The organism is Sphingobium tyrosinilyticum (assembly GCF_042654265.1).
In the GTDB taxonomy this organism is placed as follows: Bacteria; Pseudomonadota; Alphaproteobacteria; order Sphingomonadales; family Sphingomonadaceae; genus Sphingobium; species Sphingobium tyrosinilyticum.
In genome coordinates this window covers 1-57671 of sequence record NZ_JBHSFZ010000016.1, presented here as the reverse complement: position 1 = coordinate 57671, position 57671 = coordinate 1, and the positions used below count along the sequence as shown (strand labels likewise).

The following is a 57671-nucleotide window of genomic DNA, read 5'->3' as shown; positions in this document are numbered from 1 at the left end:
GTCGTGACATGGCTGGCGCGGTCGATCCGCTGCGCGGCGGGATCGAGCGAAAGGACCGTGTAGGTCGATCCGGCTGCGTTGGTGAACATGTTGGTGTTGTACGCCTGCGCATTGTCCGACACATGCTCGCGATAGTAGAGCGCGCCGGCGACAAACTTCACGCGGCCGATGTCGCCAATGGCCTGCAACTCCTGGCTCCGCTGGTTCTGCCAGAAATGGGCGAGGCTGTAGCGGGCAAACTGGAAGTTGGTGAAGCCGCCAGCGGCATTGGCGGCCAGTGACGCCGCGGGTGAGGACATAGAGGTCGCGGCCGAGGCATTGTCGAACTGGCTCTGGCGCAGCTTGCGGTAGGAACTAATCGACTTCAGGGTGAGCTCGGGCGACGCCTCCCATTCAAGCGTCAGGCGGTGGCCGTGCACATTGCCGACGCTGGGCTGCAGCGGCACGCCGACATTGGCGGTGCGCACGCGATCGGGCTGGACCGTGGCGATCGCCGCGCGCGTGTTGGTGCCGGGCGCGACGAGATTGAGGTAGAGCGAGGTCGATTCATCCTTAGAAATGTCGAAGGAATAGTCGGCGCTGAAATCGGGGGACGGCGTCCACAGCGCTTCGACATGCAGGCCGCGCTTGTCATATTGATTGAAGCCGTCGGCGCCGGAGAGCGGGTTTTTTTCACCAGCGGGTCGCGATGGGCGACCACGCCGTCGATCTTAACCGCGATGTCGTTGAACGACGGGAGGTCCAGATGCATCTCGCCCTTGTAGGCGCCGAAATTGCCGATACCGCCGGTTGCGTTCACATGCAGTTCGCCGCTCGGCTTTTTCGTGACGATATTGACAGCGCCGCCTTCGGTGTTGCGTCCGAAGAGGGTGCCCTGCGGACCCTTGAGCACCTCGACATTCTCGATATCGAACAGGGCGGTGCCAAGGCCCTGGGCGCGCCCCAGATAGACGCCGTCGATATAGACGCCGACGCCCTGATCGCGCGCTGGCTGGTTGGCGTCCGACAGCACGCCAATGCCGCGGATGTTCACGACCAGCGCCGAACTGCGAGAATAGAAGGGCGCGATCTTCAGGGATGGAATGGAGCCATCGCCGAGGTCGACAAGCGATGTGACATGGCGGCTGACGAGGTCCTCGGCGCGCATCACGGACATGGAGATCGGCGTGGACTGGAGGCTTTCCGGGCGCTTCTGGGCGGTGACGGTGACCACGGTTAGGCCGCTGTCCTCCGCCAATGCCGCGGCTGCGGCGGCATCGGCCGTGACGGCGTCCACCGCGGCTGCCGGCACTGAGCTCATCGCGACGAAAATGAGGCTGGAGGCCGTCAAGGCCATCCGGCTGCGCATGCTGATCATGATTTTCCCCTTGGATCGACCCGTCTCTCCGGACCGGCCTTGCAGCGCCACTAGGGAAGCGATGTTGCAGTTGCGCGAATGATCTGTGACTCTTCTGCGATGATCACATTAAACTTATAAGACCGAACAACGGCATTTCATCCAGCTGATTAGCAATAGGATATATTTAAGACGAAGGTCCAATCGAACTGCAATGTCCTCATGTTTTGATGAATAAGGTTAGAGAACAATTGGCGGCGCAGTTGCTGACATGATTAGAAGTGCAGACTTGGACGAATTTGCGGTCGGTTGGCAACGAGCGGACAGTCCACTCCCGAGAAGTGAGATTTGGTAATGGAGCGGCCGATAAGGGTCGAACTCCGCGGACTACGCCTCAGCGAGCGCTTCCATTACCGATTCGAGGTCGCCCTTGACGACGATGTAGTGTCCCTTCTCGAAATTAACGGCACTGGCTTGATCCGTTCCTCTGTAACGCCGAACGAAGCTGACACGGTCCGCATTGATGGTGAGGACATCGCCATCGGGCGTTTCGAATTTCACGTATCCGTTCATGGCGTTTTCCCCTCGGAGCGGGACGGGTCAGATGCGGCGCCTTTCTTGGCTTTATGCTTAGCAAGCAATTCGTCCAATTCCGCTATTCGGATGCGCTCCGGGGTATCCTTTGCAAGACCTTTCAGCCTGCATTCGGCCCATAGGCTTCGGCGTTCCGACTCCAATGCTTTCTGATACAAATCGGCCATGCTTTCTCCAGAATTCGGGTGGATGCTCAGTGTTGATACGTTGCCCTGAACGCCAAGGCTGATTTGATCAGCGCTGTTTCTTGGCCGTGGCAGCGTTGAAATCTGGGGCCTTGTTCGACACCCAATCGACAAATTTGCGCACGGTAGGATTGGCCAGCAGTCCCTCCACATCCATCCCATAGCGCTGCAGTTCGCTGTTGGTGAAATGGGCGGTCAGCGTCTGCTGGCAAATGGGATGCATGGGCACAACATCACGCCCGCCCCTGCTCTTGGGCACTGGGTGGTGCCAAACGATGGTCTTGCCGGTAGGCCGATCACATAGCCAGCAGCATACTACAGCCGCCGGAGCCTCGTTCTCGCGATGCAGGTCTTCGTAGGAGTCATGTTTCAAATGCTTGCGGGCCATGCGCTTACCTGAATTGCCTCAAAAAATTACGCTGCCCGATTATCGCAGTGATGAGGCCGAGATTTCCACACCGGCATCTCCAATTTGCGGATCGCACCAGGTCATCGGCCGTCCCGCAGGAGGCGTTATTTATTTCGAGCTTTGCGCGCAGCGTAGCGAGCGTCCCGCGCAGCCTTCATTTCCGCGGCGCTGGCAGGCGTGAGCCTAGCGGCCTTCAGTGCTGCAGCGGCATCAGCGGCGGCTTGTTTTTCGGCCTCTGCCGCCTGTCCGGCCGCTTTGCGTTCTGCCTTTTGAGCTTTGGCTAAAGCAACGGCCTCAGCCTTAGCCGCCCGCTCGATTGCAATTGCTTGATCCTGCGCTTCGCGCGCCTTGCGTCGTTCCGCCATAAGTGCCTCGTCGACGGGTGGCTTGGCTCTCAGTGCATCTAAGGCCTTCTGTTTGGCCGATCCTGCTGCGGCGATACGGTCTTGGAACGAGGGAGCTTTATAGGAAGGCAATGGTCATCCTTGAACATTCAATATCGATGGCGCTCCGCGTGCTACAAAGGCGAGATACGCTTAGCGTTGAACCAAAAGCCATTAGCAAAAAACCTCACTGATCTCAAGGTCGCCGGATTGCGCGGTACGAATGCGATACCTTCGACCTGGCCTGTGCTGCCTTGTCATGACCGCCCGTATTCCATTGCTTCGCGTCCGCGGATAGCGGCCTATTTGCCTGAGCTGCCGGTCCGCACCTAGAAGAGGAAGATTTGCAGCTGTGCGTCCGGGAAGCGCCGATTGTGTTGAAAAAGACGGGCTCGAAGCAGCGGGAGAGTGCTGATTCAATCATCGCGGGCCAGCGGAGACGTCCGATGATGGGTGAACGCACGGTGGCGCAGGAAGCGCTGTTCTACAGCTTCAGTCTCGAGCGTCATGTGCCGGCAGAGCATATGTTGCGTTCGATCGACCGGTTCGTGGATCTCTTGGCAATCCGTGAGCATCTGCGCCCCTCTTACAGCGAGACGGGTCGGCCCTCGATCGACCCGGAGTTGATGACCCGGATGCTGATCATCGGCTACTGCATGGGCATCCGTTCCGAGCGGCGCCTATGCGGGGAGGTCCATCTCAACCTGGCGTATCGGTGGTTCTGCCGGCTGGACCTGGAGGGGAGACGTGCCCGATCACTCCACCTTCTCGTTAGAACCGGCACGGCAGCCTGCTGCGGCCGGCGACGCGAAAGGCTGAAATGGGGTAGCGCGGGATGCCTTGTTTGGCCGACATCGATTGCGAGTGGCAAGGTGCAAAAGATTACCCTCCCGCACCGACGGGCGGACCACGTGCTAACCTTTGACGCGGTTTCCTCCTGCTTCTGACGCAGACATGAGATTGGCTCGCGCCAGATCCAAAACGTCTGTCGTAATCTCGCGATGGCCGACTACGATGCCCGCCGACGCTGTCACCACGCCTATCCATTCTCCGGTACCGCGCAGCCTCAACCGCCGTTGTGACATAGCCACCAACGCTTCTTCAGCTATGACACGCGCATGCATGAGCGGGGTTTCTCTCAAAACAACTACGAACTGATTGCCCGCCCAACGGATTAGCTCTTGCTCTTGGAAGAAATGTCGGAGTGTAGATGCGAGTGCGCTAAGTATATTGTCACCAACGGACCGATCGTGCTTTGCGTTAAGATCCGACAAATTGTCTAGACCAAACATAATGATTATGTAACTTCGACCATCACAGGTTAGGTTCCGCAATACATCGTGCGCTCCATCTCTGTTGAGAGCTTGTGTCAATGCGTCTCGACCTTGATCAGGCTCACCATCTGCCTTGCTATCGAGTCGCGCCTGGAGCTTTGTCACATTGCTTCGCAACTCGGCGAGTTCGCGTTCTGCGTAAGCTAGACGGCTCAAAAATTCACTGCTTGCCTCCGGCCATCCGGTGGCTTCGCTGACTGTGTTGGCGACATCACGCTCTAAGCCGCTGGTCACCTCATGGACCTCTGACGTAAGGTCTCCCAATTGCCTCGTTTGCTGCGCTACTTCTTTCTCTCGCTTGTCGAGCATAGCCCTGTTTTTTCCGAGGAAGTCCTGAACAATTTTATCAGCTTCACTCCAAGCCAAGCGGACGCCGCCATCTGTCCGTGTCTCAATGTCTTTGACCAAATCCGGGAGATCACCGGTAATATAGGCCAATGCCATCTCATAATATATAGCCGACGGTTCAAGTTGATGATGATCAAGAAAGGCAAGAGACTTCCGTGCCTGTTCGAACGTTATTGCCATTTGTCGCGACCACATTGCTAATTGTGAACTTTAATCATTCTCGAAGGATACAGCGTCGGCGAGCAACGTTTCGACGGGTTGACCGCATTTGATCGGAGGCTTTGGCGGACCCAGAATCTTACTCTAAAACCTCACGCCCTCCGAACGCCTCTAACTGCGGCCGCGGGTTTGCACAGAGAAGTTGCGGCACCCCATCTGCATGTGACGGACGGCCGAAATAATAGCCTTGCGCGTAGCCGCAGCCCATCGCGTGAAGGAAGCGAGCCTGCTCAGGGCATTCGATGCCTTCCGCCACCACATCAATTCCCAAATTTGCCGCGAGATCAGCGACCGCTCTGACGATCGCGGCAGTCTGCGGATCGGTGTGGACCTTGGCAACGAAAGAGCGGTCGATCTTGACCACTTTGACCGGGAAATCGAGCAAGTGCGACAGAGAGGAATATCCCGTGCCGAAGTCATCTAGGGCTATACGCACCCCGGCCTCGTTCAGCACTTTCAGGGCACGGCTAACGTACTCCGCGCCGCGATCGAGGAAGACGTGCTCGGTAACCTCAATCTCGATCAGCTCGGGCGACACGGCGTGTTCCTTCAAACGGCCGAGTAGCCGCTCGGCATAGTCGTCGCGCAGAAACTCGGCTGGCGCCGCGTTGATCGAGATGCGGCCAATGCTAAGCGAGCACGCGCTCCACGATGCGATATCATGCAACACCTTTTTCTGCATCAGCTCGCCAATGGCAGAGGCCAGCTCATAGTCCTTAAACGCCTCTGAGAGTGTATCGGGCAGCTGGAGGCCGCGTGTGGGGTGGTGCCACCGTAATAGCGCTTCGAAGCCGACGGTTCTGCCCGTCTTCATCTCAACCTTGGGTTGATAGACAGGTACCAGCGCCCGATTTGAAATCGCTCTCCGGGCTAAGCTCAGTTGTGCTGCCGCCATCTGCAGCTGCTCACGCATGTTACTGTGAAACATTTTGGTGCCGCCGCGCCCCGACGCCTTAAGCGCGTAGAGCGCGGTATCGGCATATTTGAGCAGGTCATTGGCGCAATTGGCATCACGGGGAAACATGGCACCGCCGATGCTGGCTCCGCTTCCGATTACACGGCCCTCAAAGACTATCGGGTCGCGCAACCGAGAAAGGATATTTTGGCCTATGGCTAGCATCTCAGCTTCTCCCTCGACGCCCGGCAGGATGACGGCGAATTCATCGCCCCCTAGCCGAGCGACGTAATCCTGGATCCGCACCGTCTCCCTCAGCCGCCTTCCAAACGTCTTCAGGAGGCGATCGCCGGCACCGTGCCCCAACGTGTCGTTCACAAGTTTGAAGTGATCGAGGTCGATCAGCAACAACCCGATTCGTGCGTCCCCATCCATGGCCTGGATGGTCGCCGCCCGGAGATGAGCTTCAAAGGCCCGGCGATTAGGCAGCTTGGTAAGATCGTCGTGCTCACTGGCCCAGCGCAGCTCGTCCGCCGCGACGCGCGCGGCAGTCACATCGCGCGAGATCGCCAGTAGACGCAAGACAGTGCCATCCTCGGTTTGCATCGGGCTGACCACGACGTCCCACCAGCGCGGCGAGCCCAGCGCGGTTGGACAAAAGCCGGTGAACCGCGCCGTCACTCCGGCGCGGGCACGACCCACAGCTGCGCGAACTTGGGCCTGCATGGCTTGGAGCCAAACCAGGCTCCATTCGCGTCCGACGATCTGGTCGGCCGAGATCAGTTCCATCGCGCAGAGACCGGGAGGGTTCATCAACTGAATCGTCCCGTCACACGAAAGGATTTTGATGCAGTCGGCGCTCGATTCAAGGATGCTGCGGCTGAGAGCCTCGCTGTCGTGCAGCGCCGCCATTAGCGACCGTGCCGTCGTGCGGCGCAGCCGGCGGTCGATCCGGCTCGGCCGTGTGATCGTGCCATTACATTGTGAATCGGCGGTCAAATATCCCATGCCATGCCCCTCCGCTAGCTCGCACAGGACTACACAGCCCACCCGACCAAAGGCCTTCACTACGGCAAGGTAGAATCCCGACTGTAGTCGCCCCGTAGGCGGCTCGAGTTGAAAATTCGGGATGATTAACTATGTCCGTCCTGGGATCACCGAGTGCTCGTAACGCCGGACTGGCGCTGTGGCATCGAATCCAGCCAGCAACTCTAACAGCCAGTCGCGCCTTTTTCGGGCGCGTCATTTGCCGAGATTCGCCATTCCATTCGTGATTCACATTGTCGACGGCGACGCGAAAGTCCGGGCCGCTCTGAGCTATCTGCTTGCCGGCCGAGGGTACAGGACCGAGATCTATGCTACCTCAGAGGAGCTGCTGGCGCAGCGGCGGCTCCGCGAAGGATGCATATTGTACAGCTGGGAAATGCCCGGCCGTGGTGCAATAGATCTTGTAACCCAGCTAGAAGCGCGGGGCTGCTGCACGCCGGTTATCATGATCGGTGAAAACATTTCTGTTTCTGCTGCGATCGAGTCGTTGCGGCGGGGGGCGTTTGATTTCCTTCAGAAGCCGTACGAGGAATCCGAACTTATCGCCGCCATAGAGCGCGCGTGCGACCGATCGCGCGACGCCGCGGACCAGCGCCGGCGCAAATCCTCCGCGCGCTCGCGGGTTGCGCACTTGTCTGCCCGCAAGCGTCAAGTCCTCCAGGGCCTGCTCGCGGGGATGAGCAACAAAGTGATCGCGCAGCGCCTTGCTCTTAGTCCCCGGACGGTCGAACTCTACCGGGCCACCGCGATGGAAGAGCTCGAGGTCGGCAGCCTCGCCGAGGCGTTGCGCATGGCAATCGATGCCGAGTTGACCCCGCTGAGCGAAACCCCGGCCTCGGATCCGCCACTGGATGAGCAAGACGACGGCTCCGAACGCAGCGAGGAGCAGGTGGCGCCTGGGACAACAAACGGTGCGATCCCCGCACTGCCCCACGCAATGGAGGTCCTTGAAGGAACGACCGACTGCGTGGTCCTGCTAGACCACGAATGGCGATTTACTTATGTCAATGCCAATGCCCAACAACTGATCGCCTGTGGGCAGGAACTTGTTGGCCTTGGATTATGGGAGCGGTTTCCGCTCGCCGCTGGCACCCGCGCCTGGGATGAGCTGCACAGGGCTGTGGCAGGCCGCCGGGAGACGCGCTTCGAGTTCTATGAGCCGGACCTCCGTTCCTGGCTGGACGTAAGCGCGCGGCCCTACTCTGCGGGCATGCAGGTCTGCTTCCGCAACATCAGTCACGAAAGATACTCGAGCGCGCAGTTGCGATTGAGCGAGGAGAACCTACTCCACGTATTGGAAGCGGCAGGCGACGGAGCGTGGGACTGGGATATGCAGACCGGCGAAATAGCAATGTCTCGCGCGTTTTTGGCGCGGCTGGGCTATGGCCCCGATGCATTCTCCCAGACTTTCGATAATTTTGTCCACCTCGTCCATCCCGATGACCTGCCGATGCTGACAAGGTGCCTGAAGGACCATCTTGACGGCTGTTCCGAAAGCTTTCGGTGCGAGTACCGCCTGCGCCGAGAGGATGGCGCCTGGCTTTGGAACCTGGACCGCGGCCGCATCGTGGCCCGTCATCCGGTCACCTCGCTGCCGCTCCGCATGGTCGGCAGCGCGAGCGACATCACCCACATCAAGGCAGCTCAGCAGACCGCCGAGGAGGCATTAAAGCGACTGGAACTGGCTCAGGGGAATGCAGGGGTGGGCCTGTGGGACCTCGATCTTGCCTCTGGAGTAGTGCGCTTTTGCGAGCGCAGCCGGGCCATGCACGGGCTGGGCCCGGACTGCCCGCTCGAACTTACCGGAGAGATCTGGTCAAGTTCTGTCCACGACGCCGACCGCGAGCAGGTGGTGGCGAAGCTCAAGGACTACATCGCTTCGGGTGAGACCTATCGCATCTGCTACCGCACGGTGGGCGCCGACGACACTGTTCGCTGGGTTTTGGGGATGGGCCGGGCGGTGTCCGGCCGCGATGGCGACCCTGAGCGGTTCGTGGGGCTCAATGTCGAGATCACTGCCCTGACCGCGCTAATGAACGATGCTGACCACGATGATGTCCTGGTAGATCCCTGCGGAGACATTCTGCCGCGGGGCGACGATGCCATAGAGGGGGATGACCGCACTGCTCCCTGAAAGGGTAACCGTCGCAGAGGTCGCGGCGCCGTCACCCCAGACCATGGTGAGCTGTGCATTAGTGAACAGGTTGTAGACGAGTGCCTGCTACTGCGACGCCGGCATTCGGCGAAGCTCCCCTGCCCCGGGCTTAGGCCAACTTCGGCCGTAACCGGCTCATCGCACCGCAGGTCAATCCGTCCAACCCCCTCCAGCGGGGCGGGCGTGAACGGATCGAACTGACCAAAGTTAAGCCCCGACGACTTCGCTCACGGACAGCCTGTAGGTTGCGGCCCAACCGTCCGCGCTAACGGCAGCCTTTCTGGGCGCCGCGTTCCTGTGGATTACCAGTCGCGTTCGAATTTTTAGCCAAGGATTATTTGATCAAGATCAAGAATGCGGCCTAGTTCTTTCGACTGGACTCCTGTTAATAAAGTTATAGTAGAAACGATATATGGTGCGATCAACTTCTGATTAAGCCTAATGGGGGCCCATGCGTCGAGATGCTCGTAAGCTTCTGGAGAAGCTGAACCGAACGGACTTTGCCTATCGCGAGTTCGAGGATTCCTTTTCCGAAACCGAATTATGGCCGATTTTCGCCGCTGTATTAGGCGATCATAGCGTCGTGGGCGATGCGGCAGCGACCCTGCCCTCCGCTCGCACGGGGAAGGCGCAGGCGGCCACCGCCCCGGCATGGACGCGGGAGCAGCCATCACCGCCAGATCAGATCTTCGCCAATTATGGTGTGACGCCACTCAAGGGCGGGACGAAAAAGGGTGTCGATTTGCACGATTTCTTTAACCGATTTTCGGATCTCGACTGATGGCGGTCATCCTTTTTCAGTCCCCCAAGGGCGGGACCGGTTCGACGTTTCTGGCGGCCCAGTTGGCACTTCACCTGGCGGGCAAGGGGCATGAGGTGAATGCCCTCGATTGTACCTATCAGAATGCGCTCAAAATGCATTTTGGTTTCATGCCGCCGCAACAGGTGCCCGAACTGGACGGCGCGGCAAGCGAGCCGCTCGTCGCCTTTGGCGTCAAGCTGCTTCAAGGTCATCAATATACGCGATCACCGGCATTTCTGCGGGACGCGGCGCGGGAGTTGGACCGGCTGTTCGATCCGGGTCACGTCTGGGTTGTGGACGTCGCATCGGAAGACCGGCAGTTGCTCGAGCTGCTTACGCCCCGCTGCGCGCTGCATGTGTGCGCGCTCCTGCCGACAGCAGCCTCGCTCGCCACGCTGAATCGGCTGAGCGAAACCGCGCCCGCCATGAAGCTGGACCGCACCGTTTTCGTGCTGAATCAGCTGGATGATCGCCAGAAGCTGTCGCGGCACAGCCATAGCTTCATCCGCGATCTCTTTGGCGACCAGCTGCTCGCCACCATTCGCCGCGACGAGGCCATCAATGAAGCGCTCGCGCGGTTCGAACCGATAAGCAAAAATGCGCCAACGAGCGCCGCCTTGCAGGATCTACGCTTCTTCGCCTCCGCAGTCGAAGAACGCATCGGCCTTGCGCATGCCTTGGGAGAGGCAAACGTCACGGTATCTGGAGACGTCTAATGCGCCTTCTCCCTTTTTTAGCCCCGCAAGCCCTGCTGAGGTTTGCGGTGGGGCTCTTCGTGGCCGCCGTCATTCTGGTAGTGGTCACGGTGCCGCTCGACCTTGGTTCCCAGTGGATGTTTGCCCTCACGACCATGGCGGGCGTCCTGCTGTTCAATCGATCGCGAAATCAGCGGGCGACAATCGCCATTGGTATGCTCTCGCTCCTGGTATCGACCCGCTATCTGTTCTGGCGCACCACCCACACGCTGGAATTTGACAGCCTATCTGCCGCGCTGCTCGGGTCGGGCCTATATCTGGCGGAGCTATATGCCTGGATCATCCTGGTGCTGGGACTGCTGCAAACCAGCTGGCCGCTCGACCGGCCGGTGGTGGAAATCGAGGGCGATCCCGAAAGCTGGCCGGTCATAGACGTCTATATACCGACCTATAATGAAAGCCTGGCGATCGTCCAGAACACGGTCTTTGCGGCCATGGACATGGATTATCCCAAAGACCGCTTTCATGTCTATATTCTGGACGACGGCCGCCGCCCGGAGTTTCGCGCATTCGCACGGCAGGCGGGCTGCGGTTATTTAACGCGGGCCGACAATCTTCATGCGAAGGCGGGCAATCTTAATGCCGCGATGAAGAAGACAGATGGGCAACTGATCGCCATCTTCGATTGCGATCACGTGCCGACCCGTGCCTTCCTACAAATGACGGTGGGCTGGTTCCAGAAGGATGCGCGGCTCGCCATGTTACAGACGCCGCACCATTTCTATTCACCCGATCCGGTCCAGCGCAACCTCGGCAACGTCAAAGAACTGCCAGGCGAAGGTGACCTGTTCTACGGCGCGGTGCAAAAGGGCAACGACCTTTGGAACGCGACCTTTTTCTGCGGCTCCTGCGCCATCATCCGCCGTTCCGCCCTGGAACAGACCAACGGTTTTGCCGGCGAGACCGTGACCGAGGACGCCCATACCGCGCTCAAACTCCAGCGCATGGGCTGGAACACGGCCTATATCGGCATCCGTCTGTCGGCGGGCCTCGCCACTGAACGGCTTGTCCTGCATGTCGGCCAGCGTATCCGCTGGGCACGCGGCATGACGCAGATCATGCGGATCGACAATCCGCTGTTCGGCCCCGGCCTCAACTGGCACCAGCGGCTTTGTTATCTGAATGCGATGCTGCATTTCCAGTTTCCGCTGCCGCGCATCGTCTTCCTGACCTCGCCGCTCGCCTATCTGATCGCAGGGCAAAACATCATCCACGCCTCCGCTGCACTGATCTTCGCCTACGCGCTACCGCACCTCTTCATCTCGACCATGTCGAGCGAGCGCATCCAGGGGGGCGACCGGCGGCCGTTCTGGGGTGAGATTTACGAGACGCTGCTTGCCTTCCATCTTGTGAGGCCGACCGTCGTCACACTATTCAGTCCGCGCAAGGGCAAGTTCAACGTGACCGATAAGGGCAGTCTGCTCGACCAGACCTATTTCGATGCGACGACCGTGCGGCCGCACCTGATTATCGCCGGCCTGCTTGTCTTCGGGGTGGTGTTTGGCTTTGTGAAACTGCTCTACCCGCATCTGTTCGATGTCCAGTTCGACACTGTGCTGCTCAATACCGCCTGGGCCGTTTTTAGCCTGCTCATCCTTATTTCCGCCATCTCGGTGGCACGTGAGCAGCGGCAGGTGCGCGAGAATATCCGCATCGCCGCGCGCATGCCGGTCACCCTTTATTTCGAGGATGGCTATGTCGTCGATGGCACCACCGTTGACATTTCCCTCGGTGGGCTGGCGGCTGAACTGCCGGAGGCGTTCGCCCTCGCTGGTCGCTCGGTGACCGATGTCTCGTTGCCGATGGGGGACGAGACTCTGACCATCCCGGTCGACACTGTGCGCATGGCCGGCGGCCACGCCAAGCTGCGCTTCCAGCCGCTCGACATGGTGCGCGCCCGCCATCTGGTCCGCGCCGTCATGGGCCGCGCCGACGCTTGGCAGCCGGCCGAATCGCTCGCGCCTGTGCCCGGCTTTAAATCGATCAAGGATATTTTCAGCGTGGACATCGATACCATCATCGACATATGGCGCCTGCCGCGCCGCCGAAAGAAGGCAATGCGCGCAATGGCCGCCGCCGCGGTGGCGGGTGCGCTCGCACCGACGTCCGCCAATGCGGCGCCTGCTCCCGTGTCCCTCAGCGCGCCAGCCAAAGCGGCACCGGTGTCCAGCGTGGGCGGCCGGCAGCAGCGGTTGCTGCTCAAGGACCTACAGGTCAGGAACCCGATCCGCCTGGCCGGCACCCGCGGCGAATATGGCATCCCGTTCGGCTTGCGTAGTAATCAGGTGGTGACCAACGCGTCGCTGACACTTGCCTTCAACTTCTCGCCGGCCTTGCTCGGAGATCTCAGTCAGATCGTCGTTCTGTTGAACGGAGAAGTGGTGAGCGCGCTACCGCTGCGTCCGTCCGACGGAACAGGCCAGAACATCACTATCCCGATCAACCCGGCCCTCTTCTTGCCAGGCGACAATTCGCTCAACCTGCGCTTCGTGGGCCATTATACCCGCGACTGCGAGGACCCCTTCCACAGCTCGCTCTGGGCCAATGTCAGCAACACGCGCTCGGCCCTGAATATCACGACGCAAACGCTACCGTTGCGGCCGGACCTGGCCCGGCTGCCTGCGCCCTTCTTTGACCGTAATGACAATCTGGCGCTGAAACTGCCCTTCGTCTTCGCCGCCAAGCCGACCAATGGCGAGCTGCAGGCGGCGGCGAGCACGGCCTCCTGGTTCGGGGGCATGGCAAGCTACCGCGGTTATGCCTTCAAACCGATTTACGGACAGATCCCCGCGGGCAATGCCGTACTGTTCACGACGCCGGGCCGCCGGATCGCGGGCATCACAACGCCATCGGGACCGGCCGTCACTATCGTCACCAATCCGGTGGACAGCGAAGGCCAGTTGCTGATCGTCAGCGGCAGTAATGAAAAGGAATTGAAGCAGGCTGCCGCCGCCCTTGCCATCGGGCGCGGACTGCTAGGCGGGGCGAGTGCCTCACTCGAGGGAGTGCGCCTGCCGTCCTATCCCGCCTATTCGGCGCCGCGCTGGCTGCGGACCGACCGCCCGGTGCGGCTGGGCGAAATCGCGCCACGCTATTCGCTTCAGGGCACCGGCCTTCCGCCGGGGCCGCTCAGCGCCGGCTTCCATGTCGCGCCCGATCTGTTCTTCTGGCCGCGGCAGGGAGCCAAGCTCGACCTGCGCTATCGCTATCCCTCCGCGCCTTGGCTCGACAAACAAAGGTCGCGCCTCGACCTGTCGATGAACGGGCAATATCTGACGACCCTGCCGCTGAGCGGCGAGCATTGGTGGGATAAGTGGATTGGCGCGGGCCGGCCCACCGCATATACGTCCAATGCCGACGTGATCCTGCCTCGCTACGACCTGTTCGGACAGAACTCGCTCGTGTTCGACTATAATCTTTTGGTGCAGTCGAAACAGCGGTGCGAAGGCATGCTACCGGACAATGTTCGCGTCGCGATCCTGCCGCAAAGCACGATCGACCTCACCCATGCCTATCATGCGCTGCACATGCCGGATCTTGCCACTTTTGCGGGCGGGGGATATCCCTTCACCGTGCGGCCCGACATGGCGGAAACCGTCGCGTTGCTACCTGCTGACCCAACGCCAGCGGTGGTCGAAACCTTCCTGAACGTCATGGGTCGCTTTGGTGATGCGACCGGTGCGCCCGCCATCCGATTGACCGTCACCCGGTCGATTAACGCCGCGGAGCTGGAGGGGAAGGATATTCTCGTCATCGGCCCGGTGCAGATGGCTCAGTCGGAGTCGCTCTTTTCCGGAGCACCGGTCTTCTATCAGGACGGCCGGCTCCGCGTTACGGAGCGCACCCCGGTCGAACGCCTGTTCGACTTCTTCTCCCCCTATGACCGCAGCGATGCGGGGACGGTCGACGGGTTCTTTTCCGGATCGGACAGCTTCAACGGCATTGTCGGTTTCCAGTCCCCCTTCGACGCCGGCCGCAGCGTCGTGGCGCTGCTGGCGAGCGACCCCGAAGCGCTGCCGGCCCTGGTTGGCGGCCTTAACGACACGAAGATCAACGCCCAGGTGCAGGGCGACCTTTCAGTTGTCGACGGGGAGGGTATGACCAGCTTCGCGGTCGGCAACGGCTACTGGGTCGGATCCCTGCCCATCTGGATGAAGATTGCCTATTGGATGAGCCAGCGGCCCATCCTAATGGCGCTGGGCGGCCTGCTGGTTGCCTTCCTTGTCTCCGCGCCTGTCTCCCTGCTGTTCAAGCGGCAGGAAGAAAAGCGCCTGGAAGCGGTGAAACAGTCATGAAGAAGTTGAACAATCTGGCGCTGCCGCTGCTGGCCCTGGTGCTCGCTCCCGTTGCGGCGCATGCCGAAGTGCCCGGCGTCGCCCCGCTGCTCAAGCAGGCGCGGTATTGGCAGTCCAAGGGACGGGGAGATCTGGCGCGGCAGGCCTATAATCGTGTGCTGACCATCGACCCCGCCAATGCGGAAGCAAGGCGCGGCCTGGCCGGGGCCAGGCCCGCCGCGGCGCCGAAGCCCCAGGTACCCACGCCGTCACCCACGCCCAAGGCCGCAGCCCGCCCGGCCGCGCAATCGGGCCTCCCCCCGGCTGGACGCACCACGGCTGTCCGTGCAGCACGCGCAGACCGGGGCGGCGACGCCCGCGCAGCGGGCTTCCGTGCTTTGGAGGCAGGGCAGCTCGGTAATGCGGCCGCGCGCTTTCGCACCGCGCTTGCGGCCAATCCCAATGACGCCGATGCGCTCGGCGGCATGGGTATCGTGCGCCTGCGCAAATCGGAATTCGAACAGGCGCGTGACCTGCTCTCCCGCGCGTCGCGCGCTGGATCCGCCGGCAAATGGGCGGAAGCGCTTGCGTCGGCGCGCTTCTATGCCGATCTCGACTCAGCGCGCGCGGCCCGCGACAAGGGCGACCTGCCACAGGCTGAGCGACTGGCGGCGTCGCTGGTCCAATCCGATATCCGTGACAAGGGTCCCGCAATATCTATGCTGGCCAGTGTCTATGAACGGCAGGGCCGCTATAACGAGGCGGCCGATCTATACCGGCAACTAGGCAAGGGAGGTGCAAGCGCCGCCACTGCTCAGGCGAGCGCGATCCGCAACGAGGCGCGCGCCGCGCTGGACGCGGGAGATACGGGCCGGGCGGAACAGTTGCTCCGGGCGGCAATGGGCAACTCTCCCGACGATCCCTGGATCGCTTATGATCTGGCTGGGCTGCTCCAGCAGCAGGGCCGGGCGGCGGAACAGGACGCGTTGGTGCGTCAGCTGGCCTATTCAAGCAAGGCGGAGTCGCTTTACGCGGCGGCGCTGATCCTCGACCGGGCGGGCCGGACCGGCGACGCCCAAGCTGTGGTCGCGCGCATCCCTGAAGGGCAGCGTACGGCCGAGATGCGTGATTTCGCCGCCGGCTTGGGCGTCGCGGCGACGATCGCGCAGGCAAGGGCCAGCGCCTCGAGGGGCGCGCAGGGACAGGGGCTGGCGATGCTGCGGCAGGCTTCGGAGACGCGGGGGCTTCCGGCCGACCGGCTAGGCGCGCTGGCGCAGGCGGCTCTGGATCTGGGCGACGCGCGAGGCGCATCGCAGCTTGCCATCCAGGCGCTGGATGCGCCCGCCAATGATCCGGGCGCCTTTGACAATGCCGTGCGCGTACTGGCCACCACGGGGCAGGACGGACTTGCCATGAGCGCAGTACAAAAGGCCGCAACGCTAGCCGGACCTGCCATGTCCGGGCAGCGAGCGTTGGGCAATCTCAAGGCGACGCTGGCCGCCTCTCAGGCCGACTGGATGCGGCAGGCGGGGCAGTATGCGCCGGCCTTCGATCTGTTGCAGGGCGTGTGGAACGAAGCTCCGGGCAATGTGGAAATCCTCTCCGCTCTCGGACGGCTCTATCAATCGGGCGGTCTGAACGCGCAGGCGGCCCAGACCTTCCGCATGGTGCTGGCGCAAAAGCCCAATGATCGTGATGCGATGGTCGGACTGATCGACACGGCGACGGCCGCAGGCGACTACGACAGCGCACGTGCCACCGTTCAGCAGGCGATACAGGCGCACCCGGCCGACTATCGCGTCTATATGGCCGCGGGCCGCATGGCGCGCGCCCGCGGCAATGACAGCGAGGCGTCGCGCTATCTCAAGACTGCGCGCGCACTCTACATGCGCGAAACCGGCATGGCACCTGGCGCCGTCATGGCGAACGGCAATCCGTTCGCGGCGGCGCCCCAGTCTGCCAACCCCTTCCGGGCAATGGCGGCGCCGCAGCCGGTCAATCCTTTCACCTTGAGCGGCAACAGCGCACCCATCGCTGCACCCATGAGCTTCGTGCCACAAGGGCCAAGCGCACCCTCTTATCCAACTGGCTATGGGGCTGCCGCCTACGCCAGCGGCGGCGGAATGCCGGCTCCGGCGTACACGCCACCGCCCCCGGAGGGCTTCGCCGCGTCCTCGGCCTTAGCCCCCCTACCCGCTCAGCCTTACGGCTATTCGGCCTATGGGAGCGTCGGGAGCGTGCCGGCAGATCCCGTCCTTTCGGAAATCGACCAGCAGTTGCAGGAGAGCGCCGGCGACAGCGGTCCGCGCGTCGACGTCGACACCGGCTACCGCTCCCGTTCAGGCGAAACCGGCCTCAGCAAGTTACGTGAAATGACCGGCAGCGCGCAGTTGTCGACCCATGTCGCGGCAGGCAGGATCGGCGTCAAGGCGACTGCCGTGGTCCTGGATTCCGGCCGGCCGGCCGGATCGGGCCTCGCCCGCTTCGGTACCAACGCCACGCCTGAAGCGCAGGGTATAGTGGATGAGCAGCCTTCCCAGCTCACCAACGCCGACACCCAGCATGAGAGCGGCGTCGGCATCACCGCCAGCTATGTCAGCAAGCTGCTCACGGTAGAGGCTGGCACCACTCCGCTGGGCTTTCCCAAGGAGCATCTGACCGGGAAGATCGAGGTCACGCCGCGCCTGTTTGCCAACGCCTCTGCCCGCCTCTGGGCCGATCGCAAGCCGGTCACCGACAGCCTGGTCGCCTATGCCGGCACCAAAGATCCGCGTAGCGGCGCCTTTTGGGGTGCGGTGATGAAAAGCGGGGGCGGTCTGTCACTCTCGTACGACCGGAACGGCAACGGTGTCTATGCCGACGGCTCCTATTATCATTATGACGGCACAGCCGTCCGTGACAATCAGAGCATGGAAATCAACGCGGGGGGCTATCTTCGCGCCTGGCAGGATACGCGTTCCAACATAACTGTCGGCTTCAACGTTAATTATCAGAATTACGACAATAACCAGAACTACTTTACCTATGGCCATGGCGGCTATTTCAGTCCGCAGAGCTTCCTGAGTGTCAATTTCCCGATCCGTTATTCCTCGATCAATGGACCGCTCAGCATTCAGGCTAGCGTGGCGCCGGGCTATCAAAGCTACGACCAGCAGGGCGACGCTCTCTATCCCACAGAAGCGGACGCTCAGGGCGTGCTCGATTATCTCAAGAGCGTGAACAGTGACGTGCGCGCCCGCTACGACAGCCTCAGCCGGACAGGCTTCGGGCTGCAGGCGGGCGGCTCACTTTTCTATCAGGTCAGCCCGAACACAAGGCTGGGCGGAGAACTGAATATCAATACTTTTGGTCCATATAAGGAGTTCAAATCGCTCATTGGGCTGAGACAGACCATCGGAGATAATTGATGCTGTTCGTCAAATCTTTCCCCGTCGCGGAGGGGCAGGATATGGCCCTGCTCGGCCATGACCGCGAGGCGATTGCCCGCTTCGCCAGCCTGCTGCTGACGGAGATTGCCGCCACCGCGACGGACGAACAGATGAGCGGCTTTTTCTTGTCAATCGGCAAGCGGCTGGCCGCCAGCTACCCGACGGGTAATGTGCGAGAACTGGAAAGGCTGACGCAGCACGCCAATCTCGTTTGGCAGGCCTTTAACTGGGGACATGTGCGCTTCGACATGGACGATGAGGGGATCGACATCTTCCATGAGGATCTGCCGAGGAGCCTGGAGGGGGACGCGCAGGGCCTATGGAGCCGCGCCGCCCCCCTGATCCTAAAGGGGGCTTATGACGCCTGGTTTCGCCAGGTCGGTGGCGGCGATCGGCTCTCGACCAGCATTCAGCGTCGTGAAGCCGGGCGTGTTGAACTGCGCCATGGGATTTGAACGGCGCACTGTCCTGACCGCCCTCGCCTTTGCGCTCACCACCGGGTGCGCGCGCGCCAAGTCGCCCGCAAGGTCGATACCTGACACGGCGCGTTGGCTGGATTATAAGCGCCGCTTCCTCCTCCCGGAGGGTCGGATCGTCGACACTGGCAATGGCGGCGTCAGCCATAGCGAAGGACAGGGCTATGGCATGCTGCTGGCACAGGCGGCGAACGATGCCACGGCGTTCGACGCAATGGCGCGCTGGACCCGCGGCGCTCTGATGCGGAAGGATGTCGCGCTCCACAGCTGGCGCTTTGTTCCGGGTCAGGCTAACCCGGTCGCTGATCTCAACAATGCTACCGACGGTGACCTGCTGATCGCATGGGCGCTGCTATTGGCGGGCCACCGTTGGGGGAAGGCTGATTACCTCCAGCAATCCGCCGACATCAGCAGCGCGATTACGCAAAAACTGATCGTTTCACGGCACGGCTTCACGCTGCTGCTTCCGGGGCTGGAGGGCTTTGCAAAAAGCGATCGGGTAGTCATCAACCCCTCTTACTATGTCTGGCCCGCCATCGACGCCCTCTCGCGGCAGGACCCGCGCCCGTGGAAGCGGGTCAGCGCTGATGGGGTGAGGATCATGAAAGTCGCTCGATTCGGCACGAACGCCCTGCCGACCGACTGGCTTGACATCAAGGGCGAGGGCATTGTGGAGCCGGCTGAAGGCCGCGATCCCGTCTTCGGGTTTGAAGGCATTCGTATTCCGCTTTATTGCCAGATGAGCGGCCGCCGCAGCCTGTGCGATGCAATCGCGCGCTATTGGCTCTCGCTCAATCGGAGCGGCAAACCGCTGCCGGCTTGGATCAATGTCGTGACCGGAGAGACTGCGCCTTATCCTCTCTCTAGCGGCGGCAGCACCATTGCCGCACGCTTGCTCGGCCGCCCTGAGCCCCCGGCGCGGAACGATGGCGATTATTATTCCACGACCTTGGCGATGATGAACAGGGTCCCTATCTAACCCCTGCCATGTGGCGCAGTCACGGCTCTTGATGGCGAAGAACGGCAGCATCTGCGAGCGCCGCAGCCCCTTACGAAGTACGACCTCGCCGGTCGCGCTGATACCGTGAATCTGAAAAACGTTCTTGGCCAAATCCAGGCCGATCGTGCTAATCTCCCTGGCGTTGGCTCCTTGCTCGGGTTTGCATGACAGCAAACCCATCTTGGCACTTAGATGCCGTGAGCGGGAGCCATCCACCTCACCGCTTTTCTCCATAGGGTCCTGGAGATCGAAAATTGGTCCGCGTGCAAATAAGAGGCGCGTTCGACCAGATTGCCGGGTGCCGCGTTTCGCACCATTTTGTTTGTGCCCCGGGGCCATTCTGGCGCATGAGTGAGGGCGCAGGGTTCGGCGCGGCGCCCTCCAAGATCGGAGCCTCAAGGGGTGCGGGTGGTTGTCTCGCTTGTTCCTGAGGATGTTGCTGAGGTGCCGCTAGCTCCCGATGTCGAGCTACCACCGGTGGTCGTAGCCCCACCTGTCGCGGCGGTCGAGCCTCCCTGCGCCCCACCACCGACCGAGCCTCCTGCCGCAACCTGCTGCTGAACCACTTGCGCTAGTTCCGAGCTTGCAACCTTTGCAGTACAGGCCGCCTGGCCGCCAGTCGAAACCGATAACACGTTGACAGACACGCCGCACACATTAGCGGCTACCTCAATTGGAATCTGCGCGTTGACCGGGATATTCGCACGATCGACCTAAAGCCTGACCGATAGGTCGTTGAGAACGTTCTGAAGATTCACGTTAACAAGGGCAGGAATGCCGCTGCTAGTACCCCCCGACGGGCTGGAAGCACCGCTAGCCACGCTGCCAGTACCCGCAGCTGTGCCCGTTTCGTTCGTTGTTCCCGATGCCGCTGGCGGGGCGGTACTACCTGCGCTGGCCGTTCCGCCATCGTCGCCATTGCAAGCAGTCATCGCAAACACCAAGGCGCAAGGGGCGATGGTCCGATAAAGTTTCTGACGCATCCGGTACTCCTTTTTATAACTTATGGTTGGGTGTTGGAAGGTTGAGACGTGACACCTGCCGGAGCTGTCGCTTCGCTCGTCGGTGTTGCGCCGCTGGGCGCTGTAAGGCCTGTTTGGGCGCCGTTCGTTGCCTGAGACCCGCCCTGGGCACCGCCCCCCACCGAGCCCCCGGCCGCCATCTGCTGCTGAACAACCTGCGCGAGTTCGGGTGACGCGGTATTCGCGGTGCAATTTGCCTGTCCGCCTGTTGAGGCTGACAGCACGTTGATCGACACCCCGCACACGTTCACGGCGAGCGAAATCGGGATCTGAGCGTTGATAGGAACATTTGCCTTGTCGAGGTTTAAGCGCACAGCAAGATCATTGAGGACGTTACGGAGATCCACGTTAACGAGCGATGGCACCTTCCCTGCTAGCCCTCCAGCCATCGATCCGGCCGAACTGACTCCAGAGCCTCCCCCGTTGCAAGCGACTAGCAACAAGCCACTTGCAACGACTGCTAAGCCTTTGATGTGCATAAATTCCTCCCTACGTGTCCGATGCAAAAGCAACCAGTGCGAAATGGTTCAGCAAAAGCTGCCACGCTCTCGCTTGCTGCTCATCATCGTAAAAGACAGCGGGATCCGACGCAGGAAACTCCCATCTAATTGCAACGGGAAGCCAGGGCCATCGTGGTCGGAGCCAGGATGCGCATCAGTGTTGCAGTTGAGAGGCCTGGGCGCTTTGGCTTGAAAGGTTCGCCTGTCCCCAGTCGTTCATTCGCCGCAGACTTCGAGGCCAACAACCAGAGCATTGCTATGGAACTGACAGCAGCCCCGAGTGATTTCTCAGCATGGTGCTCGGAACCTCAACTCACGTAGCTGGCGATCAAGAGAACGGGACGATTGTCGACGCGCGGGAAGCTGCAGAGGTGGCGGGACTCGTTTACACGAGTGACGAAGACGCGGGGATCAGGCGTCTCAAGCGCGGAAAAGGTTTTCAGTATCTTTCGCCTCACGGGACGCCGGTCAAGGATGCTGAAACGCTTTCGCGCATTCGCAAGCTAGCCATCCCACCGGCTTATAAGGATGTTTGGGTCTGCCCGGACGCCAACGGCCATCTTCAGGCAACGGGCCGGGATGCAAAAGGCCGCAAGCAATATCGGTATCATGAAAAATTCCGGGAGATACGCGACAGTACAAAATACGAGCATCTGCTCGATTTTGCTGCTGCTCTACCCAGTATACGCGCGAGGGTTGATGAACATCTCGCGCTCAAAGGCCTGCCTCGCGAGAAGGTGCTCGCAGCCGTCGTTCGCCTACTGGAAACAACGATGATCCGCGTCGGGAATGCTGATTACGCCAAGCAGAACAAGAGCTATGGGCTGACGACACTGCGTGACCGTCATGTGGACGTGAGCGGCTCGGAACTGCGGTTTCAATTCAAAGGCAAGAGTGGAAAGCAATGGCGGCTCACGCTTCGGGACCGCAGAATAGCGAAGATCGTGAAAGCCAGCCAGGATCTTCCCGGACAGCACCTCTTTCAGTATCTCGATGAGGGCGGGGAACGGCGCGAGGTGACGTCCGGAGATATCAATGGATATCTGAAGGAGATCTCCGGCCGCGAGGTCACGGCGAAGGATTTTCGAACCTGGAGCGGCACGGTGCTCGCGGCGCTTGCGCTAGCAGAACTGGAGAAGGTCGATAGCCAGGCCGCAGCAAAGCGCAACATTCGATCAGCCATCGAGAAGGTTGCCGCACGGCTCGGGAATACGCCGACCGTGTGCAGGAAATGCTACATTCATCCGGAGATATTCGACAGTTATTTGAGTGACACCCTCATCCTAGAAGCCCGGGTGGAAGTGGAAAAGGAGCTGCGTGAAGAATTGGTGCACCTAACGCCGGAAGAAACTCTCGTACTTTCCTTTCTTCAACGCCGGTTGACGTCAAAGCAAGCGCTTGAGGAAAGATCCACATGAAGCGATGCAACAAAGTCCAGGTAAAATGATCCGTCATGAGCAAGCCCAAACCTCCCAGACCTGAATCAGCGGTCACAATAGCGCCTCCTGGGCCGCCCGACCTGTCTGAGGCTTTGAAACGAAATATCGCGGCGCTTGAGGACCGGCGTCGCAGCGAAGAGGGAAAGGCGAGTGCGCAGGAGAAGATCGCCGAAGCGATAACCCAGTTTACCGGTTTACCGGCAGCTTGCGGTTCGTATACCTTCATTTAGTTTTGTTCGGCGCATGGGTCGCAAGCAATTTGAACCTCATCCCTGAAATTGCCCCATTTGATCCAACCTTCGTCATTTTGGCAACCTGGGCGTCGGTCGAGGCGATCTTCCTGTCCACATTCGTTCTGATCAGCCAGAATCGAGCGGCGGCCGCGGCGGATAAGAGGGCTGATCTCGATCTTCAGATCAGCTTGTTGGCCGAACATGAGATCACCAAATTGGTCCAGTTGAATCTGGAACTGGCGCAGCATCTCGGACTGCGAAAGGCTGATGACCCGGTCATCGCCGACATTACCAGAGATGTGGCGCCCGAAGCGGTGCTGGACGAGATCGAGCAGCAGGACCGGAAGCCAGCTTCTTAGTTGAGAGCTTTGACCCTTTCATGGGCACGTGCCTTCCACAGGATAAAAGCGATCGCAACACCTGGCGCTGATCATGTCAGCGAGAGCCAGAACGATCTGCCTTGGCGATCAGGCTTGGAGCGGCTTGCTGGCATGTCTCGAAAGCCGCGGCTCTCCCTACAGATCGGCAAAAAATCAACTCTGGTTAAAAGGGTGGCCTGTCGGACCAAAGCCGTTTCACATGCGTTCTCCTTCAACGATGATGAAGGAGCGCGTCTTATGAGACTGTTGCGGGACAATGGTCTAACGATCACCCTATTGGCGTTGTTTGCGGCCAGTATTCTGGGGCAATGGTTAACCGGCTGGCATGTGGCGCTTGAAGAAGCGTCCCGTCATCACCAGCCTGCGCTGTCGTTAGCTGCCTACACCGTGAGCCCGGATTTCCTATCCTCCGTCTTCGAAAATTGGGAAAGCGAATTCCTGCAGATGTCCGCATATGTTGTCCTCACAGCTATTTTATTTCAGCGGGGATCGGCAGAGTCGAAGGATCCCGATGATTCAGCGCGCGACGCGGATTTAGAAAGGCAGGCGCAAAGGCCAGGCGCCCCTCACATCCTCCGGTGGGGTTCTGTGTGGCAAGCAATCTACGCCCGTTCATTAGGATCAGCGTTGGCGCTGCTCTTCCTCATATCTTTCATCATCCATTGGACGCAAAGTGCTAAAGCAGCAGCCGAGAACGCAGTCCAACATGGCGAGACACCTCTCAGCACTCTGACCTATCTGGGCGACCCACAGCTCTGGTTTGAATCTTTTCAGAACTGGCAAAGTGAGTTTTTGTCCACTGCCGTTCTTGTGTTGTTGTCGATTTTTCTCAGACAACGGGAATCTCCAGAATCGAAGGCAGTGGCCGCGCCCCATTGGAAAACTGGCACTTGAGCGCCCTTAGCTTAAGCATCCGGACGCGAACCGCCGTGGTTCAGAAGAAGACCGGAAGGCCAGTCCAGCTTGAGCTGATGGACGATGCTTGAGCCAGCCTTCTTAAATAGCTTGAGTTGTGGGGTGGATCACTTGAGGATTTCGCCCTTCCGAGCCGCGCCGACCACGCGCCTCACATCAGCACACGGCAATATCATCGCCTTGTTAATGATTGGGTCACAGGAATTGGCCTGGCGAGGGAGGATTACGGCACCCATTCTCTGCGGCGAAGCAAGGCGTCCATCATATACAAAGCCACTGGAAATCTCCGCGCGGTCCAGACCTGCGACGAAGCCCTACCCCTCCTCGATTTACAGCCTCAAATCGATGTGATTGGCGCTGACGGAGGGCACCGCATCAAGCGACGAGCGCGGCGTGCGGAGAGATGGCCCGCCCGACCTTCGCCGATCCGCGCAATGTCGTCCGGTGCACGACCCGGATCACGTCAAGCGGATGCCCTTCGGCGCGGTGCATTATCCGGTAATTATCCCACAGGACGGTGTCGCCCTCCTCCCAGTCATGTTCATAAATAAACTGCGGCTGGCAGAGCTTGTCGATCAAGGTCTGGAGCAGTTCGTCACTATCCCCCTGATCCATGCCAACTATGCCTTGCAGGTTCAACGGGCAGATATTCATGATCGTGCGGCCGGTTTGCGGATGCCTCCAGACGAGCGGCCTCGCCTGCGGTGGATAATCCGGGAAGTTCATCTTCATCTCGCTAACGCGCGTGCCATTTTCCTTGCCGAAGCGGACGCGGCTGAGGTCAGTGCAAAATTCGAAACGCACTTCGAGCCCCTCGATACGGCGCTGGAGCGACTCATCGAGCGCGTCATAGGCCGCTGCGGTGTCGAGCCAGGCGGTGCGCCCGCCGATCGTCGCCTTCTCAACCATGTTGAGCAAGGCCCCGGCATTAGGCACTTCCTGGAAGGCAAGATCGGTATGCCAGGGTATCCGGCCATAGGTCGGCACGCCGTCAAACGCATAGACTGGTCCACGCGGCCCGCCCTTGTTGGTAAGGAGGATCAATTCGGGATGTTCCGGCACGCGCAGGTCGGGAATAGGGTGCGGATCCAGTTCGCCGAAGCATCGGCTGAGATTGAGCAAAAGTTCAGGGTCAATGCCGACGCGCCGGAACAGCAGCACGCCCTCCTCCTGCCACAGAGAAACGAGCTGCCGCGCTGTATCTTCATCGATTGTCTTTGAAGCATCGACGCCGATGACTTCCAACCCGATCGCGCCGAGCTTCCTTGTTTCGATCATCGCACATACCTCATTTGGCTCAGCCCAATCCTAAAATGATTGACTGCTTGATCCACCCCGTGACGGGCGACCTCGTTGTTGCGGCACCCATTGTCATGAGCCGCTTCACGAGTGTCATCATGCAAATGAATGATCGGGAGGGAGACGAGAAACTTAGGCTCATGGCTGCGATCATCCGTTTGGATGAAGGCAGGCAGGCCGTCTGTTGCTACCGTCAACGCGTAGAACAAGCAGCAATGTTCTCGCCGCAAAGGCGGCGATGGCGAGGAGCAATGGAATGAGCCGCTTCGACATCCTTATACGCAATGGCTTGGTAGTTGACGGCACCGGCGGCACGGCTCGGCGGGCCGATATCGGGGTTATCGGCGAGTGCATCGCTGCGGTGGGCAGCAATCTCGGCGATGGTGTCGAAGAGATCGATGCTACGGACATGATCGTGACGCCGGGTTTCGTCGATATTCACACACATTATGATGGGCAAGTGACGTGGGATTCGGGGCTGCGCCCATCGACCGAGCATGGTGTGACCACGGTGCTGATGGGCAATTGCGGCGTCGGCTTTGCTCCCTGCCGCGCGGAGCAGCGGGAGGGCCTCGTCCGGCTGATGGAGGGCGTGGAGGATATTCCTAACCCGGTTTTGACCGAAGGCCTGCCGTGGAACTGGGAAACCTTTCCGGAATATCTCGACAGCATCGGTAACAAGGCTTTCGACGCGGATGTCGCGGCGCTCATCCCGCACGCGGCGCTGCGCGTCTATGTCATGGGCGAGCGAGGCGAAGCGCGCGAGCCCGCGACGGCGGAAGACCGCTCTCGCATGGCGGCGTTGGTGAAGGAGGGAATTGCGGCGGGCGCGATGGGCATCGGTACGTCCCGCACGATGTTCCACCGCTCCATAGACGGTAACCTCATCCCTACGCTGACGGCCGAAGAAGTCGAACTCCAGGCGCTTGCGGACGCGATGACCGCTGCAGGCGGGGGCACATTCCAGTTCGTGAGCGATTTCTCTGACGAGGATGCCGAATTCGACATGCTGACCCGCATTGCCGGGCAGTCGGGTCGACCGATCACATTCCCCGTGAGCGGCACTGCCGAAGACCCGGACCGGAGCAACCTGTTATCGCGGATCAGCGCCGCCAACGCAGTCGGTTGCCGCATCGGCGTACAGGTTCTGGGCCGTGCGACGGGCGCTGTGATGGGGCATCAGCTTACGCTGCACCCCTTCTGCACTAGCCCGACCTACCGCTCTCTCGCGACGCTGTCGCTTGAAGAAAAGATCGCGGAGCTACGGCGGCCGGAAATCCGGGCCGCGATCCTTTCAGAGCCGTTGACGCCCGATCCAGGGAATGCCCTGACAAACTTCGTTCATGATTTCGGCCGCATCTTCCCTCTCGCCGACACACCCAATTACGAACCGCCGCTGGCCGAGAGCCTGGCGGGCCGGGCAGAGGCGCTGGGCACCACGCCCGCCAAGCTTGCCTACGATCTGCTGCTGGAACGGGATGGCAAGCGGCAGCTGTACCTGACCATCTCCAACTATGCCGAAGGCAATCTGGACGGCATGCGAAAGATAATGATGCACCCCGATGCCGTGATGGGGTTGGGCGACGGAGGTGCGCATTATGGGGCGATTTGCGATGCAAGCTACTCGACCCATCTGCTGACCCATTGGGTGCGGGATCGCGCTTATGGGCGCGTGCCACTCGAGCGCGCTGTCGTTGCCCTAACACGCGGTCCAGCTTCGCTCATCGGCCTCAACGATCGCGGCCTGCTCGCGCCCGGATACCGCGCGGACATCAACGTCATCGACCTGAAATCGCTTCGGCTGCATGCTCCCGAGGTCACGTTCGACCTTCCGGCCGGTGGACGGCGGCTGACGCAGCGGGCCGATGGCTATCATGTCACCATATTGGCCGGGGAGATCGTGTTGCGGGACGGGCAGCCTACCGGGGCGCTTCCGGGACGCCTGGTGCGCGGCCTTCGTCCAGATCCTGCGGAGCGCAAGGCGGATGCGGACCTGCAAAGGGGATGAGGCTCACATCTTTCCGATGACAGGACGGCCTATGCGGAGGTGGCAGCTGAGTTCAGTAGCGCCCGGATAAGATCGCTTTGACGATTGATTCCGGTCTTGAGGAAGATGCTTTGAAGCTGCGATCGCACTGTGTTGCGGCTGATGCCGAGTTCGGTTGCCGCTTCCTCAAGGCTTGCGCCTTTTGCCAGCTTGCTTGCAAGCAGCGCCTCGGCCGCACTTAAGCCAAAAAGGCGGGCGAGCGTCTCTGCCGGCCACGCCGCCTGAGCCGCAGGGTCGCGGAGCACCAGGATCGCCGTCCGCCGGTTGGGCTGACGCAGCGGGAAATAGCCGGGGCCCGGCCGAACGATGATCGTAAGCGGCAAGGCATGATCGCGGCGAGAGAAAGCCATCGGCACATAATTTTGCAGATCCGGCTCCGGCGCCTGGGCAAGTGCGCAGCGTTTTATCTCGGCCAGGAGCGTGCGCGTCTCCTCCGCGCTTTCAGCTTGCAATCGGCTGCCCACGACGCGCAAGCCGCCGCCGGTCGCAAGCAGGTGGTCGGCAACATCGTTGGCCATCATCAACTCCGCATCACTGCTGACAAGAGCAGCGCCGATGCGGCTGGAGTTGAGCGCAAGATCACTTAACATGCCGCGCCGTGCCAGATCCATGATGCGGTAGTAAATCTGCAAGCTGCGGCACAATGGTTCGGACAGGGACCCAAGCAGCTCTTCCTGCGGCGCAGAAAGGGGCGCACTTTTACTCTGCTCCCACAATATGATCGCTGCACTGCGTTTCTGGCTATCGGCGACGGGCAGGAGCGTCACATGCGCGCCGCCAGCCAATGCGAACTTGTGGACGCCGCTGTTCCGTTCGAACGCTGCGCTGGCGAAGAAAGCTTCGATCTCCGCTGCCATCGCGTCATCTGAATAGGCGCCCACGAAGACTCCATCGTGGGATGCACCCACCATCACCGCTGCATGGTCACAGCCGAAAACCGCGCGCGCAGCATGCGTGAAGCTGACCCATGCGGGGACCTCCGAGGCACTCGCGTATAGTGTGTTCAGCAGCGTTTCGCGGGACTGCAATGTGCCAACATCGGCAACTGGGAGGCGGCTGTTGGAGATAGCTTTGATCCTCGGATGGCGATCACGCCTAGGCAATCGTCAGACGGGCTGATCCCACGTCTAGCATCCTCATCATCCGGTGCAAGGGTCTGGCGCGCAACAGGCTAGCCTGATTGTTCGAGGGCAGCTGCGCCCAGTCCACCGTCGCTAACGGTCTATCCCTGGATTGGACAGTCGCAACCGTCGCGAGGAGCCAGGACCTATGTCGCGTCGGCTCCGCGCCAAAAAAATTGGGCGATCAAGAAGATACGCAAGTTTTTTTAAGAGCAGACGATATGAGATACGCGGCCTGTCCGGACGCAAGCCAACCGGAATTCGAATGGCGCCATTCGCCCCTCGTGCGCATAAGGACGCATTCGGCAACCGGTATTCGCCATGTCGGAGGTCTACCTGCACCGCCTATGCATATGTTCTTTCCTTCATTCCTCAACGCCCGGTGAATATCATATCTGCAGCCTTTTCCGCGATCATGATGATTGTCGCGTTGGGATCGCCGGTGGTGATACGTGGCATGATTGATCCGTCGACGACCCGCAGCCCCTCGATTCCATGGACTTGCAGTCGCGCATCCACGACGGCAAGCGCGTCCTGTCCCATGCGGCAGGTTCCGACCGCTTCATAATTGACGTTGCAGGTGCTGCGGAAAAAGGCGTCCAGGTCAGCGTCGCTCGTGCAGGACGCGCCCGGCACATATTCCTGCCCCCGCAAGTGGGCATAGGCGGGTTGCGCGAAAATCTCGCGCGCGATCCGGATGCCCCGGCGGAGCGCATCCCGATCCCGTTCCTCTGCAAGATAATTAGCATTGATAAGCGGCTTGTCCATGGGATCTGCAGAGCGCAGCTTCAATTCCCCCCGGCTCTCCGGCCGGGTGAGGATCACCAGCTTGGTGAAGCCATGTTCGCGCATCGGCCTGCCACCCGCGCCAAGCAGCATCGGGAGGTAATAATATTTCAGATCGAGTTCGTCATGCCCCGGCGCACCCGAGCGCAGATAAGCGACCGCATCGGTGCCGCTGCCGGAGAGCGGGCCGCCGCGCGTGATCATGTAGCGCAAGGCGGCGGCGGCCATCCTGATAGGACTGGCCGCTAATTTATAGTCGGAGATGGGCTCTGGACAGCCGATCTGAACTTGCGTTCCAATATGGTCATGAAGATTCTGGCCGACGCCTTTGAGGTCGATGACGGTGTTGATCCCGAGCGAATTCAGATGATCGCCATCACCAATGCCGGAAAGCATCAACAACTGGGCCGACTGGAACGTGCCCCCGCTCACGATCACCTCGCGCGCGGCGCGGACCTGGCGGGTCTCCCTGCCCTGCCGATATTCGACGCCGACAGCGCGGTGGCCGTGCAGCAGCAGCCGGGTCACATGCGCCCTCGTGCGGACGATGAGGTTGCGCCGTCCTCGCACCGGATGCAGATACGCGACGGCGGTGCTCATCCGGCGGCCGTTGCGGATGGTATGTTCAGAGGGCCCAAAACCTTCTGGCGCCGCGCCATTCTGATCATCGCTATAGGGATAACCAGCCTGCTGCGCGGCTTCGATCCACGCACGTTGGCCGGGGTTGCGGATCTCTGCGCGCGTCACCGGTAACGGGCCGCTGCCGCCGTGGAAATGGTCTTCGCCATGGGCACTGCACTCGGCGCGCCTGAAATAGCGCAGCACCTCTTCATAGGACCAGCCGCTGTTCCCGAGGTTCGCCCAACCGTTAAAAACCTCGGGACTGCCACGGCTGTAGCACATACCGTTGATGGAACTGCTGCCGCCAAGCACCTTGCCCCGTGCATCAGCCAGGATGCGATTGTCGAGATGCCGCTGCGGCGTGGTCTGATAGTGCCAGCTTGCCATCCCACCTTGCAACATAGGGAAGAAACCGGCGGGAATATGGATCAGTGGGTTGCGATCGCGCCCACCCGCTTCGAGGAGAAGGACCCGAACGGCCGCGTCCGCCGAAAGCCGGTTCGCAAGAACGCATCCCGCCGAGCCCGCGCCCACGATGATATAGTCGAATTCCGTGCCTAATTTCATGCAGTCGCTCCAAGAGGAGAGGAATGGAAATGCCGAGAAAGTCGGCGCTATACGGCATGGGGCAGCAGGGCGACGGCCTTGATCTCGACGATCGAGCGGGGATGGCCCAGCGCGCTAACGCCGATCGCCGTCCAGCAGGTGCTCCCGCCCTGCATGAACGCGGACTTCGCGGCTATGAAACCGTCCATGTGCGCAGGATAGCCGACATGGAAAGAGGTGAGATCCACGATATCGCTAGCGCCGCATCCGTGGCGGCGCAGAACCTCCCCCAGCGCGGCGAAGGCCAGCTCATACTGGCGGGATGGATCGGGTGCGACGCTGCCATCGGCCTCTATCCCGATCTGGCCTGAGCAAAATAAGATGCGGTCAGCGATGCGTGCCTCGCAATAACCATAGCTGGCGGCGGCATCGGTATCGGACATGTTTTCCCTCTCCTTTTTTCCGTGACTTACGGGCGCCGGGCGCGATCAGCGGTGGCAGAGCGATCATGATAGCCGGGATGCAAACACTACACAATGTCTTGTTTGCACGAGAGCTCTGTGCCAGCATGCAAAGAATCAGGAGTGATAAGCCGCATCGGCTACGCAAAGAGAGGGGAATGTCATGATGTTACGGCGTTTATCACGCAATCTGTTGCTTTCTGGCGCGGCGTTGAGCGCGATTTGCGGCGCGGCCCGGGCGGCGGAAGCGCAGGCGGAAAAGCCGGTGGTTCAGGCCGATGCTCAACTCGGCACCATTGTCGTGACTGCCCGCCGGACACGCGAAAATCTTCAGGAAACACCGGTGGCCGTGACCGCCCTGACCGGCGAAATGCTAGACAAGCTTAATATCCGCGATGTGGTGGCGACGGCACAATTCACCCCGAATCTCGGCATCAGTGCGCAGCCCGCGTCGATTACCGCCGCGTCGATATTTATTCGCGGCATCGGCAACGCATCGCCCAGTGCAGTGTCGGAACAGGGCGTCGGCATCTATCTTGATGGCGTCTATATTGCGCGATCGGCCGGGGCGATCTTTGACCTGGTCGATCTGGAGCGCATCGAAGTGCTGCGCGGCCCCCAGGGCACGCTGTTCGGGCGCAACAGTGTGGGCGGCGCGATCCAACTCGTCAGCCGCAAGCCCACCGACGATCCGGGCTTCGAGGGGAAAGCGAGTTATGGCACGTTCGACGACTGGTTCGCCCGCGCGCGGTTCGATACCGGCCTAATCGGCAACATGCCGATCAAAGCTACGGTCTCCTACATGCATCGGCAGAAAAACGGCTATTTCGACAATAGTCTGGCTCCCTCAAGCAAAGATCCCGGCGCACTCAACAGTGATGCCGTCACCGCTGCTGTCCAGGGTGATTTCGGCAAGCTAACCGTCAACTACGGTTTCGACTATAATGTCCGTGAAGGTGCTCCGACGTTCTTCCAGGTCATCAACGCAACGGATGATCTTCGTACCTATTATGGAAATTCGCAGGCTCTTGGCGGCTCAGCATTTCAGATCGGTCGAAAAGGACTGCGCCGGGGTGAACAACAACCGGCCATCGACCTAAACGGCAACCCGAGCTTCAGCGTCAAGGCGAGGGTTTACGGCCATGCCCTGACGCTCAATTATCAGCTTATCCCCGCGCTCGCGATCAAATCGATCACGGCCCATCGCGCCTATCGCCAGGATGGCGCCAACGGCCTGTCGGGCAACGGGCAGTTGCTGGGCTTCACCTTAAGCCCGCTGCTGTTCATCGACGGCACCATCCTGCCTACCGGGGTCCAGCCGGTGACGCCCTATGACGGCTACACTACGCAGCGTCAGCGTCAGTTTTCTCAGGAAGTGCAGTTGCTGGGTGAATCGGGGGCGTTCAAATATGTCGGTGGCGCCTTTTATTTTCATGAAAAGTCGTCCGAAGCCAATTATCAACAGTTGACCTTCGTGCTTCCCGGTGGCGATGCGGGTGTAAATCTTTCGCCACTACAGGCCTTTCATGGCAAGGCACGTTCCTATGCCGTTTTCGGCCAGCTCAGCTATTCGCCAAGCAGCAATTTGGAACTGACCGGCGGCGCCCGTTATACAAAGGACAGGAAATGGCTGATGCTTGCCGGTGATGTGCAACCCAACCTCGACGGACAGGTATCCTATAACAACTTCTCTTGGTTGATTTCCGCCAATTACAAGCTGCGTCAGGACTTGATGACCTATGCCCGCGTGTCGAGCGGTTACCGCGCTGGGGGCATCAATCCGTCCGCCTCGGAGATCAACATCTTCGCGCCGGAAAAGGCCATATCCTATGAAGCCGGCGTGAAGGCCGAATGGTTTGATCGCCGCCTGCGCACCAATCTTTCGGCCTTCTATGTGGATTATAAAAATCTGCAGATCCCGCAATTTCTGGCGGGCACCGGCGGGGCGACATCGACTATCGCCAATGCAGGCCGAGTCGCCTATCGCGGGGTGGAAGCCGAACTCACCGCCATCCCTGTCCCTGGCCTGACGATCGACGGTTCGGTTGGCTATACCTCACCCAAATATAAGAGCTATCTCTACCGTAATCCCGTTTCGGACGCGGTGATCAATGTCGCGTCTGAAGCACGCATGTCGCAGACCGCCAAATTGAACACGCATGCGGGCGCGCAATATGAACATGAATTGGCCATCGGTACCTTGTCGCTGCGCGCCGACTATTCCTATCGCAGCACCGTCTATTGGTTCACGCTGGACCGGATCAATCCCTTCAATCGCGATATCCGCTCACGCCCGGACCATAATCTGCGCGCCCGCATCTCGCTGAGCGATGTCGCAGTCGGCGGCGGCAAGCTGGACCTGGGCTTCTGGGGCGACAATCTGACCAACGACCGCAATATCGATTTCGGTATCGACTTCGGCAGTCTTGGCTATGGCAGCGCCTCCTTTAAGAAGAAGCGCACTTTCGGCGTAGACGCAAAGCTCAGCTATTGACGCTAACCGGGATGGGGCCGCGCTCATCGCGGTCCCCTCGCGCTTCGCAACCGGCAATCAGCAGGTCGACAAGTTGACGCACATAGGCATCGGACGGCTGGTCCTTGGCGATCACGATCAGGCCCGCGATCGAAGTGAACAGGGTCGTGATAACCATCAGCGTGTTCACTTCCGCACGGATCTTTCCCTCTTGTTGGGCGACATCGAGCGGGCCGACCATCTCTTCGGAGATCGCGCGCCACTGGCGCAGCGTTTCCTCATTCACGAAGCCGGAGCCGAGATGGGCGATCAAGCCATTGATGGCGATTTCGTCAGGGCGCACCGAAAAGTCGCGAAAGGCGATGGCAATGACATGCAGATGCTCGCGCCAGTCGGCACGCGGCTTCACCCGGAAGGTCGCATTATGCGCCGTCAGCGCTTCGACGATCAACGCTTCGCGCGTCGGCCAGCGGGCGTAAAGGGTCGAGCGCGCAATGCCCGCCTGCTCCGCGACGTCCTGCATCGTGAACTCGGTCTCGCCGTTCTTGATGAACTGCAAGACGGTGGCGGCAACCGTCTGCCTGACCCTTTCCGTGCGCCCACCAGGGCGAATGCTGCCGCGCGTCATGCGCCCTCATATCGAGCCGCGGCCAGCAGATTCAAGAGCAAATCGCCCGATGCCACAAGCAATCGGAATGAAGGAAATACATGGTGAAGTACGGCAAAGGCAATGCCTCCCTTGGCTCCGATCCGTGGGGGGTGATGGTGGTTCTGTCCGTCATCGCCTTCCTCCTGATTGGTGGCATGCTGACGTCGCTCACCGTCTATATGTCCGTCATGCAGCCCCTTTTCCTCTGGGGCGAAGCTGAAATGGGCGCCGGGCCGGTGGCGCTGCTGCTCGGCATGAGCGCGGGCAATCTTTGCGCTGGCCGGACGATGCGGGCAGTCGGCGTCAGGAGGCTGTTCGCCTTTGGGGTTGGCACGGCGGTTTGCGGCTGGGTCACGGCAGGCTTCACCTGGACTTTGGCGTCCTTCATGGCGGCGATGGCGCTGGCGGGCTTGGGCGTCGGCATGGCCACGATCGTCCCCGGCATCGCGGTCATCTCGCAGAGCTTCCACCGGCACAGGGGGCTGGCCATTGCGCTCTTCATAGGCGGTTGTGCGCTTGCCAGTGCAACCATGCCGATGATCAGCGGGCGGCTGATCGCGGCATTGGGCTGGCGCGAGACATTCTGGACCATCGGCGCGGCGGCGGGCTTGATATGTACAGGGCTAGTGTATGTCCTTCCGTGCACCCGATGCGGCCCCTCCGATGGAGACGGTGCGGAGGACCTCGGCCTGACAAGAGAACAGGCCCTGAGGAAGCCCGGCTACTGGTTGCTGGCCATCGTTCTCACGATCAGCCAATTGTCCTTGAATGCCATTCTTTTCAACCTGATCGCCTATCTTCGGCACAGCGGCTTCGATCATGCGGACGCGGTCACCGTCTATAGCGTCGCCAATTTCATGAGCCTGCCGGGACTCCTGATCGGCGGGATGGCCTCCGACCGGATCAGCGCCCGCATCCTCCTGCCCGTCATCCTCGCCTTGCAGGCAGCAGGCACGCTAGCCTTGCTGGGGGCCGGCGGCGATCCTCTGTGGCAGGGCCGGACTGCGATCGCGCTTTTCATCATGCTCTGGGGTAGCGTGGCCGGTTTGCCGGCACAGGCGGGATCCATGCTGCTGACCGAAATGATCGGCCAGCGCGCCTATCCCGCGATGTTGGGGATCATCTTCACCATTAACGGCTTTGTCGGCGCACTGGCGCCGGTAGCGGTCGGGTGGGCCTTTGAGGCGAGCGGGAGCTATGCCTTACCGGTCTTCTGCTTTGGCTTGCTGACCCTGCTCGCGGGCTTCGCCTCGCTTTTCTGCCGCAGTGACCCGTTCGTGGCGCCAAGGCAGCACGCGCCAACTGACAGAATTTTCGCTGGAGATTGAGTAGATGCAGAACAGAGCCGTCTTCGAACGGGGCGAGATTCCGATATCCGCCAGTGGCTGGACCAAGCCGCAAGGTCTCGCGCCCAACTGGCCCGCGCTGACGGAAACGGTTTCCACCGATGTCGCTGTCATCGGCGCTGGCCTTGCAGGGTCATCCCTCGCGCTGCATCTGGCGGAAGCGGGTATTTCAGTCACCGTGCTGGAGGCACGCCAGCCCGGCTGGGGAGCATCGGGCCGCAACGCAGGGCACGTCCTTCCGATCCTGCGCGACATGCGCGTGTTCCGTCGTTTTTCGGACGAGGGCCGGCGATTTCTGGACCTATTCCGCGAACATCACACCATCCCCTTCGATCTGGCTACCCGCTACGCGATCGACTGCGATGCCGTCCGCTCCGGATATATCAACGGGATGAAGACCCGGCGGACCTTTAAAGGATTTCTGCGGGAATTTTCCTATCTGGAAGACTATGGCCTGCAAAAGCTGGTCCGCATGTCAGGGAATGACATGAAGGCCCGTATCGGATCGGCCGCCTATCCTTACGGCGTGCTGTTCGAAGATGGCGGCCGTATCAATCCCTATCTCTTCACCAATGGCATGGTTGCAGTAGCCGCGCGGCTCGGGGCGCGTATTCATGGCGATAGCGAGGCGCTGGCGCTGGAGCGGGCCGGCGAGCGCTGGCGCATCCGCACGCGGACCGGCAGCGTGCTGGCGGAGCGCATCGTGTTCTGCACCAATGCCTATCCAACAGGGGTCGAACCCACGTTCCGAAAAGCTTTTTATCCGCTGACCGCCTATGCCCTCACCACCAGGCCGCTACCGGCAGGGGCGCTTGACCATATTCTCCCGGGCGGCGGCACTTTCGCGCAGGCGCCGATCGATCTCAATCCGATGGTTCGTGATCGCCATGGCCGGCTCATCCTCTCATCGATCCCGCGGGTCGGCGGCGCGCATGATGCGTCATGGCATTTTCAGTCACAGTTGCGCTGGCTGCATCGCATCTGGCCGGGAACGCGCGGCATGAGGATCGAGATGGAGGATTATTGGACGGGCCGGGTTGCCTTGCGGAAGGCGCAGTTCCCCGGCGTGTTTGAGCTTGGCAAAGGCATTTTCGGGCTGATGTATTTCAACGCCTGGGGCAATGTCATGGCGCCCCTGATGGGCAAGATTCTTGCCAGCGGACTGGCGCGCGACGACATAGCGAGCCTGCCCTTCCCGGTCGAGCGGCCCGAGCCAGTGTCGTTCAACCGCAAATATGAGGTGCTGATTCGCCACATTTTGATCCCGGCTGCGCGGACGGCGCAACGATGGGGGTTTCTCTAGCTGATGATATTGAGGTGTGCCTGAATCGGCGTTCTTTGCTGGGCTACCGTCCCCACTCCTTGGTGCAAGGGCAAAGCAGCAAAGTGTTGAGGCAACGGTTCCTTCCCGGACATTGGACGCCAGCGTAGCAGAACGACAAGTAGATCACGATAAAGGTTGGCGAACATGCGCCCGGTCGGCAAAGTTCGCCGTCCAATGACCGGGGATGCTTTACCCGGAAGAGCTTGCGGGTCAGGTCCGGACGATCGATCGTAATGCGGGTAGTAGAACCACAGCGCCGAGACGACACTGTTCAATGTCGGCCCGCCAAGCCCTGCCTCCCGCTGGTCGAGCTGTCGAAGCCTTTGACGCGCACCTCCCGATAAAAGCCCACCTCAGCCAAATGCGCCAGGCCATCGGCGTCATTTGCATCGGTCTTGTTGGTGGTCATATCGAGGGCGGCCTTTGCATGGCGCGCGTCTATACAGATGGCAGGTAAGCCCTCTGCAGTAAGCGCATGATAAAACCAAACCGACAACGGTCCGGTCTCAAGCACCACGCTTTGCATTCGGCGCGCGTTTGCGGATCGCTTCGGCAAGCAGTTTGGGATCGGACGCGCACTTGCCGCGCCAAACGCGCCTCCCATCCTGACGAAGCGATATCGAAGTGTCTTTCAGAGAAACGTCCAGTCAGATATACTGATCCATGGTTGTCCTCCGTCTGATGCTGGGCCCGGTCCTAAATCCTGAGCCCGATCTTCATCTTATCGGGGGCACCAACCTTCCAGTAATCTCGTGTCCCTGGCCCGCGGCCGGTGCTCCCGATTACGTCATGTTCGTACATGTCCCAATGCCAGTCGCTATCGTTCCGGGCTGACTTTGCCCCTATCGTCTTTAGACCCGACGCCCCGCGACCAATTGATAAATGAGCACGATAGCCGCCACAACCAGGAGCAGATGGATCAACCCGCCGCCAACGGGCACCACGAAGGCACCAAGCACCCAAAGAACGAGCAGAATGAGCAGCAGTGTCCACAACATCACCCATCTCCAATCACAGTTACGAGATCTAAACATTCTGGAAGGCGGACTGTTCCTGATGGACAGCTTAGTTCCAAAGCTGGCCGGTCGGTTCATTTCCAGAAATAGCTCAACGTCGGGCAGATTTCGGGGATCGGTGTCCGGACCGTAGATGTCGTCTTTGTCGCCGGAATCGGGTGACTAACGCAGCTACTCTCTCACCAGCGAAGGCTTCTTGGCGATCATCGCGAGTAGCACCTGTGCCGGGCCCCTGGGACGTCGGCGGCCATGCTCCCAGTTGAGCAGCGTGCCCTTGGCAACGCCAAAGCTGCGCGCGAACGCGCCTCGTGAGAGGCCGGTGCTGGCGCGGATCGCGCGACACCGACGGCGGGCACTTCCAGCTGATGGATGCGCGCTTCGGCTTCCTTACCTTCCGCAAACGCGAGCGCTTCACTCAAACCCAGCTGCCGCTTTTGCCGCCGCCCTCGCGAGCGATGCGCACCTTGCGAAGGCCACCGTCCAACGAGATACCCGCCTCAGGGTTGGCGGCGATATAATCCACGAGCGCAGAGCGATCCTCATCAGACATGATCGCTTTGGCCTGCCGCAGAAATTCGCCAGTTCTACGACGGTCTGCAAGTTGGCCCTGCCTGAGGTGTATATGCGCCACTGGCGTATATACATGTCCATGGCATCGAACAGGTTCCACCACGGCCCGAACCGGTCAGGATTGCACCGCAGTCCAGCGCCGGCAGCGTGCGCCCCATATCGATATAGCGATCCTCAACGCAGCACCAACCGCTGCCCTTTACCCCTCACGCTCCGAGAAACTTAACCTGAACGATAGTTAATCCTGTTCGGCTCGCCGCTCAGTTCCGCTATAGGAGTCGCGCGACCCGAAGGCTCCGGCTAAATGCTGAGAGACTTCTACTGGCCCGACTGTCCCCGGATAGTCGGGCCGTTTTTCATGTCGATGCTCTTAGTACGTGCGCAAACATGCGTTTCAGTCAGCTTCTGCGGCAGAGCCGTTATCAAGCGCGTCAGCGATCATAGCTGCCAAGGTCTCTTCAGCGCGCCGGCGCACGCTGTCATCTTTCGATTCTAGATCATGGCGCAGCCATTGCGGGGCGCGCTCGATAACGCGCAGAATCATCGCGGTCATATTCTCATCCATCGCTGGCGGCATATGCCGCCTGATGACCGCCGGCGCAATGCGGCAATCCTAAGCTGCGTTCCGCTATCGCCTTTGATCGGGGGGCGAGGATCTTCCCGGCCCGGATCGAACCTTCAAGTTCGAGCTTGTCGGCGATCCCTCCTCATCCCGCGTCTCGACAGAAACCTCGCCGTGCCGCCCGATATAGGCGAGATGAGCACCTAGATGCTCGGCGCCCTCATTGCGTCCGGTGACTTTGACCAGCACCTCGGGTGTCCTTCGGACAACCCGCGCCAGGAAGCCCCGGAAGAAGAGATCGGGTTCGCCATTGGGCAGACGTCCCGCTTCGATCAATCGCCCATATTGAGACTAGCGGGATGCCGCCCTTTTCCGTAGCGTTCGAACGCAAGGCGAGCGGCTTGGCCGACCGGCTCGTCGACCGGAACCAGCGTCACCTCCGCAAGCGACAAGAAACGGGCAACAATCGCCCTTGCTTCATCGACGCTGTAGCTGTTCTTGCGCGCGACCGCCGCGACGGTCTGGAATATGGCGATCGCAGACGTGCATCGCGCCGACGACGCGGCGATCTTGCGCGCGAGCCTGTCGCCATCCCTCTTCGGTGAGCATTGCAACGATGGCCGAAGCGTCGAGAAACATCAAAGGTCCCCGGACATTTCGTCAAAGAGCCTTGTCCGCGGCATGCCCAGTCGACGGCCGCCGAAGCACCTCGGTGCGTAGCGCCTTGATACGAACGTCCAGCGGGATCGCTTCGTCCTCCCGCGCAAGTTCATGGCGGACGGCAAGCTTTACGGCCTCGGTCAGGCCGATTTTGTGCCGCTTCGCCAGCGTCCGTAAGAGGCGGTCGGCTACTATGTCCCTGATGTTCTATTCGCTATCTCAAATATCTGTCCGTGTAGCCGATCCCGCCCGATAAGGCAGCCTGAGCGAAAGGCCCGCCCCATTGAGCAGGAGCGGGCCTCGTCGTGCCGGACGCGTGCTTGGGGGCGGGTAGAAATATCCGGCGCGACAAGATCGGCTGGATAGAACCGATGTTCCCGGAAAATACTCAGATTGGGCCCGTGGTCCTGCCGCTCGACGAACTATGGCCACCGTTGCGGTACAGGATCTCGCGTGCAGTGTCTGAGGCAATTGATGACCCTGCTGAATCGACAGAGACAAATACACTGCCGCTCTTGATGCGCTCATCGTAGTAGGTCGCGTCTTCATCATCGACGCCGTGCTGCTTAAGCGTCTCATTTAGGGTACCCGCGGCGGCTCCTGCGGCAGCCCCGATCGCCATTGCTCCTGGGACAGCGGATGCGGCGATGGCGCCAGCTGCTACAAGGGGTCCCACTCCAGGGATCGCCAGAGCTGCAACGCCTAGACCGGCACCTAATGCACCACCGCCTAAGATGCCGCGGAGCAAATTACGGTGGTCATCGTCCGTGACGTCGCCGTCGCCGCCGCGTGTGGTAATTTCGCCGTTATGTTGAGCGATAACAGAAAGCGCGCTGTCACTCACGCCAGCTGACCGCAGTTCAGAGACGGCGCGCTCGGCCTCGGTATGGCTATCGAAAATGGCTGATGCGATCTTCGTCATTCTATTCTCCTGGCATGAGTGTGGAGCGTGGAAAACGGAAGGGGTGGCCACGGCGTTCCACATAAGCGAACTAAATTGACAGGATGTGGCACGGCCCAATGAGGACATTCGTCGCAAAACTTATGTCGCAGGTGGAATCCTGGGCACTTCCGACGACGATGACGGTTCGCTGTTGAGGAGAATGGAAATGACTGGTCGACCGGCTACCACTGACATGCTCAGCAATCGCGTAATCGATGTACTGCGTCGTTCATTGAGGCGGCAGTTTCCTGTGACGGCAGACGGCGCATTTGATGACCTGCTTCAAAAGCTGAAACACATACCACCTCAGCGGGGTTATCCGTACAGTTGCACGTCATGAACGACGTTCGGCGGCGTGCCAGCTTCTGGCTACTGCTGGTGGCTATAATTCTGTGTATGATCACAATTCTCGGCTTTGTCGTTTACTCGAGCATTGAGGCGCCCGATCCAGCGTCCCGGACGCCCGAGCGCGCGCCACCGCCACGTGGAGAGCCGATGCGCCCGTCAGATTAACCCGCGGTTGCGCGCTAATCTCAGCAAACTAAGAGACCATACCGCTCCACGGCAGAGCCACCTCAACCTGCGCGCACGACAAATCCTCGCCCTGCACCGAACATCGGGCAACCGTGCGGACTAATGGTCCGTGTCGACCTGCCGACATTCCACTGCGTGACCGCTAACAAGCGACCGCAAACTGCCTGTGCTGGCATAAGGGTCACCGGGTGTGCACTCGCGGCCGGGTCGGCAATGACCCGGCATCTTCGGCGTGTCGATCGATGATAGCCGGATGCGGGTCGAGCCGCAGCGCAGAGTATCGCCATCTACTACCCTTGGACTAACGCAACCGACGCCTTGATCGTCGTTTTCTCAAGCTGCTGCCGGCCAACTTAGCAGCCTGTCGCCATGCTGGAGTGCTGCCCATCCGATGGCGCTGCCGATGATGAGGCCGCATACGACCAGCGGAAGCAAGCTGATCTTACGAAACTGCGGCTGGTGCCGCCGTGTTAGACGCCGAAACTGCACAACCTTGTTGCGCCACCGCCGTACCGGCCGGTTACGCATGGTCGTGCGGAAGTCGAAATCATCCCCATGCCATTGATATTGACGTATTGGACCGCGCTGTCACGCGACAAAATTTTTCACCGCCCGCGGTACGGTTCACAAGCAACTCCATCTCCATCCCGATCCAGGTGAGCCCCGTAACCAGGTTGCCCAGCCATGATTGGCGCGGCGCCGGCCGCACGTGCGGCAGCGCAATTCCGAAAAGCACCCCCCCACTCCCAGTGAGGAAGCTGCGTTGTCTGGTTGAAGATGAGGCCGTTGTTCCCCTGTGACAATGATACTCGCCCGTCTTCCGGTTGTTATGACATCCTTCAGCGTTCAAGCCGCCAGGATGGGCCTCAGCAGCTCCAAGGCCGGTCAATCCGCTGAAGATTATTGATGATAAAACCGTGTACCGCATGGATGTCCTTCCGCTGGCGGTACTATCGTTTATTTCTCACCCAATTGTTACCTGCTTCTGTCGGGATGCGTCAGCCACAGCATAAAATCCAAAATTGCATCATGGAGTATCACTTGAGGTATATTGCGCGCATCCACATTCATCCGTCACCTTTGCCAGTGATAGCAAACGAGTCATTTTCGGCAGGGGAATCTTTCAGATGCACATTCTGCGAAACACATTAGCAGTCGGGCTCTTCATCTTTAGCGTCCCGCTTGCTGCCCAGCTATCCCCCATGCAGGTCAGTGGCGCCTCAGCCGTCGTCATCCCCATCAACACTTTGGTCGTCGTAACGCCGACAGAAGAAATCACCTCAATAGTATGAAGGTCGGTGAGGTGCGCAACTTCATGGTCGTGAACGACGTCATCGAGGATGGTGCTGTAATGATCAGGCGCGGGTCACCCGTGAAGGCCACTGTCACTTGGCGTACTGGCAAGGGAATTGTGGGGAAGTCAGCCAAGTTCGAGCTTAGCTTCAATTCCGTCAGGTCTGGTGGCCGGGAGTGGAAGCTACGGGGTTCAGTTCGTCAGGAGGGCCGCGGAAACACCACTGGCGCACTTCTTGGCGCGGCCATCATCACCGGACGCTCTGCGGTCATCACGCCTGGTCAGCTTGTTAACGTGTTCACGGCCGAGGAAATTACGTCTTCGCCGTTCTTCCCGACCAGCAGCACGTCACAATATCGACTTCCGTCCCCTTCAATTCCGACTCAGCCCGCCGGCATCAACCCCAGCTCGGCAATCAGGTGCATCACCTGCTAGCCGTCAGATTTAGCCCTGTGTCGAGACCGCGCTTGCCACAGGTGCCGTCGAACTGGATAGCAGGGGCTACCGCACGCCCTTTTAGAGGAGCGCATCGATCGAAGGATGCACAGTCATTTACCCTTCAGCTTTTCTGCCGCTGCATTCAGTTTTCCCCGGTCATTACCGACCTTTCTGATGATATCACGCGCCTGATCGGACGTGATGCCGTGCTTACGGGCGAAATAGCTTACCTCGTAGCCTTCACCTCCGGCAACCCGGCTTCGATCAGCGCCATCCCGTTTGCTTTTATTGTCTGCCATTTATGTTTTCTCCTTCTAAGTAGCGGCCGCGATTTTCGCTATCGTTCCCTTTCCTGAAATGATGGTGCCAGACGGAAAAGGCCCTGGCCCAAGTGCTACGATGGCCATGCTAGCGCGGCTGCCTTCCGACGGGCCGATCATCAAACGACAGGCCTGAGATGCTCCGGCAATTCACTGGCCTGGTAGTCACGGCATTCGAAGCGAGGCGCCGCGCTCCAAGTGTTGAACCGCTCGAGGAGCGCGGCGGTCCCGCAGAAACCACATTCTGCAGTCATGCGGCCGATGATCCAATTATCCCTTCCACATCCCGAGCAATGATTTATTTCTTCATCTCTGTAGAGCGGGATGTAGGCTAACCGGAATCGGGTTCCTTCTTCATTGAATGCTGCCGTCCGCATAGGTTCACCTCGAAATTTATCATATGCGCAAAGCAACGGCTCGATCAGCAAACAGTTTCATTAACCGATTGTAATGTTGGGGCCTTCACCCACCGCAACTCTGCGGGACTTCTCACATCCGACTTGGCCTATAACCCCTATTCGCCCAAGGGCTGCGCAATGGGATTATGCCGCAACATTCGCTCGGCGAGATGTTTATTCCCTTGCAGGTTTCACCTGCATTGCGACCCAAACTCGCCCCGTCTCCTCATGGAGAGGGGCCTTTGGTGCCGTGCTTGCGGTGCCTCGCCCCCCCCCGCTGAGGCACCGCAAGTTTCCTCAGTAAATCTACCAGCGTGCAGGAACCCGACTCGAACGGCAGGAGTCGCGGACTTATGCTGCAGACGATGGTTCCCCATCTGGGCTTTGTCCCGACTATGCAGCCGACGCTTGTTCACGACGCGCCGGAGGGGGATCAGTGGCTCCACGAGATCAAATATGACGGCTACCGGACTGAGTTGTTGCTCGATGGCGATAACGGCCGGGCTTACACCCGCAACGGCCACGACTGGAGCGACAAGTACCGCTTGATCCTAGAAGCGGCGCAGAGCCTGCGCGGGAGCCCGGCGCTGCTCGATGGCGAGGTGATCGTCCAGGGCGAAGCAGGCTTGTCCGACTTCCATGCCGTTCGCCGGACCATCACGTCACATCCCGAACGCCTCGTCTTCTATGCTTTCGACCTGATGATGTTGGAGAGCCAAGACATCCGTCGGGAGCCGCTGACCGATAGACGCGCGCGGCTGCGCGATATGATCGGTGAGCATGACGCTGCCTTTCCGATCCAGTTCAGCGACCATATCGTGGGGCACGGAGCCGAGTTTTTCCACAAAGCTGAGCAACTCGGGCTCGAGGGGATCGTCTCCAAATTAGCGGATAGCCGATACCGCGCCGGCTATTCGACGTCATGGCTGAAGATCAAGGCGTTTACGGTTGGGCAGTTCGTGATCGTGGGAACTGAGCAGGGGTTGGGTCCCACGATAGCCCTTTGTGCGCGCGAGACGCTGCACGGCTTGGAATATGCTGGCAGCGCTATGCTCACGCTTACGGCAAAGGATCGCGATCGCTTCTGGGCCGCGGCCGAACGGCTGCAGCGCTCAACACCAGCGGTCGAGGCAGGAAAGCGGAAAGCTGCACGCTGGCTAGAGCCAGTCATGCACGCTCGGGTGCGCCACCTGCGCGGCGAAGAGACGCTGCGCCATGCGACTGTACTGGAGCTGCTATGATCGATGAGAAAACCCGCGAAGATCTGAACAAGTGCCTTCCCGTTTATTCCGCGCCGGAGGATGAGGCAGAGCATTTCTATGCCTGCCCAACGTGCGGCCAACTCGTGGACATGAGGCGCTTAGGAGATGTCGTGTACCACGCGGAGGAGGAGCATGAACTGCTGCCGGTGAATGACCCTTGAGCGCGTCCTGCGTTGTGGCGTGAGCTCGGTGCCTAGGAAATATGTGAGAAACAAAGGGGCGCGTTACATGGAAGAGGATGAACGTCGGGCAGTCCGACACGGGATCACGGCGCAGGTGAAGCTGCGTCGCAGAATGGAGCCATCATCTTCCTCCACTGTGTCCGATCTTCACTCACGGGTTTCCGTATCCGAACACATATGAAGTTTACCTCTGGCAGCGACATCTCACTTACGCTGCCGGGCCTTGGGGCACGCTGGGCTAAAGTCGCCTGGGTACCAGGATTTGAGGCGGGGTGTAGCTTTGATGAACCGCTGCATAAGGCGGTGCTTGACGATGTTCTTCGTAGGGCGAACGCGTGACAACAGTAAAGGCGCTGTCTGTCTATTCGCCCGCGGCAGGGTCGCCCTCTAGTCGAGCGACCCTCGCGCGCTCAGGGCATGCTGTGCTTCAGTGCGCTGGCGCGATCGTGACCCGCCTTTACTGACTGAAAAGCGCGCTCGACGACCGTGCGAGATGATGGATCAAGATCATCATCGTTTAGAGCGGCCTGGAATTTACCCTTGATGTAATCCTCGCCGCGTTCGACTTCCTGGATGATCGCCTTGTCATCCTTGCCTGTGAACGCCGCCTTCAGGTCCATGAAGCTGCGGTGAGCGGCAGCCAGAAAACTGCTGTCATCCTCCGGATTGCCGCCGAGGCGCCTAACCTCCGCTTGCAGGGCCGTCGCAACCTCACTTCGTTCCCGCGCGAAGTCGGCGAACATCGTTGAAAATTGGGTGCTCTCAGCGTCTTCGGCCGCATCCTTGAAACCCTTCATGCTGTCGAGGGTCGTCTTGATCAGGCCGTTCAGGGTGCTGATTGTGCTATCGGTGCTCATGGCATCCTCCTGTGAGTGGAGGACTTGTAACGGGCGCCGCGACGGAAAGGTCCGCTGCTTGTCCTATCGGGTTAATCCGGAGCGGAAGGCGGGCTGCTAGTGGGCTGCCGTTCTGCCGTTGCCTTTCAGGATCATGGCGACGCAGTTTCGAATGACTGTCCACTCCAAGAACAGCTGCATCTCTCGTTCCTGCGCGCATGTGTCGATCATCAACTTCTTGCTCTTCTGCGCGAGGGGAAAGCCTCATGTCATCTGCTCGAGCACGCGCTCGCCATCCTGCAGGCGAATAACGGTTCCCGGCTGCGCAGGGTGGATCTGAAGCGGCCCCTCATTGAAACGCGCGCCTTTCTTGGCGCCAAACAGGGTCAGCTCATTCTGGATGTCGCCGCGTTGAGCTCGGTTGCACATGCCCGAAAGGTGAGAGGCGTAACCGCGGGAGTCAAGCGTCGCTCATGGAGCGCCCGGACGTCCTACTTGCGTGGAAAGCGGACCCGCCGTTTGCCGGGAAGGCGCTCGAAGATAGCCGCCATCACGCGGCATCGGCCCTCGGTTTGCAAAAACCTCGGCGCGCCAATCCTTTCTTCCCCCGCTTACGCAAGCCCCATATGAGGCATATATACACCTCACTTGAGACAGGAGTAGACATGGCCGCGCAATCCCATTCCGTAGAAGCCTTGCTGGGCGTTAAGGCCGGGCTGCCGGCGTCGCGTCTGGCCCTCCCCTCTTCCATCGAGAGGGGACTTCCCGTCACTGCACTGGATCATCTGGCTGACAGCGTGGCGCCGGGAGATGCGCGGTTCAAATTTCGGCTCATCCCAAAGGCGACGCTCGAACGTCGCCGCAAGTCTTCCTCGAAGCGGCTGACAAGCGAGGAAGGCGACCGATTGGCCCGCCTGGCCAAGGTTTTCAGCTTTGCCCTTGATATCTACAAGGAGCCGGAGCGCGCACGTGAATTCCTGAACAGGCCGCATGCCATGCTCGACGGCAAAGCGCCGCTAGACGTGGCCCTGGCGACCAGTCCGGGCGCGGACCTGGTCATCAATCTCCTTGGCCGCGCAGCCTATGGCGGAGGGGTATGAAGGGTGGCATCACGGATCGGGTTTTGACGGCTTATCGCATCGGGGATCCCAACGGCGTTCACCCGATCTACCATAGCGAAGGCGCGCGCCTCTACCCGGGCCGCTGGAACTCGCCCGCCTGCCCGATCATCTACACGTCGGAACATTATTCGACTGCGATGCTGGAAAAGCTGGTGCATGCCAACAACGTGCTACCCCCCAATCAGCATTATATCCGGATCACCATTCCCAACGGCATCCGTTATGAGATTTTCCAGCCGGCCGCCCACCCCGGCTGGGACGGCAAGGATGAAAGCCTGTGCAAGGCATTCGGTCTGGCGTGGTTCCAGGATCGGCGCAGCGCGATCCTGCTCGTTCCATCTATTGCCGCTCGGGCCGAGCGCAACATTTTAATCAACCCGCATCACCCCGATGCGGCGGGCATCACGCATGACTTGCCCGAGCCAGTCTGGTGGGACGAGCGGCTCTTCGGGTGAGGAAATGGGTGCAACGCGTGTCCAGCAGGCTTCTTGCTCCAGCGCCACGAACGCTCCAGAAGGGGATAGCCCCACAGTGACGGAACAGTCTACAGCGTCCCTGCATCGCATTTTGATGCGCCCGGCTCATCTAAAATGCCGTTCCGTCGGCCCAGCCTGCCGCAAAATGCCATCTGGAGCGAACGAGAAGGATCGGCATCAACACAGTTGCGCGCGAAACCTAGCCGTTAGCGACGGTCCGTAGGCGCGCAAGATCGCATAGCTTGATCCGGCCATAGCCGACTTTGATCAGCCCCTCTCGCTCGAACGCGGACAAATGGACATTCACAGTCTTGCGGGTGAGGCCGGTCATTTCACCCAGCAATTCCTGGCTGAGCCGGATGGTCGGCATTGGCTCCTCCATAGCTTTGCGATGGCCCTCGCCGGCGGCCAGCAGGCGAGCGGCGATGCGCTCGCGCGGGCGGAGCGAAATCACTTCAGCAGCCATACGAACGGCGCTGCGCATATTCTCGTAAGCAAAACCGGCGATGGCTCGCCAGATTTCGGGCCGGCGTTCTGCCACCCGATCCAGCGCGACTTCCGATATCTCTAACAAGACGCATGGTTCCACGCAGACGGCTGTAACAAGTCGTGGTCCGCCACTAAACCGTGTGGCATGGCCGAGCACTGATCCTGCCTCAGCAAGACCGATCATCACTTCCCGGTCACCTCGCGACGCGCAATAGGAATAAAGCACGCCCTCGACCACCACGAACAGACCGCTTCGATCATCGCCTTCGGCCTGAGCCCATTCTCCGACGTTGAGCCGCACGAGTGCGCCTTCTGAAACGAGGCTCTCGGCTAGTTCTGCCGGATAGTCCTTCAGCCACTCCGCCTTGCGCAACACAAGAAGCGCCGAATTTCGCTTTTCATTTTTCATCGCAGCATAGTAACTTGGGTGACAGTTTGCTGCCAGAGAAACCGTTAACAATGCTCCTATAAACGAAGGAGCGGATGAGAAATGGCGGTTGCTGGCGCAAATAGAGTTGTACGCATCGGTGGAGCGACGGCATCCTTCTCCGACACCGCGCTCTCGGTACCGCAATTGCTGGCCGGCGGACGACTCGACTATCTCATCTTCGACTACCTCGCTGAAGGGTCGATGGGTATTTTCGGCAGAATGCAGGCTGCTGACCCCCAAGCGGGCTATGGTACCGATTTCCTGACGGTTCATGTCGGCCCTTATCTGCACGAGATTGCCGCCCAAGGGCTGAAGGTCGTTGCCAATGCCGGCGGGGTCAATCCCGCAGGGCTCGCCGCAGCGCTCGAACGGATGATCGGCGAAGCGGATCTGTCGCTGACGGTGGCTTATGTCGATGGCGATGATCTGCGTCCGTGCATCGAGGAACTGCGGGCAGCCGGCCACCGTGACATGTTCACCGGAGCCCCGTTCCCCGAGAACGTCATCAGCGCCAACGCTTATCTAGGCGCTTTCCCGATCGCCGCGGCGCTTGCGAAGGGGGCGGACATCGTCGTGACCGGCCGCGTGGTCGATAGTGCGGTAGTGCTCGGACCTTTGATACATGAATTTGGCTGGAGACCGAGCGATTTCGACCTCCTGGCGGCGGGCACGCTCGCCGGTCACCTGCTAGAATGCGGCGCACAGATCACGGGAGGGACCTTCACCGACTGGCGCGATGTGCCCGACTGGGCGAATATCGGCTTCCCTATCGGCGAGTGCCAGGCGGATGGCAGCGTGGTGATCACCAAGCCTGAAGGCACGGGCGGGCTAGTGTCAATCGGCACGGTTGCCGAGCAGTTGCTTTACGAGGTCAGCGACCCGGCTGACTATATCGTGGCCGACGTGCGCTGCGACTTCGGCAATGTCAAACTGGAACAGATCGGCAAGGATCGGGTGCGCGTAACCGGGGCGCGAGGGCGACCGCCGACCGACAGTTATAAGGTCTGCGTCACCTTCGACGGGGGGTGGCGCTGCATCGCCTATCAGCCGATCATTGGCGAGGACGCCGTCGAAAAGGCGAAGCGGCAGGGTGAGGCGTTGTTCGCCAGAGCGCGCGCACTGCTGCGGTCGCGCAATATGCCAGACTTCTCTCTGACGGACATGGTGATGATCGGCGGCGAAGCCAGCTTCGGCGCGCACCGCCAGCAGGTCGAGACGCGAGAGCTGATCTGCAAACTTGTGGCCGATCATCCCGACGCTCAAGGCGCCCAGATTTTCGCACGTGAACAATGGGCCGGTATTTCGGGAATGTCCGTCGGCACCTCGATCAATCTTGCCACGAACGTCTTGCCGATGACGGGTATATTTCTATTCCTCCTGGACAAGCGAACGGTGACAGCGCGGGTAACCTTCGGTGGCGCCTCCGAGGAAGTGCCAGTACCGCCCGGAGTTCCTTCCGGTGCGCGCGCGCCGGCCAGCAGAGCGTCATTGCCCGCCCCCGCCGACCCCGGCGATGTTCCCGTTGATCTGGTGCAGCTGGCCTGGGCGCGCAGCGGCGACAAAGGCCAGTTGTTCAACGTCGCGGTCATCGCCCGCCATCCCAAATATCTTCCCTATCTCCACACCGCGCTCAGCCCCGATACGGTAAGCGAATGGTACCGCCACTTCGGACCCGGAGATGAAGCCCCGCGCGTCGATCGTTATGCGGCGCCTGGCTTCCACGCCCTCAATTTCGTGATCCACGACGCGCTTGTTGGCGGGATCAACGCCAGCACGCGGCTCGATCCCGCAGCCAAAGGCATGGCGCAAATGCTGCTGCGCTTCCCAATTCCGGTGCCGGCCGCGCTGGCGGTGGAACTCGGCGGCACTCCCCCCTCAGGCAAAGGAAATTGAAATGGCGGATTATTCCTATCTGATGAAGGGGATCGAGAAGGTTACAACCGACAGTAGCGTCCTGGTCAGTTCCTCCCGCTATCTGAATGATGCGCGCGTGCGCGATTGGGTGGCCACGCATCTGTTGCGCCGCAACGGCCCCGATATTCCGACACCATCGGACTCTATCCAGCTCGTCCAGATTCTCCGCGAGGTGCAAGACATCGATCATATCAACGCACTTTTCGCAGCCGAACGAGAGAAGAACGCCTCCCTCGACGCCTGGTTCAAGGAAGCTTATGTTTCAACCTTCCAGCTCGATGACCTGAAGCATTATGGACCGGAAACAGTGGGTGGCATCTTTTATGCGCAACTGACCAACAATGATCTTCAGGTCGATATCGTCCCGCCCTTTACGCCGCGTAACGACTATGAATATTTCCAGCTTCGTGCCGGACAGACGCACGACCTGGAACATATTCTTGGCGGAGGGGGATTTGATTTCATCGGCGAACTGGTTCCTTATTATATGCGGCTCACCAATCTGTTCATGCATATGAGCCCTGAGCTTGCCGGGGAACTCTCGGTTTTCTCTATCCTTGGATCGACGCGTATAATCACGCGCGCTGTGCTGCATTATCCGCAGACCTGGCTGACCACCCAAAATGCCGTCGAGCGCGGTTCAAGGGTGGGCCGGGCATCGGCGCCGATCTACATGATGCGCTATGAAGATGTGCTTGGGCTGACACCTGAAGCCGCGCGTGATGCGCTGGGTATCAAGTGCGTCGAACTGGCCGACACGGCAGAGGCGTCGGCCCAATGGTGCTAAAGATTTAGGAGAGACCAAAATGGAAATGTCGAGGCGACGGATCCCTACACTCGCAGAACTGGCTCCGATGCCGGGTCGCGACACGTTGATCCCGGATTTGACGGCGCGGAACTTGCGCTGCTGTGCCGAGGGCTCCATCGCGAAGACTATGACGATCATATTGCCAGGCATATCACCCTGGCCGAACCGGATGGCACCTTTCTCGTCAATCCTTGGTAACTTGCCTGGATGAATTGACCGCATCCGATATTATCCGCATGGACGGCGACGGGCGCATCGTCGAAGGCGCCTGAAGTGTCACGCCGGCCGTCGGGCTCCATATGGCCGTGCACCATCGTCGTCACAATCTGCGCGTTGTGGTCCACAATCATTCACGTCGGGGTTCGGTCTGGTCGGCGTCGGGCCGTATCCCTCCAGTTTACGACCAGACATCGGGCCATGTGGATGAGGATCCAACATTTTACGACGAGTATGCCGGACCGGTTGATGGCGCGGAAGATGCGCAGGCCGCTGCGGAGGCGCTTGGCGAGGGCCAATGGAAAGGAAGACTCCACCGCCTGTGAACGGCAGAGCCTTCCTTTTCCTCCGGCAAAGACCCCAAACCGTTACGAGCCGGTCATCACATGATTAATCCGAACCACCAAACTTGTAACGCGCGCGCAGGCCGAACATTCGCGGTTCGCCATACATCTGTGTCCAGCCACCGATCGTCTGGTAAGTGCCGGTATTGGTGATGGCGTAGAGCTTGTTGGTCAGGTTGGTGGCAAATAGTGACAGGTCCAGTCCGCTGGCAAGAGCATTCTTCCAGTCCAGCGTGGCGTTGAGCAAGCCGAATGCCGGCAGACGCACACCCGGCTCGTTGGTGGTGCCGTCCGGGAATTTCTCTGTCGAGAACGGCGCGGTCTCCTGCGCATCCGTCCAGTTGTAGCTAACGAACAGGCTAAGGTTGCCGAACTTCTCTGCGGTCGGAATGGTGAAGCGACCGTAGACGGACAGGATGTTGGGCGACAGATATTGCAACGGGCGGCAGGTCATGTCTGCCCCGGCAAAAACCTTAGGCGAAGTGATCGACTGAGCCGTGCAGTCCCAGACGCCCGAGTTTGAGTCGAACTTGAACGACTTGTAGTGGGAAGAGGTGTGGCTGTAGTTCAAGCCCAGCTCGATTTCGCGACTCGGCCGGATCATCGCCTCTACTTCCACACCCTTGATCACGGCCGAAGCAGTGCTGAGCGTGATCGCGCCGTTGCCGCCCGTGGCGCTGTTGCGGTCACCTGCGGCGCGCTGGATGTTCGAATAGTCCAAATAGAAGCCATTGACGTTGAGGCGGGTCGCTATACCGCCGACCTCGAAGTCCGACTTGAAGCCCGCTTCATAGTCGGTGAGGTATTCCGGCCCGAAAGTCCGGGTGTTCGGAAACACTGCATAGGCGTTGAAGCCGCCTGCCTTGTAGCCCTTTGTCACCTTAGCATACAGCATCAGGTCGTCATTCGGCCGATAATCGATACCCACTGTCCAGTTCGGCGCCGAGCTTTTGAGATTGCCGGTAAACCGGCAATCAGTCAGCGGAGTCGCAGTAAACTGCGACTTCCAGGAGCACAGGTTAATGACGGCGCCCCCGCCGATCGGGATCGCCGACCACGACGCCGTAAAGCCCTCTACATGATCCCAGGTATAGCGATACCCTCCAGTCAGTCGAACACGATCTAGCCCGGGCACCAACGCTCCGAGATCGAGGCTCGCTTGCGCGTAGAGCGCCTTCGATTCATTGGTTACCCCGACCTGGCTGGTGCCCAGCGCACAGCCGACTTCGGTCTTTCTACTGCAAACGTTGATGGAGAAGGACTCCATCAGACCTGCCGGAGACTGTTTGAAGTAGAATCCGCCCACGGTGTAGGTGAGCCTGTTGTCCAGCGCATTGCCCTGCAACTGCAGTTCTTCCGTGAACAGCTTGTAGTAATCACGCGGCGACCGGCGACTCTCGATCGTGGTACCAGTGTTGTAGATCGGAGCAATCGTGCCGTCCTGATCGTTCGAATAATAGGATTTAAAACGAGCATAGCTGATGATGTTGCGAATTTTTATATTGTCAGTCGCGTCGAAGTCAGTGGTGTTTGTGATCCCCCAAGTCACGGTTTTGGCGAAATCATCCACTCCATGAGCAGTCTTGCGGGGACCAAGAGCGTTGGCTTGCGCTATCAGGTCGGTGTAATAATTGCAGTTCCCAGCGGAACGACAGAAATCAAAAGACGGCACAAAACTGTCGAGCGCCTGAAAATATCCCGTGTTAAACCCCTTCGCGATCGAGCCCGAGCCATTTGTTCGAGAATAGCCGTAATAAGCCATCGTATAGTTCTGGAGATTTTCGGTCGGGTTCAACATCATTCCGAAGCGAGCCATGCGCCAGTGCGTGTCGTCGCGATCCTTACGCCAATTGACGTCATAGGTAAAACCGTCACGATCGCGCGTTGCGCCGACCAGGCGGATGCTCACCTTGTCCGTAACTGGAACGTTGAGCATGGCTTCCAGCTCAGTCATGTTATAGTTACCAACGCCGCCTCCGATATAGCCTTCAAGCTGACCTGTCGGTTTCGCCGGAGTGAGCAGGATCGCACCACCCGTTGTATTGCGGCCGAACAAGGTGCCCTGTGCACCCGACAGGACCTGCACGCTCTGAAGGTCGACGAAGTTACCCGGGCCACCCTGGTTCGAGAGCGTGTAGCCGGACGGCAGCGGCACTTCGTTCATGTAGACGACGACTGCGGGCGATCCCTGAAACGATGCCGACTGGCCGCGAATGGAAGGCGACATGACATCGCGTGATGCCTGACCATTGGGGGCGATTACCAACGACGGAACCGATGCCTGCATGTCCTGAAGGCTCGTGACGCCACGCTCCCGCAGCCCTTCACCTGAAACCGCGGTTATGGCAATTGGAACGTCCTGCGCACGCTCCTCACGCCGCGTGGCCGTGACGACAATCTCATCGATCGCAGTCTGCGCCAGTGCGACGTCAGGCGCGATCAGCGCACCCGCAGCAACACCCGTAAATAACAATCGGCCTGCATGCCGTCGACACGCTAAGAATTCAGCCCCCATGCCATCCTCTCCTTATCTTTTCGAGCGAGAACCATTAGATATTGGAAGAAAAGGAAGGATATTGCCGCCGAAAACGCACAGTTACCGTCATACCGACCTTAGGCCCGCTGACTTCACCGACAGGCATGGCAGAGCGTTTCCACTCCGGCGCCCCTCCATCCCTCTTTATTATTTTTTGCGCATTTTTTTATCCTTATCACTACAGCATATGGCCCGCAATGACCATTTAGATGCCATAACAACTTCTTCCTCATGACTTTATTTGAAACTTATTCAATTAAGGCCATCCTCCGGATGATCCCACATTGACGCGAGCAACATCGATACGCCCACTCCTGACCTTAACTGTCACTGCTGGATCATGATCTGAAGCGCAGCAGATGAACAGGTCGCGCCCATCCATTCCGCCGAGCATACAGGCATAGGGTCGGGCGGCTTCGATCGGGATTTGCGTCAAGATCTCGCCGCCTTCACGCACGCGTATCACAGAGTTCGCAAGGGCGACGGCCACCCAAACGCAGCCTTCTGCATCAAGGCAGATGCCATCTGGTGCATAGCCGCCCAGGTCAGCAAATATGCGCCGATTGAAGAGCCGACCTTCCTCATCGATATCGAAAGCGGTCAGGCGAGACGCGAATGTCTCGGCAACGATGAATGTCCGACAATCTGGAGTGATTACGCTACCATTTGGGCAATGCAGGTGATCCGCCGCTACCGCAACTGCCCCATCAGGAGCGACCGCAGCGATGCATGTCGGCCAGGGAGCTTCACCACTGTAATAATCAAATCCGACATTGCCCGCGTAAGCCCAACCCCGATGATCAACGACCATGTCGTTACTCTGCCCGGAGTGAATAGCCGCCAATTCGGCATACATGACCAATTGCCCATCCGAGCCTCTGCGATAAAGCCGACGCTCGTCCATCGAAACCACCAACAGGGCGCCATCTGGCAGCCAGCCCATGCCCGACGGCCCGCCTGGCACAGCGAAATGCTCGTAAACATGACCATCAGGGTCAAGGACGTACACGGTTCCGCCGTGTTGGTCGGCAAACCACAGACGCCCTTCATGCCAGCGTGGCCCTTCCGGAAAGGCAAAGCCGCGCGCAATCGTTCGGGTCATGAGCGGCGCACCCGCGCGAAGACCGCGGTGAGTTCTTTGGTTATAACCAAGCTCTTACCTCCCCACCGTCGCGCTATTGTTTGCGCCCTTCTTCGATGTTACGCACATCGGCAAAGCTTAGCAATAAGGACATGTCCTTTTTTGCGGAATAATAAATCGCCTGGGACATGCAGATCACTGCTGTGCGTCGAATACGCTCCAATACGCGTAGATATCCCATATCGATGCTGCGCAGTTTTTTTTGCGTGACGGCTGCAGGTCTGCCTGATCAAGCATCATTTTACCGGCGCCTCAGGATAGCCGAGCAGAGGAATTCCCCTCGCGCGGCAAGTTCCCAGTCCGGGTGCGTTGCCGGCGTTTAGCGGATGCGCTTGGCATCATCTTTGTGTCGATGCCATTTCGGTGATCAGCACCGGTTTGCTCGGCGCGGCGTCAAACCACCCTAAACGGGTGATATGAACTAAAGGCGGTTATTTCCGCTCCTACGAACCAAGGCCTGAAATCGGCTCGTTCCCAGCCTTAGCTCTGAAAATCGATAGAGCGGATAGAACCGTAGCCAGATTTACTCCTGAGCATCGGCAAGGGTCGAGATGGAAGTCCGCGCTGAGTGCCTCCGTTCCGCGCCCCCACAGCAAACTTGCCCGACAGACGGAATGCAATGCGCCAAAGTCTCAGCGCGAACATCCTCGCTCACTATGCATCTACGAAGTTGCAATCGTGGGCCGAAGAAAGGCGCTCGGAAGTTCCCTTGGCGGCGGTGCGAGCAGGTGACGACATTTTTCATCGTCCACCTTTGCTGCGTGGACTAGCACAGGCTGGTCGATCAGCTGTGGCGCATCATGACCATTGGACGCCGCAAATGAGCCAGCGTGTTGTGATTCATGCAGGTTGTTATTGTTTTGCCAGAAATGCATGGGGATCGACTCCCTCGGATTTCCAGACATCATGCACCTTCTTATACCAAAAGGGTGCTGGCACGTTGAACCGCTCTCTTACTTCTGCCAGCGGCATGGGCAGTATTCCCCGGATCGATTGTTCGACAATCCTTGTGCAAAGCCTGCCGTGGCGATGCGCTTCGATAATAGCGCGGAGGATCGGCGCCTTTGTCTTGAGCTGAACTTTCATCAGCAGCGTTCCTGCTGTAGATACTGCCAAATGCCCGGGACTAGGACGTTGATGGAATAAATAGGCCAACAGGCACTGCTCACCCAAGGGATCTCGCTCATATCCCGTCAGAATGTGGAGAATGTCATGGATATCGCGCAAGCGGTCATTATACCATTCCACCCCATCCTTGAGTAAAGGCTGGCCATTGCGATCATTGCCTGTAGCCGCGACAAGTCCTGCTGCGCTTAAACCTTCACGCTCCATAAAGTCGCAATAGGCATGAGCAAAGCTCCCCTTGGGAGTTTTGCGCAAGGCAACATGATCATCGAGTATGTCGGGGAGATAGGGTTCGCTTTGATAGATCGCCTGTCCCTGCGGGCTTGTAAGAAAATTAATCGCTGCTTCTGCGGCTCCGCGCCAAGGTAGCGCGTCGAAAACGCCGATGATTTGATCAGTCTGTTCTTTGTCTTTTCGCACATGGCTGAAGTGGCGCCATGCTTTGACAAAATTCCATTTTGGTCGCTGCCTGTCGGGATGGACCAGGGGTATGACGTCCACCGCATCGCCTCGCCTGCGGGCAATTATACTCGCGTCGAAATGTCCATCTTTGTAGAAACCAAAGGCATCCGCAGTTAGTGTCCGATCATCGCAGTTTTCCGCAGCAGGCAGCTCTGAAAACGCAAATTGATCGATGTCAGAATCTTTGACACGAGATAAGACGTTTTCCATGTGCATACCCATTCAAAATTTTTAATCGGATATTAACTTAGAATATCCTTGTCAATTGGTTGGTCGATTTCAATGCCTTATCGACCCTCATCCGCATCCAGGCGTGCAAACCCGATCGGGTCCTGTTTCCGGACCCCCCGAGGGCCAGCAGTCCCTGCCGGCCGCAACAGTGGCCGGATGGACGGCAACCTACCGACGTCAGTAGATCAATCGGTAGTTGCGACGACGGGTCCGTCCAAAGACGACCGACCGCACCTGAATTTCAGGAATAAGCCGCTGCTGACGCCAGGATCTCCGCGCGCGGTCGCAACGCTAGCCTTTTTCCGCGCTTAGCCATCGGAAAGCTGGCGAGGTCAATTCCCGCTAGCTGGGAAGATGAGGATCAGCGACATAGTTTGTGATCGGAAAATTCTAACGCGAGCCACCGTGGTTCCGCAAAAGGCCCGAACGCCAGGTCAGTTTGAGCTGATGGACGATGCTCGCGGTCGCGTCCGTCAACGTGGTGTAATTGGGGTGTGGCCTCGGGCCGCATCGATCAGGCGGCTTTCGGTGTAATCTGTAGCGGCGGCGTCTCCTCGATCA

General features: G+C 59.8%; 48 protein-coding genes and 5 pseudogenes (1 of these 53 running past the window's edge). 23 read left to right on the top strand and 30 right to left on the bottom strand.

Translation table 11 applies throughout. The annotated features are described in order from the left end of the window. The 6 genes from ACFO3E_RS09745 to ACFO3E_RS09720 form a co-directional block, all read right to left on the bottom strand. Positions 1-467: the start of a TonB-dependent receptor gene (locus ACFO3E_RS09745; protein ID WP_380804229.1), read on the bottom strand. Its footprint begins 1039 nt before the window's first position; the window shows 467 of its 1506 coding nt (coding positions 1-467); it begins with the start codon at positions 465-467; its stop codon lies off the left edge, out of view. Continuing rightward, positions 401-1357, bottom strand: coding sequence for a TonB-dependent receptor plug domain-containing protein (locus tag ACFO3E_RS09740; RefSeq protein WP_380804227.1), 957 nt, complete (start codon positions 1355-1357; stop codon positions 401-403). Before ACFO3E_RS09740 ends, ACFO3E_RS09745 begins: the two co-directional genes overlap by 67 nt. 366 nt (positions 1358-1723) lie before the next feature. After that, positions 1724-1909 carry a hypothetical protein gene (locus ACFO3E_RS09735; protein WP_066530006.1) on the bottom strand — a complete coding sequence of 62 codons (186 nt, stop codon included), beginning with the start codon at positions 1907-1909 and terminating at the stop codon, positions 1724-1726. Continuing rightward, on the bottom strand, positions 1906-2097 hold the full coding sequence (locus ACFO3E_RS09730; RefSeq protein ID WP_380804224.1) for a hypothetical protein: 192 nt from the start codon (positions 2095-2097) through the stop codon (positions 1906-1908). The genes ACFO3E_RS09735 and ACFO3E_RS09730 overlap by 4 nt, the downstream gene beginning before the upstream one ends. A gap of 67 nt (positions 2098-2164) precedes the next feature. Further along, the gene (locus ACFO3E_RS09725; RefSeq protein ID WP_066530009.1) at positions 2165-2503 is read right to left on the bottom strand and encodes a hypothetical protein; all 339 of its coding nucleotides are present in this window, start codon (positions 2501-2503) and stop codon (positions 2165-2167) included. Between the two features lie 125 nt (positions 2504-2628). Further along, a complete protein-coding gene (locus tag ACFO3E_RS09720; RefSeq protein ID WP_066530011.1) occupies positions 2629-3000 on the bottom strand; it encodes a DUF6481 family protein in 372 nt (123 codons plus the stop codon). A gap of 353 nt (positions 3001-3353) precedes the next feature. On the opposite strand from ACFO3E_RS09720, the pseudogene ACFO3E_RS09715 reads away from it, so the two are divergent. Further along, positions 3354-3678 (top strand): annotated as a pseudogene (locus tag ACFO3E_RS09715) (transposase); the annotation flags it as partial. Between the two features lie 143 nt (positions 3679-3821). On the opposite strand, the gene ACFO3E_RS09710 reads toward ACFO3E_RS09715, so the two are convergent. Next, on the bottom strand, positions 3822-4769 hold the full coding sequence (locus ACFO3E_RS09710; RefSeq protein WP_380804220.1) for a GGDEF domain-containing protein: 948 nt from the start codon (positions 4767-4769) through the stop codon (positions 3822-3824). A gap of 118 nt (positions 4770-4887) precedes the next feature. Continuing rightward, a complete protein-coding gene (locus tag ACFO3E_RS09705) occupies positions 4888-6711 on the bottom strand; it encodes a putative bifunctional diguanylate cyclase/phosphodiesterase (RefSeq protein ID WP_380804217.1) in 1824 nt (607 codons plus the stop codon). A 178-nt stretch (positions 6712-6889) separates the two neighbouring features. Here ACFO3E_RS09705 and ACFO3E_RS09700 point away from each other — a divergent pair. Further along, a pseudogene (locus ACFO3E_RS09700) lies at positions 6890-8740 on the top strand (PAS domain-containing protein); the annotation flags it as partial. Positions 8741-8779: 39 nt separating this feature from the next. Here the strand turns inward: ACFO3E_RS09700 and ACFO3E_RS09695 are convergent. Next, complete coding sequence (locus ACFO3E_RS09695) at positions 8780-8929, bottom strand: spore coat protein U domain-containing protein (RefSeq protein WP_380804214.1); 150 nt, start codon at positions 8927-8929, stop codon at positions 8780-8782. Positions 8930-9356: 427 nt separating this feature from the next. Between ACFO3E_RS09695 and ACFO3E_RS09690 the strand changes: the two genes are divergently transcribed. The 10 genes and pseudogenes from ACFO3E_RS09690 to ACFO3E_RS09645 all read left to right on the top strand — a co-directional run. After that, entirely contained in the window at positions 9357-9686 is a 330-nt protein-coding gene (locus ACFO3E_RS09690; protein ID WP_380804211.1) for a hypothetical protein, read from the top strand. Next, entirely contained in the window at positions 9686-10423 is a 738-nt protein-coding gene (locus ACFO3E_RS09685) for a cellulose synthase operon protein YhjQ/BcsQ (protein WP_380804208.1), read from the top strand. The genes ACFO3E_RS09690 and ACFO3E_RS09685 overlap by 1 nt, the downstream gene beginning before the upstream one ends. Next, positions 10423-14757 (top strand): UDP-forming cellulose synthase catalytic subunit, encoded by a 4335-nt coding sequence (gene bcsA, locus ACFO3E_RS09680; protein WP_380804205.1) that lies wholly within the window; start codon positions 10423-10425, stop codon positions 14755-14757. Before ACFO3E_RS09685 ends, bcsA begins: the two co-directional genes overlap by 1 nt. Further along, a complete protein-coding gene (locus tag ACFO3E_RS09675; protein ID WP_380804203.1) occupies positions 14754-18143 on the top strand; it encodes a cellulose synthase subunit BcsC-related outer membrane protein in 3390 nt (1129 codons plus the stop codon). Before bcsA ends, ACFO3E_RS09675 begins: the two co-directional genes overlap by 4 nt. Next, complete coding sequence (gene bcsD, locus ACFO3E_RS09670) at positions 18143-18619, top strand: cellulose biosynthesis protein BcsD (RefSeq protein WP_380804201.1); 477 nt, start codon at positions 18143-18145, stop codon at positions 18617-18619. Before ACFO3E_RS09675 ends, bcsD begins: the two co-directional genes overlap by 1 nt. Next, positions 18609-19619: a family 8 glycosyl hydrolase gene (locus ACFO3E_RS09665; RefSeq protein ID WP_066530042.1), complete on the top strand. Its 1011-nt coding sequence runs from the start codon at positions 18609-18611 to the stop codon at positions 19617-19619. The genes bcsD and ACFO3E_RS09665 overlap by 11 nt, the downstream gene beginning before the upstream one ends. A gap of 1836 nt (positions 19620-21455) precedes the next feature. Then, a complete protein-coding gene (locus tag ACFO3E_RS09660) occupies positions 21456-22580 on the top strand; it encodes a DNA topoisomerase IB (RefSeq protein ID WP_380804198.1) in 1125 nt (374 codons plus the stop codon). 226 nt (positions 22581-22806) lie between these two features. Further along, entirely contained in the window at positions 22807-23193 is a 387-nt protein-coding gene (locus ACFO3E_RS09655) for a DUF1003 domain-containing protein (RefSeq protein ID WP_225870652.1), read from the top strand. A gap of 114 nt (positions 23194-23307) precedes the next feature. Beyond that, the gene (locus tag ACFO3E_RS09650; protein ID WP_380804196.1) at positions 23308-24108 is read left to right on the top strand and encodes a DUF6766 family protein; all 801 of its coding nucleotides are present in this window, start codon (positions 23308-23310) and stop codon (positions 24106-24108) included. A 17-nt stretch (positions 24109-24125) separates the two neighbouring features. Continuing rightward, positions 24126-24428 (top strand): annotated as a pseudogene (locus ACFO3E_RS09645) (site-specific integrase); the annotation flags it as partial. Between the two features lie 76 nt (positions 24429-24504). On the opposite strand, the gene ACFO3E_RS09640 reads toward ACFO3E_RS09645, so the two are convergent. Continuing rightward, positions 24505-25407 (bottom strand): TauD/TfdA dioxygenase family protein, encoded by a 903-nt coding sequence (locus tag ACFO3E_RS09640; RefSeq protein ID WP_066530047.1) that lies wholly within the window; start codon positions 25405-25407, stop codon positions 24505-24507. Between the two features lie 277 nt (positions 25408-25684). Here ACFO3E_RS09640 and ACFO3E_RS09635 point away from each other — a divergent pair, with 277 nt between their 5' ends. Beyond that, entirely contained in the window at positions 25685-27436 is a 1752-nt protein-coding gene (locus ACFO3E_RS09635) for an N-acyl-D-amino-acid deacylase family protein (protein ID WP_380804193.1), read from the top strand. A gap of 29 nt (positions 27437-27465) precedes the next feature. Here ACFO3E_RS09635 and ACFO3E_RS09630 read toward each other — a convergent pair whose 3' ends face one another. The 3 genes from ACFO3E_RS09630 to ACFO3E_RS09620 all read right to left on the bottom strand — a co-directional run bounded on the left by ACFO3E_RS09630 (position 27466) and on the right by ACFO3E_RS09620 (position 30992). Further along, positions 27466-28503 carry a helix-turn-helix transcriptional regulator gene (locus tag ACFO3E_RS09630; protein ID WP_380804190.1) on the bottom strand — a complete coding sequence of 346 codons (1038 nt, stop codon included), beginning with the start codon at positions 28501-28503 and terminating at the stop codon, positions 27466-27468. A 465-nt stretch (positions 28504-28968) separates the two neighbouring features. Next, positions 28969-30570, bottom strand: a complete 1602-nt coding sequence (locus ACFO3E_RS09625) for a GMC family oxidoreductase (protein ID WP_380804187.1) — start codon at positions 30568-30570, stop codon at positions 28969-28971. A gap of 47 nt (positions 30571-30617) precedes the next feature. Next, a complete protein-coding gene (locus tag ACFO3E_RS09620) occupies positions 30618-30992 on the bottom strand; it encodes a RidA family protein (RefSeq protein ID WP_066530055.1) in 375 nt (124 codons plus the stop codon). Positions 30993-31173: 181 nt separating this feature from the next. Between ACFO3E_RS09620 and ACFO3E_RS09615 the strand changes: the two genes are divergently transcribed. Next, complete coding sequence (locus tag ACFO3E_RS09615; protein ID WP_380804184.1) at positions 31174-33504, top strand: TonB-dependent receptor; 2331 nt, start codon at positions 31174-31176, stop codon at positions 33502-33504. On the opposite strand, the gene ACFO3E_RS09610 is transcribed toward ACFO3E_RS09615, so the two are convergent. Beyond that, positions 33494-34111, bottom strand: a complete 618-nt coding sequence (locus ACFO3E_RS09610; RefSeq protein WP_066530063.1) for a TetR/AcrR family transcriptional regulator — start codon at positions 34109-34111, stop codon at positions 33494-33496. The genes ACFO3E_RS09615 and ACFO3E_RS09610 overlap by 11 nt on opposite strands. Positions 34112-34191: 80 nt before the next feature. Here ACFO3E_RS09610 and ACFO3E_RS09605 point away from each other — a divergent pair, with 80 nt between their 5' ends. Both ACFO3E_RS09605 and ACFO3E_RS09600 read left to right on the top strand, forming a co-directional pair. Next, positions 34192-35460 (top strand): MFS transporter, encoded by a 1269-nt coding sequence (locus ACFO3E_RS09605; protein ID WP_380804181.1) that lies wholly within the window; start codon positions 34192-34194, stop codon positions 35458-35460. A 4-nt stretch (positions 35461-35464) separates the two neighbouring features. Beyond that, a complete protein-coding gene (locus ACFO3E_RS09600) occupies positions 35465-36781 on the top strand; it encodes an NAD(P)/FAD-dependent oxidoreductase (protein ID WP_066530066.1) in 1317 nt (438 codons plus the stop codon). Positions 36782-37112: 331 nt separating this feature from the next. On the opposite strand, the pseudogene ACFO3E_RS09595 reads toward ACFO3E_RS09600, so the two are convergent. The 10 genes and pseudogenes from ACFO3E_RS09595 to ACFO3E_RS09550 all read right to left on the bottom strand — a co-directional run. Then, positions 37113-37449, bottom strand: a pseudogene (locus tag ACFO3E_RS09595) (IS110 family transposase); the annotation flags it as partial. A gap of 204 nt (positions 37450-37653) precedes the next feature. Beyond that, on the bottom strand, positions 37654-37800 hold the full coding sequence (locus ACFO3E_RS09590; RefSeq protein ID WP_156518604.1) for a lmo0937 family membrane protein: 147 nt from the start codon (positions 37798-37800) through the stop codon (positions 37654-37656). A gap of 433 nt (positions 37801-38233) precedes the next feature. Then, on the bottom strand, positions 38234-38368 hold the full coding sequence (locus tag ACFO3E_RS09585) for a hypothetical protein (RefSeq protein ID WP_257784377.1): 135 nt from the start codon (positions 38366-38368) through the stop codon (positions 38234-38236). 414 nt (positions 38369-38782) lie between these two features. Beyond that, positions 38783-38953: a DUF6771 family protein gene (locus ACFO3E_RS09580; protein WP_335676244.1), complete on the bottom strand. Its 171-nt coding sequence runs from the start codon at positions 38951-38953 to the stop codon at positions 38783-38785. A 329-nt stretch (positions 38954-39282) separates the two neighbouring features. Continuing rightward, a complete protein-coding gene (locus ACFO3E_RS09575) occupies positions 39283-39564 on the bottom strand; it encodes a type II toxin-antitoxin system VapC family toxin (RefSeq protein ID WP_066530072.1) in 282 nt (93 codons plus the stop codon). 46 nt (positions 39565-39610) lie between these two features. Continuing rightward, complete coding sequence (locus ACFO3E_RS09570; RefSeq protein WP_380804253.1) at positions 39611-39805, bottom strand: type II toxin-antitoxin system VapB family antitoxin; 195 nt, start codon at positions 39803-39805, stop codon at positions 39611-39613. Between the two features lie 193 nt (positions 39806-39998). Beyond that, the gene (locus ACFO3E_RS09565) at positions 39999-40532 is read right to left on the bottom strand and encodes a hypothetical protein (RefSeq protein WP_066530074.1); all 534 of its coding nucleotides are present in this window, start codon (positions 40530-40532) and stop codon (positions 39999-40001) included. Positions 40533-41692: 1160 nt separating this feature from the next. Continuing rightward, entirely contained in the window at positions 41693-41773 is an 81-nt protein-coding gene (locus ACFO3E_RS09560; RefSeq protein ID WP_380804251.1) for an excalibur calcium-binding domain-containing protein, read from the bottom strand. Between the two features lie 143 nt (positions 41774-41916). Beyond that, positions 41917-42015, bottom strand: a pseudogene (locus tag ACFO3E_RS09555) (hypothetical protein); the annotation flags it as partial. Between the two features lie 914 nt (positions 42016-42929). Next, on the bottom strand, positions 42930-43118 hold the full coding sequence (locus tag ACFO3E_RS09550) for a DUF3606 domain-containing protein (RefSeq protein ID WP_066530081.1): 189 nt from the start codon (positions 43116-43118) through the stop codon (positions 42930-42932). Positions 43119-43890: 772 nt separating this feature from the next. Between ACFO3E_RS09550 and ACFO3E_RS09545 the strand changes: the two genes are divergently transcribed. Together ACFO3E_RS09545 and ACFO3E_RS09540 are read left to right on the top strand one after the other, a co-directional pair. After that, positions 43891-44778 (top strand): ATP-dependent DNA ligase, encoded by an 888-nt coding sequence (locus tag ACFO3E_RS09545; RefSeq protein WP_380804173.1) that lies wholly within the window; start codon positions 43891-43893, stop codon positions 44776-44778. Further along, complete coding sequence (locus tag ACFO3E_RS09540) at positions 44775-44960, top strand: hypothetical protein (RefSeq protein ID WP_380804170.1); 186 nt, start codon at positions 44775-44777, stop codon at positions 44958-44960. The genes ACFO3E_RS09545 and ACFO3E_RS09540 overlap by 4 nt, the downstream gene beginning before the upstream one ends. A 431-nt stretch (positions 44961-45391) precedes the next feature. On the opposite strand, the gene ACFO3E_RS09535 is transcribed toward ACFO3E_RS09540, so the two are convergent. Together ACFO3E_RS09535 and ACFO3E_RS09530 are read right to left on the bottom strand one after the other, a co-directional pair. After that, positions 45392-45838, bottom strand: a complete 447-nt coding sequence (locus ACFO3E_RS09535; RefSeq protein WP_380804167.1) for a ferritin-like domain-containing protein — start codon at positions 45836-45838, stop codon at positions 45392-45394. 243 nt (positions 45839-46081) lie between these two features. Further along, positions 46082-46246 carry a hypothetical protein gene (locus ACFO3E_RS09530; RefSeq protein ID WP_380804165.1) on the bottom strand — a complete coding sequence of 55 codons (165 nt, stop codon included), beginning with the start codon at positions 46244-46246 and terminating at the stop codon, positions 46082-46084. A 236-nt stretch (positions 46247-46482) separates the two neighbouring features. Here ACFO3E_RS09530 and ACFO3E_RS09525 point away from each other — a divergent pair, with 236 nt between their 5' ends. Continuing rightward, positions 46483-46917 (top strand): antitoxin Xre/MbcA/ParS toxin-binding domain-containing protein, encoded by a 435-nt coding sequence (locus tag ACFO3E_RS09525; RefSeq protein ID WP_066530088.1) that lies wholly within the window; start codon positions 46483-46485, stop codon positions 46915-46917. Next, on the top strand, positions 46914-47393 hold the full coding sequence (locus tag ACFO3E_RS09520; protein ID WP_380804162.1) for an RES family NAD+ phosphorylase: 480 nt from the start codon (positions 46914-46916) through the stop codon (positions 47391-47393). The genes ACFO3E_RS09525 and ACFO3E_RS09520 overlap by 4 nt, the downstream gene beginning before the upstream one ends. A gap of 220 nt (positions 47394-47613) precedes the next feature. Here the strand turns inward: ACFO3E_RS09520 and ACFO3E_RS09515 are convergent, their stop codons facing one another. Beyond that, a complete protein-coding gene (locus ACFO3E_RS09515) occupies positions 47614-48279 on the bottom strand; it encodes a Crp/Fnr family transcriptional regulator (protein WP_380804249.1) in 666 nt (221 codons plus the stop codon). Between the two features lie 114 nt (positions 48280-48393). On the opposite strand from ACFO3E_RS09515, the gene ACFO3E_RS09510 reads away from it, so the two are divergent. The 3 genes from ACFO3E_RS09510 to ACFO3E_RS09500 all read left to right on the top strand — a co-directional run bounded on the left by ACFO3E_RS09510 (position 48394) and on the right by ACFO3E_RS09500 (position 51597). Continuing rightward, a complete protein-coding gene (locus tag ACFO3E_RS09510) occupies positions 48394-50226 on the top strand; it encodes an acyclic terpene utilization AtuA family protein (protein ID WP_380804160.1) in 1833 nt (610 codons plus the stop codon). Between the two features lies 1 nt (position 50227). Next, entirely contained in the window at positions 50228-51034 is an 807-nt protein-coding gene (locus ACFO3E_RS09505) for a hypothetical protein (RefSeq protein WP_380804157.1), read from the top strand. A gap of 320 nt (positions 51035-51354) precedes the next feature. Beyond that, positions 51355-51597 (top strand): class II aldolase/adducin family protein, encoded by a 243-nt coding sequence (locus ACFO3E_RS09500; RefSeq protein WP_380804155.1) that lies wholly within the window; start codon positions 51355-51357, stop codon positions 51595-51597. Between the two features lie 64 nt (positions 51598-51661). On the opposite strand, the gene ACFO3E_RS09495 is transcribed toward ACFO3E_RS09500, so the two are convergent. The 3 genes from ACFO3E_RS09495 to ACFO3E_RS09485 form a co-directional block, all read right to left on the bottom strand. Next, positions 51662-54130, bottom strand: coding sequence for a TonB-dependent receptor (locus ACFO3E_RS09495; protein ID WP_380804153.1), 2469 nt, complete (start codon positions 54128-54130; stop codon positions 51662-51664). 277 nt (positions 54131-54407) lie between these two features. Beyond that, on the bottom strand, positions 54408-55253 hold the full coding sequence (locus tag ACFO3E_RS09490) for an SMP-30/gluconolactonase/LRE family protein (RefSeq protein WP_380804150.1): 846 nt from the start codon (positions 55251-55253) through the stop codon (positions 54408-54410). 891 nt (positions 55254-56144) lie between these two features. Further along, positions 56145-57089, bottom strand: a complete 945-nt coding sequence (locus ACFO3E_RS09485; RefSeq protein ID WP_380804148.1) for a Coq4 family protein — start codon at positions 57087-57089, stop codon at positions 56145-56147. Between the last annotated feature and the right edge of the window lie 582 nt (positions 57090-57671).

What these genes read in the sequence shown, in the direction of transcription:
- ACFO3E_RS09740 (WP_380804227.1), bottom strand. Translation starts at nt 1,357, where the DNA reads ATGATCAGCATGCGCAGCCGGATGGCCTTGACGGCCTCCAGCCTCATT.
- ACFO3E_RS09735 (WP_066530006.1), bottom strand. Translation starts at nt 1,909, where the DNA reads ATGAACGGATACGTGAAATTCGAAACGCCCGATGGCGATGTCCTCACC.
- ACFO3E_RS09730 (WP_380804224.1), bottom strand. Translation starts at nt 2,097, where the DNA reads ATGGCCGATTTGTATCAGAAAGCATTGGAGTCGGAACGCCGAAGCCTA.
- ACFO3E_RS09725 (WP_066530009.1), bottom strand. Translation starts at nt 2,503, where the DNA reads ATGGCCCGCAAGCATTTGAAACATGACTCCTACGAAGACCTGCATCGC.
- ACFO3E_RS09710 (WP_380804220.1), bottom strand. Translation starts at nt 4,769, where the DNA reads ATGGCAATAACGTTCGAACAGGCACGGAAGTCTCTTGCCTTTCTTGAT.
- ACFO3E_RS09705 (WP_380804217.1), bottom strand. Translation starts at nt 6,711, where the DNA reads ATGGGATATTTGACCGCCGATTCACAATGTAATGGCACGATCACACGG.
- ACFO3E_RS09695 (WP_380804214.1), bottom strand. Translation starts at nt 8,929, where the DNA reads ATGGTCTGGGGTGACGGCGCCGCGACCTCTGCGACGGTTACCCTTTCA.
- ACFO3E_RS09690 (WP_380804211.1), top strand. Translation starts at nt 9,357, where the DNA reads ATGCGTCGAGATGCTCGTAAGCTTCTGGAGAAGCTGAACCGAACGGAC.
- ACFO3E_RS09685 (WP_380804208.1), top strand. Translation starts at nt 9,686, where the DNA reads ATGGCGGTCATCCTTTTTCAGTCCCCCAAGGGCGGGACCGGTTCGACG.
- bcsA (WP_380804205.1), top strand. Translation starts at nt 10,423, where the DNA reads ATGCGCCTTCTCCCTTTTTTAGCCCCGCAAGCCCTGCTGAGGTTTGCG.
- ACFO3E_RS09675 (WP_380804203.1), top strand. Translation starts at nt 14,754, where the DNA reads ATGAAGAAGTTGAACAATCTGGCGCTGCCGCTGCTGGCCCTGGTGCTC.
- bcsD (WP_380804201.1), top strand. Translation starts at nt 18,143, where the DNA reads ATGCTGTTCGTCAAATCTTTCCCCGTCGCGGAGGGGCAGGATATGGCC.
- ACFO3E_RS09665 (WP_066530042.1), top strand. Translation starts at nt 18,609, where the DNA reads ATGGGATTTGAACGGCGCACTGTCCTGACCGCCCTCGCCTTTGCGCTC.
- ACFO3E_RS09660 (WP_380804198.1), top strand. Translation starts at nt 21,456, where the DNA reads ATGGTGCTCGGAACCTCAACTCACGTAGCTGGCGATCAAGAGAACGGG.
- ACFO3E_RS09640 (WP_066530047.1), bottom strand. Translation starts at nt 25,407, where the DNA reads ATGATCGAAACAAGGAAGCTCGGCGCGATCGGGTTGGAAGTCATCGGC.
- ACFO3E_RS09635 (WP_380804193.1), top strand. Translation starts at nt 25,685, where the DNA reads ATGAGCCGCTTCGACATCCTTATACGCAATGGCTTGGTAGTTGACGGC.
- ACFO3E_RS09625 (WP_380804187.1), bottom strand. Translation starts at nt 30,570, where the DNA reads ATGAAATTAGGCACGGAATTCGACTATATCATCGTGGGCGCGGGCTCG.
- ACFO3E_RS09620 (WP_066530055.1), bottom strand. Translation starts at nt 30,992, where the DNA reads ATGTCCGATACCGATGCCGCCGCCAGCTATGGTTATTGCGAGGCACGC.
- ACFO3E_RS09615 (WP_380804184.1), top strand. Translation starts at nt 31,174, where the DNA reads ATGATGTTACGGCGTTTATCACGCAATCTGTTGCTTTCTGGCGCGGCG.
- ACFO3E_RS09610 (WP_066530063.1), bottom strand. Translation starts at nt 34,111, where the DNA reads ATGACGCGCGGCAGCATTCGCCCTGGTGGGCGCACGGAAAGGGTCAGG.
- ACFO3E_RS09605 (WP_380804181.1), top strand. Translation starts at nt 34,192, where the DNA reads ATGGTGAAGTACGGCAAAGGCAATGCCTCCCTTGGCTCCGATCCGTGG.
- ACFO3E_RS09600 (WP_066530066.1), top strand. Translation starts at nt 35,465, where the DNA reads ATGCAGAACAGAGCCGTCTTCGAACGGGGCGAGATTCCGATATCCGCC.
- ACFO3E_RS09590 (WP_156518604.1), bottom strand. Translation starts at nt 37,800, where the DNA reads ATGTTGTGGACACTGCTGCTCATTCTGCTCGTTCTTTGGGTGCTTGGT.
- ACFO3E_RS09585 (WP_257784377.1), bottom strand. Translation starts at nt 38,368, where the DNA reads ATGTCTGATGAGGATCGCTCTGCGCTCGTGGATTATATCGCCGCCAAC.
- ACFO3E_RS09580 (WP_335676244.1), bottom strand. Translation starts at nt 38,953, where the DNA reads ATGGATGAGAATATGACCGCGATGATTCTGCGCGTTATCGAGCGCGCC.
- ACFO3E_RS09565 (WP_066530074.1), bottom strand. Translation starts at nt 40,532, where the DNA reads ATGACGAAGATCGCATCAGCCATTTTCGATAGCCATACCGAGGCCGAG.
- ACFO3E_RS09560 (WP_380804251.1), bottom strand. Translation starts at nt 41,773, where the DNA reads ATGGCTGGGCAACCTGGTTACGGGGCTCACCTGGATCGGGATGGAGAT.
- ACFO3E_RS09550 (WP_066530081.1), bottom strand. Translation starts at nt 43,118, where the DNA reads ATGGCAGACAATAAAAGCAAACGGGATGGCGCTGATCGAAGCCGGGTT.
- ACFO3E_RS09545 (WP_380804173.1), top strand. Translation starts at nt 43,891, where the DNA reads ATGCTGCAGACGATGGTTCCCCATCTGGGCTTTGTCCCGACTATGCAG.
- ACFO3E_RS09540 (WP_380804170.1), top strand. Translation starts at nt 44,775, where the DNA reads ATGATCGATGAGAAAACCCGCGAAGATCTGAACAAGTGCCTTCCCGTT.
- ACFO3E_RS09535 (WP_380804167.1), bottom strand. Translation starts at nt 45,838, where the DNA reads ATGAGCACCGATAGCACAATCAGCACCCTGAACGGCCTGATCAAGACG.
- ACFO3E_RS09530 (WP_380804165.1), bottom strand. Translation starts at nt 46,246, where the DNA reads ATGTGCAACCGAGCTCAACGCGGCGACATCCAGAATGAGCTGACCCTG.
- ACFO3E_RS09525 (WP_066530088.1), top strand. Translation starts at nt 46,483, where the DNA reads ATGGCCGCGCAATCCCATTCCGTAGAAGCCTTGCTGGGCGTTAAGGCC.
- ACFO3E_RS09520 (WP_380804162.1), top strand. Translation starts at nt 46,914, where the DNA reads ATGAAGGGTGGCATCACGGATCGGGTTTTGACGGCTTATCGCATCGGG.
- ACFO3E_RS09510 (WP_380804160.1), top strand. Translation starts at nt 48,394, where the DNA reads ATGGCGGTTGCTGGCGCAAATAGAGTTGTACGCATCGGTGGAGCGACG.
- ACFO3E_RS09505 (WP_380804157.1), top strand. Translation starts at nt 50,228, where the DNA reads ATGGCGGATTATTCCTATCTGATGAAGGGGATCGAGAAGGTTACAACC.
- ACFO3E_RS09500 (WP_380804155.1), top strand. Translation starts at nt 51,355, where the DNA reads ATGGCCGTGCACCATCGTCGTCACAATCTGCGCGTTGTGGTCCACAAT.
- ACFO3E_RS09495 (WP_380804153.1), bottom strand. Translation starts at nt 54,130, where the DNA reads ATGGGGGCTGAATTCTTAGCGTGTCGACGGCATGCAGGCCGATTGTTA.
- ACFO3E_RS09490 (WP_380804150.1), bottom strand. Translation starts at nt 55,253, where the DNA reads ATGACCCGAACGATTGCGCGCGGCTTTGCCTTTCCGGAAGGGCCACGC.
- ACFO3E_RS09485 (WP_380804148.1), bottom strand. Translation starts at nt 57,089, where the DNA reads ATGGAAAACGTCTTATCTCGTGTCAAAGATTCTGACATCGATCAATTT.